Source organism: Streptomyces atratus, from assembly GCF_014648655.1.
In the GTDB taxonomy this organism is placed as follows: Bacteria; Actinomycetota; Actinomycetes; order Streptomycetales; family Streptomycetaceae; genus Streptomyces; species Streptomyces atratus.
Genome location: NZ_BMRN01000003.1, coordinates 204,335 through 261,283, shown reverse-complemented (window position 1 = coordinate 261,283; position 56,949 = coordinate 204,335). Strand labels below are relative to the sequence as shown.

At 68.6% G+C, this 56,949-nt stretch carries 55 protein-coding genes, 3 tRNA genes and 1 pseudogene (1 of these 59 running past the window's edge); 14 read left to right on the top strand and 45 right to left on the bottom strand.

The features are described from left to right. The 5 genes in view from rplB to rpsJ are tightly spaced (at most 39 nt apart) and all read right to left on the bottom strand, a layout consistent with a single transcriptional unit that may run on beyond the window. A protein-coding gene (rplB, locus tag IEZ15_RS06800; RefSeq protein ID WP_093773282.1) for a 50S ribosomal protein L2 crosses the window boundary here: on the bottom strand, positions 1-229 show its 5' portion. It extends 608 nt beyond the left edge of the window; the window shows 229 of its 837 coding nt (coding positions 1-229); its start codon is at positions 227-229; its stop codon lies off the left edge, out of view. A gap of 39 nt (positions 230-268) precedes the next feature. After that, on the bottom strand, positions 269-592 hold the full coding sequence (rplW, locus tag IEZ15_RS06795; protein WP_014154589.1) for a 50S ribosomal protein L23: 324 nt from the start codon (positions 590-592) through the stop codon (positions 269-271). After that, positions 592-1,242: a 50S ribosomal protein L4 gene (gene rplD / locus IEZ15_RS06790; protein WP_093897249.1), complete on the bottom strand. Its 651-nt coding sequence runs from the start codon at positions 1,240-1,242 to the stop codon at positions 592-594. The genes rplW and rplD overlap by 1 nt, the downstream gene beginning before the upstream one ends. A 4-nt stretch (positions 1,243-1,246) precedes the next feature. Continuing rightward, a complete protein-coding gene (gene rplC / locus IEZ15_RS06785; protein WP_093897290.1) occupies positions 1,247-1,891 on the bottom strand; it encodes a 50S ribosomal protein L3 in 645 nt (214 codons plus the stop codon). A gap of 13 nt (positions 1,892-1,904) precedes the next feature. After that, positions 1,905-2,213 carry a 30S ribosomal protein S10 gene (rpsJ, locus tag IEZ15_RS06780; RefSeq protein WP_003948644.1) on the bottom strand — a complete coding sequence of 103 codons (309 nt, stop codon included), beginning with the start codon at positions 2,211-2,213 and terminating at the stop codon, positions 1,905-1,907. A gap of 509 nt (positions 2,214-2,722) precedes the next feature. Between rpsJ and IEZ15_RS06775 the strand changes: the two genes are divergently transcribed. The 4 genes from IEZ15_RS06775 to IEZ15_RS06760 all read left to right on the top strand — a co-directional run bounded on the left by IEZ15_RS06775 (position 2,723) and on the right by IEZ15_RS06760 (position 9,383). Continuing rightward, entirely contained in the window at positions 2,723-4,393 is a 1,671-nt protein-coding gene (locus tag IEZ15_RS06775) for an RNA ligase family protein (protein WP_189275020.1), read from the top strand. Next, entirely contained in the window at positions 4,394-6,607 is a 2,214-nt protein-coding gene (locus tag IEZ15_RS06770) for a poly(A) polymerase (RefSeq protein WP_189275018.1), read from the top strand. Positions 6,608-6,707: 100 nt separating this feature from the next. Further along, on the top strand, positions 6,708-7,103 hold the full coding sequence (locus tag IEZ15_RS06765; protein WP_373302519.1) for a GNAT family N-acetyltransferase: 396 nt from the start codon (positions 6,708-6,710) through the stop codon (positions 7,101-7,103). 213 nt (positions 7,104-7,316) lie between these two features. Then, positions 7,317-9,383 carry a PIG-L family deacetylase gene (locus IEZ15_RS06760; protein WP_189275371.1) on the top strand — a complete coding sequence of 689 codons (2,067 nt, stop codon included), beginning with the start codon at positions 7,317-7,319 and terminating at the stop codon, positions 9,381-9,383. Positions 9,384-9,487: 104 nt separating this feature from the next. Here IEZ15_RS06760 and tuf read toward each other — a convergent pair whose 3' ends face one another. The 16 genes from tuf to IEZ15_RS06680 all read right to left on the bottom strand — a co-directional run bounded on the left by tuf (position 9,488) and on the right by IEZ15_RS06680 (position 28,883). Continuing rightward, on the bottom strand, positions 9,488-10,681 hold the full coding sequence (gene tuf, locus IEZ15_RS06755) for an elongation factor Tu (RefSeq protein ID WP_189275014.1): 1,194 nt from the start codon (positions 10,679-10,681) through the stop codon (positions 9,488-9,490). A gap of 160 nt (positions 10,682-10,841) precedes the next feature. After that, entirely contained in the window at positions 10,842-12,968 is a 2,127-nt protein-coding gene (gene fusA, locus IEZ15_RS06750; RefSeq protein WP_114246098.1) for an elongation factor G, read from the bottom strand. Positions 12,969-13,006: 38 nt separating this feature from the next. After that, positions 13,007-13,477, bottom strand: a complete 471-nt coding sequence (gene rpsG, locus IEZ15_RS06745; protein WP_072485550.1) for a 30S ribosomal protein S7 — start codon at positions 13,475-13,477, stop codon at positions 13,007-13,009. Positions 13,478-13,479: 2 nt separating this feature from the next. Further along, positions 13,480-13,851, bottom strand: a complete 372-nt coding sequence (gene rpsL / locus IEZ15_RS06740) for a 30S ribosomal protein S12 (protein WP_003948652.1) — start codon at positions 13,849-13,851, stop codon at positions 13,480-13,482. Positions 13,852-14,177: 326 nt separating this feature from the next. Further along, a complete protein-coding gene (locus IEZ15_RS06735; protein WP_189275012.1) occupies positions 14,178-14,618 on the bottom strand; it encodes a hypothetical protein in 441 nt (146 codons plus the stop codon). Between the two features lie 11 nt (positions 14,619-14,629). Continuing rightward, positions 14,630-15,289, bottom strand: a complete 660-nt coding sequence (locus IEZ15_RS06730; protein ID WP_189275011.1) for a hypothetical protein — start codon at positions 15,287-15,289, stop codon at positions 14,630-14,632. 260 nt (positions 15,290-15,549) lie between these two features. Then, entirely contained in the window at positions 15,550-19,449 is a 3,900-nt protein-coding gene (locus IEZ15_RS06725) for a DNA-directed RNA polymerase subunit beta' (protein ID WP_114246091.1), read from the bottom strand. A gap of 129 nt (positions 19,450-19,578) precedes the next feature. Continuing rightward, entirely contained in the window at positions 19,579-23,064 is a 3,486-nt protein-coding gene (rpoB, locus tag IEZ15_RS06720; RefSeq protein ID WP_114246090.1) for a DNA-directed RNA polymerase subunit beta, read from the bottom strand. A 598-nt stretch (positions 23,065-23,662) separates the two neighbouring features. Further along, positions 23,663-24,046 (bottom strand): 50S ribosomal protein L7/L12, encoded by a 384-nt coding sequence (gene rplL, locus IEZ15_RS06715; RefSeq protein ID WP_114246089.1) that lies wholly within the window; start codon positions 24,044-24,046, stop codon positions 23,663-23,665. A 111-nt stretch (positions 24,047-24,157) separates the two neighbouring features. Then, positions 24,158-24,688: a 50S ribosomal protein L10 gene (rplJ, locus tag IEZ15_RS06710; RefSeq protein WP_114246088.1), complete on the bottom strand. Its 531-nt coding sequence runs from the start codon at positions 24,686-24,688 to the stop codon at positions 24,158-24,160. Positions 24,689-24,963: 275 nt separating this feature from the next. After that, entirely contained in the window at positions 24,964-25,866 is a 903-nt protein-coding gene (locus IEZ15_RS06705) for an SCO4651 family lipoprotein (RefSeq protein WP_114246087.1), read from the bottom strand. 162 nt (positions 25,867-26,028) lie between these two features. Beyond that, a complete protein-coding gene (gene rplA, locus IEZ15_RS06700) occupies positions 26,029-26,751 on the bottom strand; it encodes a 50S ribosomal protein L1 (RefSeq protein ID WP_114246086.1) in 723 nt (240 codons plus the stop codon). Between the two features lie 81 nt (positions 26,752-26,832). After that, positions 26,833-27,267, bottom strand: coding sequence for a 50S ribosomal protein L11 (gene rplK / locus IEZ15_RS06695; protein ID WP_006126872.1), 435 nt, complete (start codon positions 27,265-27,267; stop codon positions 26,833-26,835). Positions 27,268-27,443: 176 nt separating this feature from the next. Further along, positions 27,444-28,343 (bottom strand): transcription termination/antitermination protein NusG, encoded by a 900-nt coding sequence (nusG, locus tag IEZ15_RS06690; RefSeq protein ID WP_189275009.1) that lies wholly within the window; start codon positions 28,341-28,343, stop codon positions 27,444-27,446. A gap of 73 nt (positions 28,344-28,416) precedes the next feature. Next, on the bottom strand, positions 28,417-28,704 hold the full coding sequence (gene secE, locus IEZ15_RS06685) for a preprotein translocase subunit SecE (protein ID WP_073732696.1): 288 nt from the start codon (positions 28,702-28,704) through the stop codon (positions 28,417-28,419). Between the two features lie 106 nt (positions 28,705-28,810). Next, positions 28,811-28,883, bottom strand: a tRNA-Trp gene (locus tag IEZ15_RS06680). A gap of 225 nt (positions 28,884-29,108) precedes the next feature. On the opposite strand from IEZ15_RS06680, the gene IEZ15_RS06675 reads away from it, so the two are divergent. Both IEZ15_RS06675 and IEZ15_RS06670 read left to right on the top strand, forming a co-directional pair. Next, positions 29,109-30,335 (top strand): pyridoxal phosphate-dependent aminotransferase, encoded by a 1,227-nt coding sequence (locus IEZ15_RS06675; protein WP_189275007.1) that lies wholly within the window; start codon positions 29,109-29,111, stop codon positions 30,333-30,335. A gap of 246 nt (positions 30,336-30,581) precedes the next feature. Next, positions 30,582-31,589 (top strand): annotated as a pseudogene (locus IEZ15_RS06670) (adenosine deaminase); the annotation flags it as partial. 62 nt (positions 31,590-31,651) lie between these two features. Here the strand turns inward: IEZ15_RS06670 and IEZ15_RS06665 are convergent. Next, the gene (locus IEZ15_RS06665; protein WP_189275005.1) at positions 31,652-32,257 is read right to left on the bottom strand and encodes a TetR/AcrR family transcriptional regulator; all 606 of its coding nucleotides are present in this window, start codon (positions 32,255-32,257) and stop codon (positions 31,652-31,654) included. Between the two features lie 86 nt (positions 32,258-32,343). Between IEZ15_RS06665 and IEZ15_RS06660 the strand changes: the two genes are divergently transcribed. After that, the gene (locus tag IEZ15_RS06660) at positions 32,344-32,979 is read left to right on the top strand and encodes an NAD(P)-dependent oxidoreductase (protein WP_114246083.1); all 636 of its coding nucleotides are present in this window, start codon (positions 32,344-32,346) and stop codon (positions 32,977-32,979) included. Positions 32,980-32,991: 12 nt separating this feature from the next. On the opposite strand, the gene IEZ15_RS06655 is transcribed toward IEZ15_RS06660, so the two are convergent. The 8 genes from IEZ15_RS06655 to IEZ15_RS06620 form a co-directional block, all read right to left on the bottom strand. Continuing rightward, entirely contained in the window at positions 32,992-34,047 is a 1,056-nt protein-coding gene (locus tag IEZ15_RS06655; protein ID WP_189275003.1) for a UDP-N-acetylmuramate dehydrogenase, read from the bottom strand. Positions 34,048-34,117: 70 nt separating this feature from the next. Continuing rightward, positions 34,118-35,548 (bottom strand): MFS transporter, encoded by a 1,431-nt coding sequence (locus tag IEZ15_RS06650; RefSeq protein WP_189275001.1) that lies wholly within the window; start codon positions 35,546-35,548, stop codon positions 34,118-34,120. Between the two features lie 75 nt (positions 35,549-35,623). After that, complete coding sequence (locus IEZ15_RS06645) at positions 35,624-36,172, bottom strand: TetR/AcrR family transcriptional regulator (RefSeq protein ID WP_189275369.1); 549 nt, start codon at positions 36,170-36,172, stop codon at positions 35,624-35,626. A 167-nt stretch (positions 36,173-36,339) separates the two neighbouring features. Next, complete coding sequence (locus IEZ15_RS06640; RefSeq protein ID WP_189274999.1) at positions 36,340-36,768, bottom strand: MaoC family dehydratase; 429 nt, start codon at positions 36,766-36,768, stop codon at positions 36,340-36,342. Continuing rightward, positions 36,768-37,220, bottom strand: a complete 453-nt coding sequence (locus IEZ15_RS06635) for a MaoC family dehydratase N-terminal domain-containing protein (RefSeq protein ID WP_189274997.1) — start codon at positions 37,218-37,220, stop codon at positions 36,768-36,770. Before IEZ15_RS06635 ends, IEZ15_RS06640 begins: the two co-directional genes overlap by 1 nt. Before the next feature lie 103 nt (positions 37,221-37,323). Next, positions 37,324-37,488, bottom strand: coding sequence for a 50S ribosomal protein L33 (gene rpmG / locus IEZ15_RS06630; protein ID WP_003956487.1), 165 nt, complete (start codon positions 37,486-37,488; stop codon positions 37,324-37,326). An 89-nt stretch (positions 37,489-37,577) separates the two neighbouring features. Then, positions 37,578-37,650 (bottom strand) — tRNA-Met (locus tag IEZ15_RS06625). A gap of 45 nt (positions 37,651-37,695) precedes the next feature. Further along, a tRNA-Thr gene (locus IEZ15_RS06620) sits at positions 37,696-37,768 on the bottom strand. A 302-nt stretch (positions 37,769-38,070) separates the two neighbouring features. Here IEZ15_RS06620 and IEZ15_RS06615 point away from each other — a divergent pair. Both IEZ15_RS06615 and IEZ15_RS06610 read left to right on the top strand, forming a co-directional pair. Then, complete coding sequence (locus IEZ15_RS06615; RefSeq protein ID WP_189274994.1) at positions 38,071-39,366, top strand: amidohydrolase family protein; 1,296 nt, start codon at positions 38,071-38,073, stop codon at positions 39,364-39,366. Between the two features lie 34 nt (positions 39,367-39,400). Next, positions 39,401-40,057, top strand: coding sequence for an SDR family oxidoreductase (locus IEZ15_RS06610; RefSeq protein WP_189274992.1), 657 nt, complete (start codon positions 39,401-39,403; stop codon positions 40,055-40,057). Positions 40,058-40,132: 75 nt separating this feature from the next. Here the strand turns inward: IEZ15_RS06610 and IEZ15_RS06605 are convergent, their stop codons facing one another. Beyond that, positions 40,133-40,582 (bottom strand): 2-thiouracil desulfurase family protein, encoded by a 450-nt coding sequence (locus IEZ15_RS06605; RefSeq protein WP_189274990.1) that lies wholly within the window; start codon positions 40,580-40,582, stop codon positions 40,133-40,135. A 332-nt stretch (positions 40,583-40,914) separates the two neighbouring features. Between IEZ15_RS06605 and IEZ15_RS06600 the strand changes: the two genes are divergently transcribed. From IEZ15_RS06600 to IEZ15_RS06590, 3 genes are all read left to right on the top strand, one after another. After that, complete coding sequence (locus tag IEZ15_RS06600) at positions 40,915-41,403, top strand: YajQ family cyclic di-GMP-binding protein (protein ID WP_030926258.1); 489 nt, start codon at positions 40,915-40,917, stop codon at positions 41,401-41,403. Between the two features lie 186 nt (positions 41,404-41,589). Then, positions 41,590-42,099: a methylated-DNA--[protein]-cysteine S-methyltransferase gene (locus tag IEZ15_RS06595; RefSeq protein WP_114246076.1), complete on the top strand. Its 510-nt coding sequence runs from the start codon at positions 41,590-41,592 to the stop codon at positions 42,097-42,099. Position 42,100: 1 nt separating this feature from the next. Next, positions 42,101-42,814: an alpha-ketoglutarate-dependent dioxygenase AlkB family protein gene (locus IEZ15_RS06590; protein ID WP_189274988.1), complete on the top strand. Its 714-nt coding sequence runs from the start codon at positions 42,101-42,103 to the stop codon at positions 42,812-42,814. Here the strand turns inward: IEZ15_RS06590 and IEZ15_RS06585 are convergent. Next, a complete protein-coding gene (locus IEZ15_RS06585; RefSeq protein ID WP_114246074.1) occupies positions 42,775-43,047 on the bottom strand; it encodes a GlsB/YeaQ/YmgE family stress response membrane protein in 273 nt (90 codons plus the stop codon). The two genes, IEZ15_RS06590 and IEZ15_RS06585, sit on opposite strands and share 40 nt — an antisense overlap. Before the next feature lie 106 nt (positions 43,048-43,153). After that, a complete protein-coding gene (locus IEZ15_RS06580) occupies positions 43,154-43,711 on the bottom strand; it encodes an SMI1/KNR4 family protein (protein WP_114246073.1) in 558 nt (185 codons plus the stop codon). Positions 43,712-43,821: 110 nt separating this feature from the next. Here IEZ15_RS06580 and IEZ15_RS06575 point away from each other — a divergent pair, with 110 nt between their 5' ends. Next, positions 43,822-44,223 carry a YccF domain-containing protein gene (locus tag IEZ15_RS06575; protein WP_114249244.1) on the top strand — a complete coding sequence of 134 codons (402 nt, stop codon included), beginning with the start codon at positions 43,822-43,824 and terminating at the stop codon, positions 44,221-44,223. Between the two features lie 208 nt (positions 44,224-44,431). Here IEZ15_RS06575 and htpX read toward each other — a convergent pair whose 3' ends face one another. The 12 genes from htpX to IEZ15_RS06515 all read right to left on the bottom strand — a co-directional run bounded on the left by htpX (position 44,432) and on the right by IEZ15_RS06515 (position 56,120). After that, positions 44,432-45,295, bottom strand: coding sequence for a zinc metalloprotease HtpX (gene htpX / locus IEZ15_RS06570; RefSeq protein WP_114246072.1), 864 nt, complete (start codon positions 45,293-45,295; stop codon positions 44,432-44,434). Positions 45,296-45,510: 215 nt separating this feature from the next. Beyond that, positions 45,511-45,969 carry a large conductance mechanosensitive channel protein MscL gene (locus tag IEZ15_RS06565; RefSeq protein ID WP_189274986.1) on the bottom strand — a complete coding sequence of 153 codons (459 nt, stop codon included), beginning with the start codon at positions 45,967-45,969 and terminating at the stop codon, positions 45,511-45,513. A gap of 97 nt (positions 45,970-46,066) precedes the next feature. Then, positions 46,067-47,641, bottom strand: a complete 1,575-nt coding sequence (locus IEZ15_RS06560) for an NADH-quinone oxidoreductase subunit N (RefSeq protein WP_189274984.1) — start codon at positions 47,639-47,641, stop codon at positions 46,067-46,069. Next, positions 47,638-49,188 carry a complex I subunit 4 family protein gene (locus tag IEZ15_RS06555; protein ID WP_189275367.1) on the bottom strand — a complete coding sequence of 517 codons (1,551 nt, stop codon included), beginning with the start codon at positions 49,186-49,188 and terminating at the stop codon, positions 47,638-47,640. Before IEZ15_RS06555 ends, IEZ15_RS06560 begins: the two co-directional genes overlap by 4 nt. A 27-nt stretch (positions 49,189-49,215) precedes the next feature. Next, positions 49,216-51,216, bottom strand: a complete 2,001-nt coding sequence (locus IEZ15_RS06550) for an NADH-quinone oxidoreductase subunit 5 family protein (RefSeq protein WP_189274982.1) — start codon at positions 51,214-51,216, stop codon at positions 49,216-49,218. Beyond that, entirely contained in the window at positions 51,213-51,626 is a 414-nt protein-coding gene (nuoK, locus tag IEZ15_RS06545) for an NADH-quinone oxidoreductase subunit NuoK (RefSeq protein WP_114246068.1), read from the bottom strand. Before nuoK ends, IEZ15_RS06550 begins: the two co-directional genes overlap by 4 nt. Beyond that, positions 51,626-52,189, bottom strand: a complete 564-nt coding sequence (locus IEZ15_RS06540; protein ID WP_189274980.1) for an NADH-quinone oxidoreductase subunit J family protein — start codon at positions 52,187-52,189, stop codon at positions 51,626-51,628. The genes nuoK and IEZ15_RS06540 overlap by 1 nt, the downstream gene beginning before the upstream one ends. Further along, entirely contained in the window at positions 52,186-52,917 is a 732-nt protein-coding gene (locus IEZ15_RS06535; protein ID WP_189274978.1) for a NuoI/complex I 23 kDa subunit family protein, read from the bottom strand. Before IEZ15_RS06535 ends, IEZ15_RS06540 begins: the two co-directional genes overlap by 4 nt. Next, a complete protein-coding gene (locus IEZ15_RS06530) occupies positions 52,917-53,885 on the bottom strand; it encodes a complex I subunit 1/NuoH family protein (RefSeq protein ID WP_189274975.1) in 969 nt (322 codons plus the stop codon). The genes IEZ15_RS06535 and IEZ15_RS06530 overlap by 1 nt, the downstream gene beginning before the upstream one ends. Continuing rightward, entirely contained in the window at positions 53,882-55,027 is a 1,146-nt protein-coding gene (locus tag IEZ15_RS06525; RefSeq protein WP_189274973.1) for an NADH-quinone oxidoreductase subunit C, read from the bottom strand. Before IEZ15_RS06525 ends, IEZ15_RS06530 begins: the two co-directional genes overlap by 4 nt. Further along, positions 55,024-55,665 carry an NADH-quinone oxidoreductase subunit B gene (locus IEZ15_RS06520; RefSeq protein WP_189274970.1) on the bottom strand — a complete coding sequence of 214 codons (642 nt, stop codon included), beginning with the start codon at positions 55,663-55,665 and terminating at the stop codon, positions 55,024-55,026. The genes IEZ15_RS06525 and IEZ15_RS06520 overlap by 4 nt, the downstream gene beginning before the upstream one ends. A gap of 53 nt (positions 55,666-55,718) precedes the next feature. Further along, a complete protein-coding gene (locus IEZ15_RS06515) occupies positions 55,719-56,120 on the bottom strand; it encodes an NADH-quinone oxidoreductase subunit A (RefSeq protein WP_037689408.1) in 402 nt (133 codons plus the stop codon). A 169-nt stretch (positions 56,121-56,289) separates the two neighbouring features. Here IEZ15_RS06515 and IEZ15_RS06510 point away from each other — a divergent pair. Then, positions 56,290-56,949: sensor histidine kinase (locus tag IEZ15_RS06510; RefSeq protein ID WP_189274967.1), on the top strand; the 660-nt coding region annotated here is incomplete at its 3' end.

The following is a 56,949-nucleotide window of genomic DNA, read 5'->3' as shown; positions in this document are numbered from 1 at the left end:
CCGGCACGCCGTCCTTGTCGTGACGACGGAAGTCGATCACTCGGTAGGCGCGCTTGTGGCCACCGCCCTGGTGGCGAACGGTCACACGACCGGCGTTGTTACGGCCGCCCTTGCTGTGCAGGGGGCGGACCAGCGACTTCTCCGGCGTGGACCGCGTGATCTCGACAAAGTCGGCGACGCTGGAGCCACGACGGCCCGGGGTCGTCGGCTTGTACTTGCGGATACCCATTTCTCAGTCCTCGTCCGATTCCGGACGACTCGACCTCCGTCAGGAGGTCGGGCCGCCGAAGATGTCGATACGGTCGCCCTCGGCGAGGGTCACGATGGCGCGCTTGGTGTCAGCGCGCTTGCCGAAACCGGTCTTGGTGCGCTTGCGCTTACCCTGCCGGTTGATCGTGTTGACCCCGGTGACCTTGACCGAGAAGACCGCTTCCACGGCCTGCTTGATCTGGGTCTTGTTGGAGCCGGGCGCGACGATGAACGTGTACTTGTTCTCGTCGAGCAGCGCGTAGCTCTTCTCGGAAACGACCGGCTTGACGAGAACGTCGCGCGGGTCCGAGTAGGTCTTGCTGGTAACGGTCGCCTCGCTCATCAGGCGTCGCTCCCTTCGGTCTCAGCGGTCTGGGGGCCAGACACGAAGGACTCGAAGGCGGCCTGAGTGAAGACCACGTCGTCAGAGACGATCACGTCGTACGTGTTCAGCTGGCCCGGCTCCAGGATGTGCACCTGGGGCAGGTTGCGGGCGGACAGCCACGCGGCCTCGTCGGCACGGTCGACGACCAGGAGCAGGTTCTTGCGCTCCGAGATCTTGCCGAACAGCGTCTTCGCGGCCTTCGTGGAGACTGCACCGTCGACCACGCCGGTGACGACGTGGATACGGGAGTGGCGTGCCCGGTCGGAGAGGGCACCGCGCAGGGCGGCGGCCTTCATCTTCTTCGGGGTCCGCTGCGAGTAGTCACGCGGCTGCGGGCCGTGGACGACGCCACCGCCGGCGAACTGCGGCGCACGGGTCGAACCCTGGCGCGCGCGGCCGGTGCCCTTCTGGCGGTACGGCTTGCGGCCACCACCACGGACTTCGCCGCGGGTCTTGGTCTTGTGCGTGCCCTGACGGGCAGCTGCCAGCTGTGCGACAACGACCTGGTGGATCAGCGGAACGCTGGTCTTCGCGTCGAAGATCTCCGAGGGGAGCTCGACGGTACCGGCCTTGTCGCCTGCCGGCGAAAGGATGTCAATGGTGCTCATTACCTCAAGCCCCCTTGGCCGCGGTACGGACCAGGACGAGGCCGCCGTTCGGACCGGGAACTGCGCCCTTGATGAGGAGCAGACCCTTCTCCGCGTCAACCGCGTGGATGGTCAGGTTCTGGGTGGTGACACGCTCGTTGCCCATGCGACCCGCCATGCGCATGCCCTTGAAGACACGGCCGGGGGTGGCACAGCCGCCGATGGAGCCGGGCATGCGGTGCACACGGTGGGCACCGTGGGACGCCTTGCCGCCCTTGAAGTTGTGACGCTTCATCACACCGGCGAAGCCCTTGCCCTTGCTCTTGCCCGTGACGTCAACCTTGACGCCGGACTCGAACACCTCGGCAGTGACCTCCTGGCCCAGCGTGTACTCGCTGGCGTCAGGGGTGCGGAGCTCCACCAGGTGGCGGCGCGGGGTCACGTCGGCCTTGGCGAAGTGGCCCTTGAGGGGCTTGTTCACCTTGCGCGGGTCGATCTCGCCGAAGGCGATCTGGACCGCCTCGTAGCCGTCGCTGTCGTTGGTGCGGACCTGGGTGACGACGCAGGGCCCGGCCTTGACGACGGTCACCGGGACGACCCGGTTGTTCTCGTCCCAGACCTGGGTCATGCCGAGCTTCTCGCCCAGGACGCCCTTAATGTTCTTAGCCATCTCGCGCGTCACCTCAGAGCTTGATCTCGATGTCGACGCCCGCCGGCAGGTCGAGACGCATCAGCGAGTCAACCGTCTTCGGCGTGGGGTCGAGGATGTCGATGAGGCGCTTGTGCGTGCGCATCTCGAAGTGCTCGCGCGAGTCCTTGTACTTGTGCGGCGACTTGATGACGCAGTACACGTTCTTCTCAGTGGGCAGCGGCACCGGGCCCGCGACCGACGCACCAGTGCGGGTCACCGTCTCGACGATCTTCTTCGCCGAGGAGTCGATGACCTCGTGGTCGTAGGCCTTGAGCCGGATGCGGATCTTCTGTCCCGCCATGGCTACTAGTAGTCCTGTCTCTCATAACGCCCTGGAACCCGGGGGTTCTAAGGACTCCGTCTCCGACCCACGCGGTCGGGCGTGTCGCATCCCCTCTACGCAGATCTCCCGAAGGATTTCCCAACCAAGGGGGTGCGGGCCCGAGGACCGCGAGACCGGGGGCGGAACACCCACCGGGTGCCTGGCCGGTGCCCCACTGACGCTTCCCGGAAGATTCCCGTACGTCCGACCCGCAGGGGGTCGACGAGTACTGTGGGACTCGCTTCCGGTCCTCCCGGCGGGAGGCGCGCAGCATTGACACTCAACCGAGCAACCTGGTCAGTGTGCCATACGGGGTGTGAGCCTGGCCAATCGGGCGGAGGATCTTACCCCGCGTGGTCGCCCGGTCAAACGCGGGCGCGCAGCGGGAGCAGTGCCGGGCACCGCTCATCGTAATTCGGTCGAGCGTCGTACGAACCCGCCCCTACAGTGACCGGCCGGGCACGCCGTCGTCATCAGGGGCATCGATCATGCGTACGCACTATCCGCGCACCGCGCATCTGCCCTGGTCCCCGGGGGCCACCTCGGACGACGTACGGATCGCGGACCTCTCCGGGCTGACCGGTCGCGAGGTCGTCGTCACCGAGAAGCTGGACGGCGAGAACACCACGCTCTACGCCGACGGACTCCACGCACGCTCTCTCGATTCCGCCCATCACCCCTCACGGGGGTGGGTGAAGGCGCTGCAGGGCCGGATCGGGGCCCGCATACCCGAGGGGTGGCGGGTGTGCGGCGAGAACATGTTCGCGCGCCATTCGATCCCGTACGACGGCCTGGAGAGCTTCTTCTACGGCTTCTCCGTCTGGGACGGGGAGCACTGCCTGGGCTGGGACCGGACCGTCGCCTTCCTGCGCGAGCTGGGGATTCCCGTGCCGCCGGTGCTGTGGCGGGGAGTGTTCGACACGCGGGCCGAGAAGGCGCTGCGGGCGCTCGGGCCGGACACCGGGCGGCAGGAGGGGTACGTCGTACGGCCCGCGGACGGCTTCGACGCACCGGACTTCGGGCGCCGGGTGGCGAAGTGGGTGCGGCCCGGCCACGTGCAGACCGATACGCACTGGATGCACGCCTCCGTCGTGGAGAACGGGCTCGGCCCGGCCGCCGCCCTGTGGGCCGTACGGTCGGGGGCACCGGTCGACGCGGCGGCACTGGCCGACGCGGCAGGCACGGCACCGGGGGACGCCGGGGCTGCCGTCGCGATGGGCGATTCCCTCGACGCGCTGGGCCGGACGGGCGACGACCGGCTGACCGGCGTACTGGCCGCGCTGCTGCACCGCGGACGGCGTACGGAACTGGCGCCCGCGCTGGCGGGTGCGCTGGGGATGCCATCGGCCCGGCGTATCGCGGATCTCGTCGGACTGCACCCCGCACTGCACCGCCCGTACCCGGACGAGGAGCGCAGGACCGGCCTGGTCCGGATGTCGTTCGCCGCCGATCTGCCACTGCTGCACGCGCTGGCCGCCGCCGTGGCGGACACCGTCGGAACGCGTGAACAGGTGGAGTGGTCGGCGCTGCACGCGGAGGATGTACGGGAACCGGCCGGGCTGCGCGAGGCATTCGCGGATCTGGAGCCGGCGGCCGCCGACCGCTGCCGGGCGCAGGCACGTGAGGCATACGCCCTGGGCCGGATCACCACCGCCGAGGAGGCCGTCGCCGCGACTTGGCGGTGGCGGACCGGGGACTTCCCGCGCCTGGTCCATCTGGTCGGCCCCTCAGGCAGCGGCAAGAGCACCTTCGCGCGCGCTCTGCCCGGTGTCGACACGTATCTCTCGCTCGACGACCTGCGGCTGGCCCGGGGATCGCGCGCCGATCAGAAGGCCAACGGGGAGGTGCTGCGCGAGGGGCTCGACCGGCTGGACACCGCGCTCGCCGCGGGTGGCACGGTCGTCTGGGACGCCACCTCGCTCAACACGCACCAGCGCTCCCTGGTGCATACGGTCGCCCGGCGCAGGGACGCGCTGCTCACCCACGCCGTGGCCCTGGTCGACGAGGCGGAACTGATCCGGCGCAACGAACGCCGCACCCACCCGGTGCCCCCACAGGTGCTGGCCTCGCAGCTGCACCGGTTCGTGCCCCCGTACCCCGGCCAGGCGCACCGCACCTGGTACATCGGCGCGAGCGGAACCGTGGAGGACAGGGCGTAGATGCGTACCAGCGAGGAGATCTACCACCGGGTCCGCTGGGACGCCCGGTTCGACCCGGCGTGCTTCGTGATGGGCGTGGCACAGCGCGGGACCGTGCCCAAACGGGTGCCGCTGCCCCGGTTCACGCCCGGCGGGGACATTCCCTGGCACCGGGTGCTGTTCTTCGAGGCCGACGGTGAGGTGGTCTGGGACCGGTCCTCGGGCGTGGACCGGATCGACGCGACGGACGCCGGACGGGTACGCACCCCGCGCCGGCTGCCGTCCCCGTACTTCACCTCTCGTACGCCGCACGCGTACTGCGTACCGGAGGCCGCCTGGACACCCGTGCCCGAGGACGCACCGGCGCCCGCGCGGTCCGCTTCCCTGGCGCTGCTGACCTGGAACACCCTCTGGGACCGCTACGACAGCGACCGCATCGACACCGCCCGGCGCCGGCCACTGCTCCTCGACGCCCTGCACGCGGCGAACGCGGATGTCATCGCTCTCCAGGAGGCCGAACCCGCCCTGCTCGGCCTGCTGTTGGCCACGCCCTGGGTCCGCGAGAGCTACACCCTCTGGGCCGACCCGGCCGGGCGGGATGTCGCCGACTGCGGTCTCCTGCTGCTCAGCAGAGTCCCCGTGCGGGAGGCGGGCCTGCATGTCCTCGGCCCGCACAAGGCGGTCGCCGCCGTGGTCGTGGAGACCGCGGAAGGACCGGTCACGGTCTCCGTCACCCATCTCAGCAGCGACCACTCGGCGAACGGCGCCACCCGGCGCGATGCCGAACTGGCCGATCTGGCAGCGGGGTTGGCCGCGATCGAGGGTGATGTGATGCTGCTCGGCGACTTCAACGACGGCGGCGACACTCCGCAGGACCGGCTGGGGATGGCGGATGCCTGGAGCCGGGTGCGCGGCGCGGACGACCGGACGCCGACCTTCGATCCGTCCGTCAACCCGCTGGCCGCCGTCTCTTCCCTGACGGGGCGTGCGTCCCGGCTGGACCGGGTGCTGGTCCGCTCGGAGCGGCTGCGGCCCGTGTCGGCGGCGCTGCTGGGCGACGTACCGACGCCGGACGGGCTGTATGTGTCGGACCACTTCGGGGTACGGGTGGAGCTGACCGGGGCGCCGGAGGACGGATCGGAATCCGACGCGGCGGAGATCGTCCGCCGGGTGAGCGCCGCCCTGCCCGACGGCCGCGTCCATCCGGTCGGCTCGCGGCGGATGGGCTGTGCGCTGCCCGGCGCCGATGTGGACCTGGTCGCGGCGCTGCCCGGTGACGGGGATCTCCGGGGGACACGGGAGCGGCTGACCGCTGCTCTGCCGGAGGCCGTCGGTCTGCGCGAGGTGACCGGTGCGCGCGTACCCGGTCTGCGTTTCTGCCTCGACGGGCTCCGGGTGGACCTGGTGACCGTCGCGACCGGTGAGCTCTCCCCGGACGTGGCGGTCGCCCGCCGTACCGAACTGGGCGAGGTGGCGGCCACGGCGCTCAGCGCGGTGAGCGACGCGGACGCGGTGCTCGCGGCGGCGGACCCGCACCGGGCCGCGTTCACCCGCCTCGCGCGCGAGGTGAAGGCCTGGGCCCGGGCACGCGGCCTGGACTCCGCACCGTGCGGCGGGCTGCCCGGCCTCGCCTGGTCCGTACTGGCGGCCCGCACCGCCCACGAGGCCGGTGATCTGCCGCCGCTGCCCCTGCTCCGGCACTTCTTCGCGACCTGGGCCGTGTGGGACTGGAACCGGCCGGTCGGGTCCGGGGAGGCGGGTGAACTCCCCCTCACTGTGCTGACCCCGACCGCCCCCGTCCGCCCCTGCACCTCGCAGGTCTCCCCCGCAGGCCGCGACCTCATCGCCGAGGAGCTCTTCCGCGCCTGGGAGATCCTGGAGTCCGCCGCCGTCTGCGGCCCCGTGCCGCACGCCCTGCTCTGCGCCCCGCCGCCCCTGCACCTCCGTCACGCCGCCTGGGCGATCGTCTCGGTACGCCCAGGCCCCGACGAGGGCCGCTTCCGGGGCCGGCTCCTGGCCCTGCTCGCCGCTCTCGCCGAAGCGGGCTCCCCGGACGCCCACGCCTGGCCCCGCCCGTTCGGCGCGGACGCGTCCCACACCCAGTACGCCATCGGCCTGGGACGGACCCCGCCGGACGAGGCCCGGCTCGCGGAGATCGGCGCCCGGCTGCTGCGTGGCATCCCGGAAGCGGGCCTGCGCCGGGCGGGCCGGGGCGCGGCACCGGAGCTGCGGTGACGGAAACCGGCGGCAACCCACCTGCGAGAATCCATCCGTGAACAACAGCACCGTCGCGGCCTGGGCCCTGCGCCCCGCCGAGCCGGAGGACGTCGAGGTCATGGCCGAGCTGAGGGCCACCGTGATGCGCCCCGACCTGGAGCGGCTCGGGTGCTACGACGAGCACCGCGTACGGCAGCGGCTGCGGGACGTCTACGCACCGGAGCACACCTCGGTCGTCGTCGCGGACGGCGAGTTCGCGGGCTGCGTCACCCTGCGGCCGGTCGAGGACGGGCTGTGGCTGGAGAACTTCTATCTCTCCCCCACCCTCCAGGGCCGCGGCATCGGTACCGCCGTGCTGCGCTCGCTGCTCGCGCGGGCCGATGAGGAGGGCGCGACCGTCCGCCTGAACGTACTGCGGGGCAGCGCCGCCCGCCCGCTCTACGAACGGCACGGGTTCACCGAGGAACGACAGGACCCGGTCGACGTGTTCATGGTGCGTACGCCCGCACGCTAGGCCGTCCGGGCCCTTCGGCCCACACCTGTAAAACCCCAGGCAACCCACCCCCGGGAATCTCCGTCTATCCCCCCGCAGCAGCGGCCGGCCCCCCTGCCGCCGCCTGCACGGGATTCGGTACGCAGCGCAGGGCCGCACGCCTGCCCGCTGCGGGGGAATTGGACGGAGCACGGTGTGACGGACGAACCTGCGCTGCGCGCATCTCCCACAAGAATGTCGCGGCGCACTCTTATGACGGCGGCCGGTGCGATGAGCCTGGCGGTCCTCGGTGCCTGCACCGTGCCCGCCTCGCCCCGCCGCCGCAACCCCACCGCGAATCCGATGCCCGGCCTGCCGATCAGCCCCTCGCACCCGGCCCTGATGATGCAGATCCTCGCCCATCCGGACGACGACCTGTACTTCATGAACCCGGACACCCAGCAGGCCCTCGACGCCGGGACACCGCTGGTCTGCGTCTATCTGACCGCGGGCGAGGCCACCGGCGTCAACCGCGTCCCCGGCCGGCCGTTGCCCGCCCCCGACAAGGCGGCGTACTCCTCCTCTCGTCACCAGGGGCTCCGCCAGGCGTACGCGACACTGCTCGGCCTCGGCAGGTTCACGGAGTGGCAGAAGTCCGTCATCGATCTCCATGGCAACCATCGCGCCGAGATCAACCGCCTCGGAAACGGCGCCCACAGGGTCGAGCTGATCTTCATCAACACCGCCATGCACACCTCGTACGGGCGCCTCGGGCTGCCCAGCCTCTGGCAGGACCGGCGGCTCGTCCTGCCCACCGTCGTAGCCGACAATTCTCCGCTCCAGAAAGCGGGTTCGTACACCTACGACGGGCTCATCGACGTCCTGGACGGGCTGTTCGACCGTTATCGGCCGAGCATCGTGCACACCATGGACCCGGACCCCGACATCCAGCACAGCAGCGAGCTCGTCCGGCGACGGGACAGCGAGCAGAAGGGTTACTCCGACCACCCCGACCACACCGCGACGGCGTTGTTCACCTGGACGGCGCTGATCCGGTGGGTGGCCCGGACCACCGCCGTGGGCGGGGGTGTACCCAGCTTCGCCACCACGGCGTTCCGCGGCTACTACAACCGGCACTGGCCCAAGAACCTGCCCCCCGCCGTGCTGGCCGAGAAGGCGTCGCACCTGGTGCCGTACGGGGGCTCGGCCGAATGGCGGTGCGGCAACCCGGCGGGCTGCGGGGACTACAACGTGGGCGGCAACCGGCCGCTCACCAACCGGAAGGGCTGGGTACGGTCCACCCACTACCGCTACCCGGGCCCACGGCCCGTCGTCGCCACCGCCCCGGACGGCCGGCTCGTGGCGTACGGGGTGCTGGGACTGCGGGCGGTGCGCTGGCGCGAGAGCGCGCCGGGCAGCGGGGTGTGGAAGACACCGGACGACCTCGGCGGCGGCCCGCTCGCACCGATCCTGGGCGGCGCACTCCTGCCGGACGGGCGGCAGCTGCTCTTCGGGCTGCGGTTCGCCGCGCTCGGCGGACACGGCGGGGACAACGAACGCGAGATCGTCGTGCTGGAACAGCGCTCCCCCGGCGGCGACTTCCGTGCCTGGCGGGGGCTGGGCAACCCCGAGCCGAATGGGGAGACCGGACGCCGGATCGGCGTCCCGGTCGCGGTCGCCGCCCCTGACGGGCGCGTCCATCTCTTCGTACGGAACGCGGAGAAGGGCCTCAGTACGCGGGTACGGGACACGGACGGCCGGTGGAGCGGGTGGCGGGACACGGGCGGGGGTGAGGTCCAGGACGGGCTGGCCGCCGTGGTGGACGACGCGGGGTGCGTCCATGTCTTCGCGGCGGGCCGTTACGCGGTGCATCACTGGACGCAGGACGCGCCCGGGGATGAGGTCACCGCACGCACCCAGATCAGCGGGGTACCGGTGCCGGCGGACGGCCCGGCCGCACTGCCCGGTGCGGACGGGACCGTCGAGCTGTTCTACCGCGCGGCCGCGAAGGCCCGCCTGACGACCGTGATGACCGGGGAGACGGCTGACGAGACCGGCATCGACGGATACGGGCGGCTGATCAAGGACCGGGTGGGCTTCGACGGGTACGGGCCGGTGTCCGCCGCGGGGTCGCCTCGCGGCCCGGTGCTGCTCGGCCGCACCGAGAAGGGCCTGATCCAGCTCCGTACATCCCGAGGGATCTCCGTACGCAAGCACGGGCCGGTGGCGCTGGACGGGCCCGCGCTGCATGTCGGCAGGGACGGGCGGCCGGCGGTGGTGGCCCTGGGGCCCGACGCCCTGCCGTGGCTCTGGCGCCCCTGAGAAGTCTCGGAACATACCGAAGGGCCCCGGTCCACCGCTTGCGCGGCGGGCCGGGGCCCTCCTTGGTGCTCTGTGCGGAGCAACCAGGTCAGACAGTCAGGTAATTACTTGACGATCTTGGTGACCTGGCCGGCGCCCACGGTCCGGCCACCCTCACGGATGGCGAACTTCAGGCCCTCTTCCATGGCGACGGGCTGGATCAGCGCGACGTTCATGACGGTGTTGTCGCCCGGCATGACCATCTCGGTGCCCTCGGGAAGGGTCACAACGCCCGTCACGTCCGTGGTACGGAAGTAGAACTGCGGGCGGTAGTTGTTGAAGAAGGGGGTGTGACGGCCACCCTCGTCCTTCGACAGGATGTAGGCCTGGGCCTCGAACTCGGTGTGCGGCGTGACCGAACCGGGCTTGATGATGACCTGGCCGCGCTCGACGTCCTCGCGCTTGATGCCACGGAGGAGCAGACCGACGTTCTCACCGGCCTGGCCCTCGTCGAGCAGCTTGCGGAACATCTCGATGCCGGTGACCGTGGTGGTGGTCTTCTCGGTCTTGATACCGACGATGTCGACGGTCTCGTTGACCTTCAGGACACCACGCTCGATACGACCGGTGACGACGGTGCCACGACCGGTGATCGTGAAGACGTCCTCGATCGGCATCAGGAACGGCTTGTCGACGTCGCGCTCGGGCTGCGGGATCGACTCGTCGACGGCCTTCATCAGGTCGAGGACGGTCTGGCCCCACTCCTTGTCGCCCTCAAGAGCCTTGAGCGCCGAGACCTTGACGACCGGAAGGTCGTCGCCCGGGAACTCGTACTCGGAGAGGAGCTCACGGACCTCGAGCTCGACGAGCTCCAGGATCTCCTCGTCGTCCACCATGTCGGCCTTGTTCAGGGCGACAACGATGTACGGAACGCCGACCTGGCGGGCCAGGAGCACGTGCTCCTTGGTCTGCGGCATCGGGCCGTCGGTGGCGGCGACCACGAGGATGGCGCCGTCCATCTGCGCCGCACCCGTGATCATGTTCTTGATGTAGTCGGCGTGACCCGGGCAGTCGACGTGCGCGTAGTGACGCGACTCCGTCTGGTACTCGACGTGCGCGATCGAGATCGTGATACCGCGCTGGCGCTCCTCGGGAGCCTTGTCGATCTGGTCGAAGGCCGAGGCCTCGTTCAGGTCCGGGTACGCGTCGTGCAGCACCTTGGTAATGGCGGCCGTGAGGGTCGTCTTACCGTGGTCAATGTGACCGATGGTGCCGATGTTGACGTGCGGCTTAGTCCGCTCGAACTTCGCCTTCGCCACTGGGTCCTCCTGTGGAGTGGTTCTGTACGCCTTGCTTCATCGGCGCCAGGTGATCTTTGCTGGGATGCCGGGGCCGGGGGCATTCACCGCATTGCTTGCGCTCTGCGACGAATGCCCCACCAGGCTCCGGTGACAAGCCTAAAGCGTGAGCTCGGGAGAGTTACTCGCCCTTGGCCTTCGCGATGATCTCCTCGGCGACGTTCCGCGGAACCTCGGCGTAGGAGTCGAACTGCATCGAGTAGCTTGCGCGACCCGAGGTCTTGCTGCGGAGGTCTCCGACGTAGCCGAACATCTCCGAAAGGGGCACGAGGCCCTTCACGACGCGAGCGCCGCTGCGCTCCTCCATGGCCTGGATCTGGCCACGGCGGGAGTTGATGTCACCGATGACATCGCCCATGTAGTCCTCGGGCGTGGTCACCTCGATGGCCATCATCGGCTCGAGGAGCACGGGGGACGCCTTGCGGGCACCCTCCTTGAACGCCTGCGAACCGGCGATCTTGAACGCCAGCTCGGAGGAGTCGACCTCGTGGTAGCCACCGTCGAGAAGGATGACGCGGACGCCGACCATCTCGTAGCCGGCCAGGATGCCGAACTGCATGGCTTCCTGAGCACCCGCGTCCACCGAGGGGATGTACTCACGGGGGATGCGGCCACCGGTGACCTTGTTGACGAACTCGTACGAGGCCTCGCCGCCCTCGATGGGCTCGATCGCGATCTGCACCTTGGCGAACTGACCGGTACCACCGGTCTGCTTCTTGTGGGTGTAGTCGATGCGCTCGACGGCCTTGCGGATCGTCTCGCGGTACGCGACCTGGGGCTTGCCGACGTTCGCCTCGACGCGGAATTCGCGCTTCATGCGGTCGACGAGCACCTCGAGGTGAAGCTCGCCCATACCACCGATGATGGTCTGGCCGGTCTCCTCGTCGGAGTGCACCTGGAAGGACGGGTCCTCCTCGGAGAGGCGCTGGATGGCGACACCCAGCTTCTCCTGGTCACCCTTGGACTTGGGCTCGATGGCGACCTGAATGACCGGCGCCGGGAAGTCCATGGACTCCAGGATGACCGGGTTCTTGTCGTCACACAGCGTCTCACCGGTGGTGGTCTGCTTCAGGCCCATGACGGCGATGATGTCGCCGGCGCCCACCGACTCGATCTCCTCACGCTTGTTCGCGTGCATGCGGTAGATCTTGCCGATGCGCTCCTTCTTGCCCTTGACGGAGTTCAGCACCGAGGTGCCGGACTCCAGGCGGCCCGAGTAGACCCGGACGAAGGTGAGCTTGCCGAGGTGCGGGTCGCTCATGATCTTGAACGCGAGGGCCGCGAGCGGCTCGTCGTCGGACGGCTTGCGCTTGACGACCTCCTCCGGGTCCTTGACGCCGTGGCCCTCGATGGCCTCGACGTCCAGGGGGGAGGGGAGGTAGCGCACGACGGCGTCGAGCAGGGGCTGGACGCCCTTGTTCTTGAACGCGGTGCCGCAGAACACGGGGGTGACGGTCGTCTCGCCGCCCTTGCCCGAGTTGATGGTGATGCGACGGATGCCCTCGTAGAGCTGCTCCACGGAAGGCTCTTCGCCCTCCAGGTAGAGCTCCATGAGCGCCTCGTCGTTCTCCGCGGAGGCCTCGAGGAGCTTGCCGCGGTACTCCTCGGCCTTCTCCACGAGGTTCGCGGGGATGTCGACGATGTCGTACGCCTCGCCCTTGGTCGCCTCGACGGGGTAGACGAACGCCTTCATCGTCACGAGGTCGACGACACCCGTGAAGTCGGCCTCGGCACCGATCGGGAGCTGCATGACGATCGGGGTCGCGCCGAGGCGGTCCGTGATCATCTGGACGCAGCGGAAGAAGTCGGCGCCGGTGCGGTCGAGCTTGTTGACGAAGCAGATACGCGGCACGCCGTAGCGGTCCGCCTGACGCCAGACGGTCTCGGACTGCGGCTCGACGCCGGCGACACCGTCGAACACGGTGACGGCACCGTCGAGGACGCGGAGCGAACGCTCCACCTCGACGGTGAAGTCGACGTGACCCGGGGTGTCGATGATGTTGATGGTGTGGTCAACATCATTGAGCGGCCAGTGGCAGGTCGTCGCGGCGGACGTGATCGTGATGCCGCGCTCCTGCTCCTGCTCCATCCAGTCCATCGTGGCAGCGCCGTCGTGGACTTCACCGATCTTGTACGAGACGCCGGTGTAGAAGAGGATCCGCTCAGTGGTGGTCGTCTTGCCCGCGTCGATGTGGGCCATGATCCCGATGTTGCGGACCTTGGCCAGGTCAAGCGAAGTGGTGGCCATAAGGCTCAATCTTCTCTCGGTCTCGATGTGGGTAGCGACTACCAGCGGTAGTGCGCGAAGGCCTTGTTGGACTCGGCCATCTTGTGGGTGTCCTCGCGCTTCTTGACGGCAGCGCCAAGACCGTTGGAGGCGTCGAGCAGCTCGTTCATGAGGCGCTCGGTCATGGTCTTCTCGCGGCGGGCGCGGGAGTAACCCACGAGCCAGCGCAGCGCGAGGGTGGAGGCGCGACCGGGCTTGACCTCGATCGGCACCTGGTAGGTGGCGCCACCGACACGGCGGGACTTGACCTCGAGCGAGGGCTTGACGTTCTCAAGCGCGCGCTTCAGCGTGATGACCGGGTCGTTGCCGGTCTTCTCGCGGAGGCCCTCCATGGCGCCGTACACGATCCGCTCGGCGGTGGAACGCTTGCCGTCCAGCAGGATCTTGTTGATCAGCGAGGTGACAAGAGGAGAGTTGTAGACCGGGTCGATGATGACCGGGCGCTTCGGGGCGGGGCCCTTACGAGGCATTCTTACTTCTCCTTCTTGGCGCCGTAGCGGCTGCGGGCCTGCTTGCGGTTCTTGACACCCTGGGTGTCGAGCGAGCCGCGGATGATCTTGTAACGAACACCCGGCAGGTCCTTCACACGGCCACCACGCACGAGCACGATGGAGTGCTCCTGCAGGTTGTGTCCCTCACCCGGGATGTAGGCCGTGACCTCGATACCGGAGGTCAGACGCACACGCGCGACCTTACGGAGTGCCGAGTTCGGCTTCTTCGGGGTGGTCGTGAACACACGCGTGCAGACGCCGCGGCGCTGGGGCGAACCCTCGAGCGCGGGCGTCTTGTTCTTCTCGACCTTGTCCTGCCGGCCCTTCCGGACCAGCTGCTGGATCGTAGGCACTACTTCTCCGGTTTCTGTGTGCCGTTCGTGAAACTAACCTGGAACGTCACCGACCCACGCGGTCGGGTGTGTCGAATGCTGCAGGCTCCTGCCGCAAGGCAGAAGGGAGCGCAGATTGCGGTGGCCACTGACGGACTCGCCATGCGGTTGAGGACACGCACACGAGCCCAGGCACACCCCAGGCACAAGGTCTGAGCGTACCTACCTCGTCGACTCCGGTCAAAACAAATGCTGTCCACCGGGACACGCCGGGACCTTGCTCCGGCTCTGCACGGCTACCTCGGCCGGGCTTTCGGACCGAGCTAGCCGAGGTATTCACCCGAAGCTCAATCCCCTTGTCTGCCCTTCCGCCCGTTGCCATTTAAAAATTTCTGAATCAAGACAAGATCCTCTCGGTCCTTCCGGCGATTGGATCTGCCCTTCCAGGCAGCCACTTCACGGAGCGGACAGAATGGTATGCCCTGGATGAATTCGGCCGCTTCGATCAGTTCGTCGGGCTCCGCGGAGCCCGGCAGCCAGCGGTCGAACACCTCCAGGCAACCACCGAAGAGCAGCACCATACGGCCGTGCCCGGACGGTGCCGGAACAGGTTCGGCCAGACTGACGGCCGTCTTCCACGCCGCTCCCCTCGCCACGACGTCCAGGTCACCCACAGCCTCCCTGAGACCATGAGCCAGCATGGGTCCGCTACCCGCGACCACATAATCACCTGGCGCCAGGTCGAGGGACAGGAGCTTCCGAACGAATGGATGCTCAGTCAGGTCCAAAGGCCCTCCTCCTAGAGGACAGGCAGCCCGACCGCGGATCGAGCAGCCATCCCCATCGCCAGAGACGCAATTACACTGGCCAGCGTACCGATGAGGAAGTATTCCGAGGCGTGCTTGCCGTGATCGTTCGTCGGTACGCGCGCCAGCGACTTGGCCGCCAGGACCAGGGCGGCCGCTTCGGGCTGACCGGCGGCGATGAAGACGAAGAGAAGTCCGCGCTCCAGCAATCCGATGTTCTTGCTGCCGCTCATGAAATCCAGAGCCCTGGTCTTTTCTGGCCCGTCCGGCATCGACTCGACTTCGGCACAGACCGGGGCCGTGGCTGCCTTGGCCAGAGATCCGCCACCGAACACCGCGAGGAGAAGAGCCGACAGAAAGATCGCCGCTCGGTCACTGCGCAACAGATCACTGCCCAAGGTGATCGTCGTCCCGCCGGCCGTCCACAACGACAGCAGCACGGCGGCGAACAGCAGGGTCGCCCCCGCGCGTTTCGTTGCTGGCGAGGAACCCGTGGTCAGGGGAAGTGTGATCGAGAAGCCGGGCGACGGCGTCGGAGCCGAGCGATACAGCAGTACCGATCCATAGGCGAGCAGAACAGCGGTGCCGAACGCCGACCAGGGTTTCGGCTCGTGCGCGTAGGGAGCGATGGTGTACGCGCCGTACAGGGCCACGAAGGACACGGTCAGCCACGGACGAGTCCGCTGCCAGCCTGTTCCCCACGGCAGCGATAACGCCGCCGCTATACCGAAGAACACACGTGCTGTCTCCAAGCCCACCCCCCGTGGTCCACCGTCAAGCCCCTTGACCAAGGGCGAATTTTACCTGGACGGCCTCACGCGCGCCGCGGCTTCACCGAACCGGTGCGTATGCCGAAGGGCGGCCACCCCGTACGAAACGGGGTGACCGCCCTCCGGTCGATCAAGCGACTCGCTTACTGGTTGTACGGACCGTAGTCGTAGTCCTCCAGCGGAACGGCCTGGCCGGAGCCCGTGCCGAACGGCGAGTAGTCGATGTCGTCGTAGCCGACGGCCGAGTACATCGCGGCCTTGGCCTCCTCGGTCGGCTCGACCCGGATGTTGCGGTAGCGGGCCAGACCCGTACCGGCCGGGATGAGCTTACCGATGATGACGTTCTCCTTGAGGCCGATCAGGGAGTCCGACTTGGCGTTGATCGCCGCGTCGGTCAGAACCCTGGTCGTCTCCTGGAAGGACGCCGCCGAGAGCCACGACTCGGTGGCGAGCGAGGCCTTGGTGATACCCATCAGCTGCGGACGGCCGGAGGCGGGGTGACCGCCCTCGGTGACCACACGACGGTTCTCGGTCTCGAACTTCGACCGCTCGACCAGCTCGCCCGGCAGCAGCTCCGCGTCGCCGGACTCGATGATCGTCACGCGGCGCAGCATCTGCCGGATGATGATCTCGATGTGCTTGTCGTGGATCGACACGCCCTGCGAGTTGTACACCTTCTGGACTTCGCCGACCAGGTGGACCTGGACCGCGCGCTGACCGAGGATGCGCAGCACGTCGTGCGGGTTGGTGGCACCCACGGTGAGCTTCTGGCCCACCTCGACGTGGTCGCCCTCGCCCACGAGCAGACGGGCACGCTTCGAGATCGGGAACGGCGTCTCGTCGCTGCCGTCGTCCGGGGTGACGACGATCTTCTTGGTCTTCTCGGTCTCCTCGATACGAATGCGGCCGGCCGCCTCCGAGATCGGGGCGACACCCTTGGGCGTACGGGCTTCGAAGAGCTCGACGACACGGGGCAGACCCTGGGTGATGTCGTCACCGGCCACACCACCGGTGTGGAAGGTACGCATCGTCAGCTGGGTACCGGGCTCACCGATGGACTGGGCGGCGATGATGCCGACCGCCTCACCGATGTCGACCAGCTTGCCGGTGGCGAGCGAGCGTCCGTAGCAGAAGGCACAGGTGCCGACCGCGGACTCACAGGTCAGGACCGAACGGGTCTTGACCTCCTCGACGCCGGCGCCCACCAGGGCGTCGATCAGGACGTCACCGAGGTCGACGTTGGCAGGCGCGATGACCTTGCCGTCGACGACGACGTCCTCGGCGAGCATGCGGGCGTAGACCGAGGTCTCGACGTCCTCCGTCTTGCGGAGCACACCGTCCGCACCCTTGACGGCGATCTTCAGCTTGAGGCCGCGGTCGGTGCCGCAGTCCTCCTCGCGAATGATCACGTCCTGCGAGACGTCCACCAGACGACGGGTCAGGTAACCCGAGTCGGCGGTACGCAGGGCGGTGTCCGCCAGACCCTTACGGGCACCGTGCGTGGAGATGAAGTACTCCAGAACGGTGAGGCCCTCACGGAAGGACGCCTTGATGGGACGCGGAATCGTCTCGTTCTTGGCGTTGGACACCAGACCACGCATACCGGCGATCTGACGCATCTGCATCATGTTTCCTCGGGCACCCGAGTCAACCATCATGAAGATGGGGTTCGTCTTGGGGAAGTTCGCGTTCATCGCCTCGGCAACCTCGTTGGTCGCCTTGGTCCAGATCGCGATGAGTTCCTGCGTGCGCTCGTCCTTGGTGATCAGACCGCGCTCGTACTGCTTCTGGACCTTCTCGTCCTGCGCCTCGTAGCCGGCGACGATCGCCTTCTTGGCCTCGGGGACCACGACGTCGGAGATGGCCACGGTGACACCGGAACGGGTCGCCCAGTAGAAGCCCGCCGCCTTCAGGTTGTCGAGCGTCGCCGCCACGATGACCTTGGGGTAGCGCTCGGCGAGGTCGTTGACGATCTCGGAGAGCTGCTTCTTGCCGACGGAGTAGTCGACGAACGGGTAGTCCTCGGGCAGCAGCTCGTTGAAGAGCGCGCGGCCCAGGGACGTACGCAGCCGGAACGTGTCGCCCTGCTGGTACTCCTGCTCGCCCTCCTCGGCGACCGGCGGCACCCAGCCACGCGGCGGGATGGTGCCCACCGGGAAGCGGATGTCGACCTTCGCCTGGAGCGACAGCTCGCGGGCGTCGAAGGCCATGATCGCCTCGGCCGTGGAACCGAAGGAACGGCCCTGGCCGACGACCTTGCGCTCCTCCTCGTCCGTGGTGAGGAAGAACAGGCCCAGCACCATGTCCTGGGTCGGCATGGTGACGGGACGACCGTCGGCCGGCTTCAGGATGTTGTTCGAGGACAGCATCAGGATGCGGGCCTCGGCCTGCGCCTCCGCGGAGAGCGGCAGGTGCACGGCCATCTGGTCACCGTCGAAGTCCGCGTTGAACGCGGTGCAGACGAGCGGGTGGATCTGGATGGCCTTGCCCTCGACGAGCTGCGGCTCGAAGGCCTGGATGCCGAGGCGGTGCAGGGTCGGTGCACGGTTCAGCAGCACCGGGTGCTCGGCGATGACCTCTTCGAGGACGTCATACACCACGGTGCGGCCACGCTCGACCATGCGCTTGGCCGACTTGATGTTCTGCGCGTGATTCAGGTCGACCAGGCGCTTCATCACGAACGGCTTGAAGAGCTCCAGCGCCATGGCCTTGGGCAGACCGCACTGGTGCAGCTTCAGCTGCGGACCGACGACGATCACGGAACGCGCGGAGTAGTCCACACGCTTACCGAGAAGGTTCTGACGGAAACGACCCTGCTTACCCTTCAGCATGTCGCTGAGGGACTTGAGCGGCCGGTTACCGGGACCGGTGACCGGGCGACCGCGGCGGCCGTTGTCGAACAGCGCGTCGACGGCCTCCTGCAGCATCCGCTTCTCGTTGTTCACGATGATCTCGGGGGCACCGAGGTCAAGGAGACGCTTGAGGCGGTTGTTGCGGTTGATCACACGGCGGTACAGGTCGTTCAGGTCGGAGGTCGCGAAGCGGCCACCGTCCAGCTGAACCATCGGACGCAGGTCCGGCGGGATGACCGGCACGCAGTCGAGCACCATGCCCTTGGGCTTGTTACTGGTCTGCAGGAACGCGGAGACGACCTTGAGGCGCTTGAGCGCACGGGTCTTCTTCTGGCCCTTGCCGGTACGGATGATCTCGCGGAGACGCTCGGCCTCCTCGTCGAGGTCGAACGACTCCAGGCGCTTCTGCAGAGCAGCGGCACCCATGCAGCCGTCGAAGTACGTGCCGAAGCGGTCACGCAGCTCGCGGTAGAGCAGCTCGTCGCCCTCCAGGTCCTGGACCTTGAGGTTCTTGAAGCGGCTCCACACCTCGTCGAGGCGGTCGATCTCGCGCTGCGCACGGTCGCGCAGCTGCTTCATCTCACGCTCGGCACCTTCGCGCACCTTGCGGCGCACGTCGGCCTTGGCACCCTCGGCCTCGAGCTCGGCCAGGTCGGTCTCGAGCTTCTTGGCGCGGGCCTCAAGGTCGGCGTCGCGACGGTTCTCGACCTGCTGACGCTCGACGGAGACGTGTGCCTCCAGCGAGGGCAGGTCACGCGTACGGCGCTCCTCGTCCACGAACGTGATCATGTACGCGGCGAAGTAGATGACCTTCTCGAGGTCCTTCGGCGCGAGATCCAGCAGGTAGCCGAGGCGCGACGGGACGCCCTTGAAGTACCAGATGTGGGTGACGGGAGCGGCAAGCTCGATGTGGCCCATGCGCTCACGACGCACCTTGGCGCGCGTGACCTCGACGCCACAACGCTCACAGATGATGCCCTTGAAGCGGACACGCTTGTACTTGCCGCAGTAGCACTCCCAGTCCCGGGTCGGACCGAAGATCTTCTCGCAGAAGAGACCGTCCTTTTCGGGCTTGAGCGTGCGGTAGTTGATGGTCTCCGGCTTCTTCACTTCGCCGTGGGACCAGGTCCGGATGTCGTCCGCGGTGGCAAGGCCGATCCGCAGCTCGTCGAAGAAGTTGACGTCGAGCACTTGTCGTCAATCCCTCTTTCGGGGGTTCGAGCCCCCTCGCGTCACGCGAGAAATCGGGGCACTTCAGCAATGGTCTGAACGGGTCCGGGGAGAGCCGGCCGGATCACGGGGATCCGGCCGGCCAACCCGTCAGACCTCTTCGACGCTGCTCGGCTCGCGCCGGGACAGGTCGATACCGAGCTCCTCCGCCGCGCGGAAGACGTCCTCGTCCGTGTCGCGCATCTCGATGGACATGCCGTCCGAGGACAGCACCTCCACGTTGAGGCAGAGCGACTGCATTTCCTTGATGAGCACCTTGAAGGACTCGGGAATGCCGGGCTCGGGGATGTTCTCGCCCTTGACGATCGCCTCGTAGACCTTCACGCGGCCGGTCACGTCGTCGGACTTGATCGTCAGCAGTTCCTGGAGGGCGTATGCGGCGCCGTAAGCCTCAAGGGCCCACACCTCCATCTCACCGAAGCGCTGTCCACCGAACTGGGCCTTACCACCCAGCGGCTGCTGGGTGATCATGGAGTACGGGCCCGTCGAACGAGCGTGCAGCTTGTCGTCGACGAGGTGGTGCAGCTTGAGGATGTACATGTACCCGACCGAAACCGGGTCCGGGAACGGCTCACCGGAGCGGCCGTCGAACAGCTTGGCCTTGCCGGAGGGCTGGACCAGGCGGTCGCCGTCGCGGTTCGGGATCGTGGCCTCGAAGAGACCGGAGATCTCGTCCTCGCGCGCACCGTCGAAGACGGGGGTGGCGACGTTGGTGCCGGGGGCGACCTGGTCGGCGCCGATGGCCTGCAGGCGCTTGGCCCACTCGTCACCGAGGCCGGAGACGTCCCAGCCGCGGCTGGCGAGCCAGCCGAGGTGGATCTCCAGGACCTGTCCCGGGTTCATTCGGGACGGAACACCCAGCGGGTTGAGGATGATGTCGACCGGGGTGCCGTCCTCCAGGAACGGCATGTCCTCGATCGGGAGGATCTTCGAGATGACGCCCTTGTTGCCGTGACGGCCGGCGAGCTTGTCACCGTCGGTGATCTTGCGCTTCTGCGCGACGTAGACGCGGACCAGCTGGTTCACGCCCGGCGGCAGCTCGTCGCCCTCTTCGCGGTCGAAGACGCGGACGCCGATGACCTTGCCGATCTCACCGTGCGGCACCTTCAGCGAGGTGTCGCGCACCTCGCGCGCCTTCTCACCGAAGATCGCGCGGAGCAGGCGCTCCTCGGGGGTCAGCTCGGTCTCACCCTTGGGCGTGACCTTGCCGACGAGGATGTCACCGGCGACGACCTCGGCACCGATACGGATGATGCCGCGCTCGTCGAGGTCGGCGAGGACCTCTTCGGAGACGTTCGGGATGTCCCGGGTGATCTCCTCCGGGCCGAGCTTGGTGTCACGGGCGTCGACCTCGTGCTCCTCGATGTGGATCGAGGAGAGGACGTCGTCCTGCACGAGGCGCTGCGACAGGATGATCGCGTCCTCGTAGTTGTGACCCTCCCACGGCATGAACGCCACGAGCAGGTTCTTGCCGAGCGCCATCTCACCGTTCTCGGTGGCCGGCCCGTCGGCGAGGACCTGGCCCTCGATGACCCGGTCGCCCTCGGAGACGACGACCTTCTGGTTGACCGAGGTGCCCTGGTTGGAGCGCGAGAACTTGGCGATGCGGTACGTGGTGTACGTGCCGTCGTCGTTGGTGACGGTGATGTAGTCCGCGGAGACCTCCTGGACCACACCGTCCTTCTCGGCCTTCAGCACGTCACCGGCGTCGGTGGCGCAGCGGTACTCCATGCCGGTGCCGACGAGCGGGGCCTCCGACTTAATCAGCGGCACCGCCTGACGCATCATGTTCGCGCCCATGAGGGCACGGTTGGCGTCGTCGTGCTCCAGGAAGGGGATCATCGCGGTGGCGACGGACACCATCTGGCGCGGCGAGACGTCCATGTAGTCGACGTCCGTGCCGGGCACGTAGTCGACCTCTCCGCCACGGCGGCGGACCAGGACGCGGGGCTCGACGAAACGCAGTTCCTCGGAGAGGGTCGCGTTCGCCTGAGCGATGACGTAGCGGTCTTCCTCGTCGGCCGTGATGTAGTCGACCTCGTCGGTGACCTGGCCGTCGACGACCTTGCGGTACGGCGTCTCGATGAAGCCGAACGCGTTGACGCGGCCGTACGAGGCGAGCGAACCGATCAGACCGATGTTCGGGCCTTCAGGGGTCTCGATCGGGCACATGCGTCCGTAGTGGGACGGGTGCACGTCACGGACCTCGAAGCCGGCCCGCTCACGGGACAGACCACCGGGACCCAGAGCCGAGAGACGACGCTTGTGCGTCAGACCCGACAGCGGGTTGTTCTGGTCCATGAACTGGGACAGCTGGCTGGTGCCGAAGAACTCCTTGATGGAGGCGACGACCGGCCGGATGTTGATCAGGGTCTGCGGCGTGATCGCCTCGACGTCCTGGGTCGTCATGCGCTCACGCACGACGCGCTCCATACGGGCCAGACCCGTACGGACCTGGTTCTGGATGAGCTCGCCGACGTTGCGCAGACGACGGTTGCCGAAGTGGTCGATGTCGTCGGTCTCGACGACGATCGAACGACCGGACTCGCCGACCGTCTCGGTCTCACCGGCGTGCAGCTTGACCAGGTACTTGATGGTCGCGATGACGTCGTCGGTGGTGAGAACGCCGGCGTCCAGCGGCTCGTCGGCGCCGAGCTTCTTGTTCACCTTGTAGCGGCCGACCTTCGCGAGGTCGTAGCGCTTCGGGTTGAAGTAGAGGTTCTCGAGCAGCGTCTGAGCAGCCTCGCGCGTCGGCGGCTCGCCCGGGCGGAGCTTGCGGTAGATGTCGAGCAGCGCGTCGTCCTGGCCCTGGGTGTGGTCCTTCTCCAGGGTGGCGCGCATGGACTCGTACTCGCCGAACTCCTCGAGGATCTGCTCGGTGGTCCAACCGAGAGCCTTCAGGAGAACGGTCACGGACTGCTTGCGCTTGCGGTCGATGCGGACACCGACCATGTCGCGCTTGTCGATCTCCATCTCCAGCCAGGCACCCCGGGACGGGATGATCTTGGCGGAGAAGATGTCCTTGTCGGACGTCTTGTCGATGGAGGAGTCGAAGTAGACACCCGGCGAGCGGACCAGCTGCGACACGACGACACGCTCGGTGCCGTTGATGACGAAGGTGCCCTTGTTGGTCATGAGCGGGAAGTCGCCCATGAAGACCGTCTGGGACTTGATCTCGCCGGTCTCGTTGTTGGTGAACTCGGCCGTGACGAAGAGCGGGGCGGCGAACGTGAAGTCGCGCTCCTTGCACTCGTCGATCGAGTTCTTCGAGGGCTCGAAACGGTGGTCGCGGAACGTAAGCGACATCGACCCGGAGAAGTCCTCGATCGGTGAAATCTCCTCGAAGATTTCCTCCAGGCCGGACTTGGTGGGGACGTCTTGTCCACTGTCCAGAGCAGCCTCGACGCGAGCCTTCCAGGCGGCATTGCCGAGGAGCCAGTCAAAGCTCTCGGTCTGCAGCGCGAGGAGGTTCGGAACCTCGAGGGGCTCCTTGATCTTTGCAAAGGAGATGCGCAGCGGGGCGGTGCTGGCACCGTTGTTCGTATTCGCGGTCGAGGCGTTGCGCGAGGCGGCCAAGAGGGGGTCCTTCCGAGGGCTCGGACTCACTACGCGCGTACCGGTCCCAAGTTGGACACGGAGACAGAAATCCCAGGTCAGGGAGGATCGGCCATCGGTGCTCAAGCGTGGGCATGCCCCTGGTGACGGGCAGGAGGCAGCTAACAGGCAGCGCAAAGGGTCAGTGTAGCCAAACGGCGCACTGATGTCCAGTCGGGGTTCTCAGAGACCCACGTTGCTCTCAACAGCTGTTCTCAACACCTATGACTAGCCCTTGCGCGTGGTGCGCTCTTCTTTACTGCCCTCTTCGCCCACGATCCATGCCTCGGATTCGGATCGATGTGACGACGCGTCCTGAGAATTGCGCGCCGCGTGCGGTTCGTCAAGGCCCCCCTGCCAGGACAGCGCCGCGCGGTCCTCACCCGACCGCTTCCCGGCACCGGCGGACCGCCCCCGAGAGGCAACGGCGAAGATCACCATACTCGTCGCCGCCGGAAGAGCAAGGCACCCGCCGCGGGTGCGCCGAAGGGCGACCACCCGGATGGGTGATCGCCCTTCGCGTTTTGACGTCCGTGCCGTGCGGCACAGGCAGTCAGAAGGAGTCAGCAGACTCCCTGAGTCACTTGACCTCGACGGAAGCGCCGGCGGCCTTGAGGGACTCGGCAGCCTTCTCGGCGGCCTCCTTGGCGACCTTCTCGAGGACCGGCTTCGGGGTGCCGTCGACGAGGTCCTTGGCCTCCTTCAGACCCAGCGAGGTCAGCTCACGCACGACCTTGATGACCTGGATCTTCTTCTCGCCGGCGCCGGTGAGGATGACGTCGAACTCGTCCTTCTCCTCGACGGCCTCGGCAACGGCACCCGGGCCGGCCGGACCGGCGACGGCGACGGCCGCGGCGGCGGTGACGTCGAACTTCTCCTCGAAGGCCTTCACGAACTCGGAGAGCTCGATGAGGGTCATCTCTTCGAACTGCGCGAGCAGGTCGTCCTGGGACAGCTTCGCCATGATGGCGTCCTTCCACTAATTCGGCAGGTGCCGGATGTACATGTAGGCGGGCGTACGTTCGGCCCGCTGCGACCGTCTCCCTAGTGGGCGACGATCAATGCGCGAGCCGAGTTACTCGGCACCGCCCTGCTCTTCGAGCTTGACGCGAAGCGCCTCCGCGGTGCGGACGAACTTCGACGGCAGCGCCTGGAAGAGCGAAGCAGTCTGGGACTGCTTGCCCTTGAAGGCACCGGCCAGCTTGCTGAGCAGAACCTCGCGGGACTCGAGGTCCGCAAGCTTCTTGATCTCATCGGCGGACAGCGCCTTGCCATCAAGGACACCGCCCTTGATGATCAGGTTCGGGTTCTCCTTGGCGAAGTCACGAAGACCCTTCGCCGACTCCACCGGGTCACCGGTGATGAAGGCAACCGCCGTCGGACCAGTGAACTGGTCGTCCAGCGAAGTGATCCCGGCCTCGTTGGCCGCAATCTTGGTCAGCGTGTTCTTCACCACGGCGTACTGGGCGTTCTCACCGAGCGAACGACGCAGCGTCTTGAGCTGCGCCACGGTGAGACCCCGGTACTCGGTCAGCACGGCGGCATTCGAGCTGCGGAACTGGTCCGCGAGCTCGGCTACCGCGGCAGCCTTGTCGGGCCTTGCCATGAGCGTCGGCCTCCTTCCGGGTGATGAGGACCGCTCAGAAGGGGCCGGGAAAGACGAAACGCCCCGGCGCAGGCGCCAGGGCGTAGCTCGACCGAACGAAGTCCGGGAGCTTTCCACAGTCACCTGCGCAGGTCGCCCGTACTCAACGGATCCTTCGGTCACTGTTCCCTCTTGCGAGAGCACAGCAACGACCAGCGGTCTTTGGCTTCTGTAGGAGAGTACGCGACCGTGGTCGCGCCGGGCAAATCCGTCCCGCTCAGGGCGGCCCGGGAGGGTCAGGACGCGCCCGAACCCGCTCCCTGCTGCTGCTTCAGGAGTTCGGCGAAGTCGACCGTGTCGGAGGCCGGGGGCTGCTCGACGGAGACCTTCGTGCCGTAGTCGCTGTAGTACACCGTGGAATTGAGCTCACCGGTCTTCATCTGGCCGCGCTCGGACTTCTTGACCAGCAGATCGTTGTCGTCGACCCAGATGTCGACCGTCTCCGTGGTGATGCCGGCGTCGCTCAGCTGCTTCTTCAGCTGCTCCAGCTGGTCGGCGTCGAGCTCGGAGTTCTTCGCGGTCAGGGCGGCGACGTCGACGGTGCCGGAGTAGTGCGTGGTGGAGACGCCGCGGACGTCCTCCTTGCCGACCTTCTTCACGTCGCCCGAGGCCAGCAGCGACTTCACGCCCTGGTCGGGGGTGGTGTTCTGCATCTGCTGCTTCATCGCCTCGCCGGAGGCGCCCGCCATCTTGGCGAGGTCGGCGTAGCCGTAGCTGATCCAGTGCTTGCCGCCGGTCTGCTTCGCGAAGCCGTCGCCCATGTTGACGACGTAGCCGTCCTTGAAGTAGCGGGCCTGCATGGTGCCGGTGCCACCGCTCTGCTTCATGGCGTCCGCCATGCTGCCGCCGGTGTACGTGATTTCCATGGCGCCGGTGAGACCGTCGGTCCAGTCGATGGTGCCGGTCTGCTTCATGGACATGGTGGTGCCCATCTGGGTGGTGCCCTCGACCTTCGCCGAGCTCTCCCCACCAGTCTTCTTCTGCACGTCGAGCAGCGCGGCAATCGGGTCGGCCTTCACGACGCCGCTGCCCTTGTTGTCGCTCTTGCCGCTGTCCGATCCGCTGCAGGCCGCGACCGACGTCAGCGCCGCTGCCACCGCCACCGACAGACACACGCGTCGCACGGTACTGGTCCTCATGTCAGCTTCCACCCCTCGTTCGGCTCCGTCGGGTCCTCACGCTAACGCACGGCTCCGACACAGCCTTCGGCAATACGGATACAAGGACGGGCCCCGCACCTCGAAAGGTTGCGGGGCCCGTCAATGTCACACGTGACGCGGCGTACTGCCGAGCGCGAGGGCTCAGACGGCGGCCGGGTCCTCCTCGACGAGGAGGTTACGGGTGCGGCCGGCGTCCAGCGGGATGCCGGGGCCCATCGTGGTGGCCAGGGTGGCCTTCTTGATGTAGCGGCCCTTGGCGGCGGACGGCTTCAGACGGAGGATCTCCTCCAGCGCCGCTGCGTAGTTCTCCACCAGCTTGGTGTCGTCGAACGAGACCTTGCCGATGATGAAGTGCAGGTTCGAGTGCTTGTCGACGCGGAACTCGATCTTGCCGCCCTTGATGTCGTTGACAGCCTTCGCGACATCGGGGGTGACAGTGCCGGTCTTCGGGTTCGGCATCAGACCACGCGGACCGAGCACCCGGCCGAGACGGCCGACCTTGCCCATGAGGTCCGGGGTGGCGACGACGGCGTCGAAGTCCAGACGGCCCTTCGCCACCTCGTCGATGAGCTCGTCGGCGCCGACGATGTCGGCGCCCGCGGCTTCCGCGGCCGCAGCACGGTCACCGGTCGCGAAGACCAGGACCCGGGCGGTCTTGCCGGTGCCGTGCGGGAGGTTCACGGTGCCACGGACCATCTGGTCGGCCTTGCGAGGGTCAACACCCAGGCAGAACGCGACCTCGACGGTGCCGTCGAACTTGGTGGAGGCGGTCTCCTTGGCGAGACGGACGGCCTCGAGCGGGGCGTAGTTGCGCGCCCGGTCGATCTTGGCGTCCGCAGCGCGGAGGTTCTTGCTGCGCTTCACTTCTACTCCTGTGGTTTCAGGGTGTGGAGTCGTGGTGCGGGCCAGCGCTTGGCCCTACCACTGAGGACGTGAGGGGCTGAATCAGCCTTCGACCGTGATGCCCATGGAACGGGCGGTGCCAGCGATGATCTTCGACGCGGCGTCGAGGTCGTTGGCGTTCAGGTCGGGGAGCTTCGTCGTGGCGATCTCACGGACCTGGGCAGCCGTCAGCTTGGCGACCTTGGTCTTGTGCGGCTCGCCGGAGCCCTTCTCCACGCCCGCGGCCTTGAGGATCAGCTTCGCGGCCGGCGGAGTCTTGGTGACGAAGGTGAAGGAACGGTCCTCGTAGACCGTGATCTCCACCGGCACGACCATGCCACGCTGCGACTCGGTCGCGGCGTTGTAGGCCTTGCAGAATTCCATGATGTTGACGCCGTGCTGGCCGAGCGCGGGGCCGACCGGCGGGGCCGGGTTGGCCGCACCGGCGTTGATCTGGAGCTTGATAAGCCCCGTGACCTTCTTCTTCTTGGGAGGCATTGCTCTCTCCGGGTCCTAGTGAGAGTGTTTCGCCGCCGTCCGGTCATCCGGATGGAGGCATACCGCACAACGATAACGGGTATGGCTGCGCGACCAAAAACCGAGCAGGTCAGACAGGCTGTGAAGCCGGTCTGACCTGCTGGGTAGGCATGTGTCCAGAAACTGGCGGGAAGCCGCTAGTTCTTCTGGATCTGGTCGAAGCTGAGCTCGACCGGCGTCTCGCGGCCGAAGATCTCGACGAGACCCTTGACCTTCTTCGAGTCGGCGTTGATCTCGTTGATCGTCGCCTGCAGCGTCGCGAACGGGCCGTCGGTGACGGTGACCGAGTCGCCCACCTCGAAGTCGAGCACCTGCACCTCGACCTTGCGGGACGGAACCGGCTTGCCCTCGGCCTCGGCGGCCTCGCGGGCGGCCTTCTCCTCGGCCTCCGGGGCGAGCATCTTGACGATCTCGTCCAGGGTCAGCGGGTACGGGTCGTAGGCGTTGCCCACGAAGCCCGTGACGCCGGGGGTGTTGCGGACGACGCCCCAGGACTCGTTCGTCAGATCCATGCGCACCAGGACATAGCCCGGGAGCTTGTTCTGGCGAACGTTCTTGCGCTCGCCGTTCTTGATCTGGACGATCTCTTCCTCGGGCACTTCGGCCTGGTAGATGAACTCCTCGACGTTGAGCGAGACGGCGCGCTGCTCCAGGTTGGCCTTCACGCGCTTCTCGTAACCGGCGTACGTGTGGATGACGTACCACTCGCCGGGAAGGCCGCGCAGCTCCTCGCGCAGGGCGGTGACGGCGTCGACGGGGGCGGCCGGCTCGGCTTCCTCCCCGACTTCCTCGTCAGCCTCGGCAGGCTCGTCGGCCTCGTCGTCGCTCTCGGAACCGGAGTCGGCCTCCGCGGCCTCGTCGTCGTCCTCGGTGTGCAGGGCGGCCTGCTCGGCGGGCTCACCTGCGGCGGCGTCGGCAGCGTCGGCCTGGTCCGGCTCCTCGGCGTCCGCCGCCTCGACGATGTCGAGCTCGTCCTCGGCGGACTCGAAGGCGCCCGCCGTCGGCTCGACGGCGTCGTTCAGGTTCGGGTCAGACACGGTGGCTGCTTCTTCCTGGATACAAATGGGTGGAACATGCGAAAGAGGCGCCCATGAGGCGCCCTCCGCGGGATCAGCCGAAGACGTACTTGATGACCCGCTGGAATCCGAAGTCAATCACGGTCACCAGACCAATCATGACGACGACGAAGACAATCACCACTGAGGTGTATGTCGTCAGCTGATTACGAGTCGGCCAGACGACCTTGCGCAACTCGGCGACGATCTGGCGGTAGAACAGCGCGAGGCGGCCCAGAGGACCCTTCTTACCGCGCTTGCCGCCCTTCCGGGTCTTCTTCTTCGACTCGGGTACTTCATCCTCGGCATCAGGCATGTCGATGGAGCCCACGGCGTCCGTCACGCTTCTCACCTGATTCCGGGTCATGGCCGTGCCGCGCCCGGTGGAGCCGCACGGCGGTGCATTGAAGTACGTACATGCGCACACATCCTGGCGAAGGAGTGTGTAGCAGGGCCGGAGGGACTTGAACCCCCAACCGCTGGTTTTGGAGACCAGTGCTCTACCAATTGAGCTACGACCCTTTGTGGTTTCCACCAACCTACCGCATCTTCCCCGATGCTCCGGGTGCAGGAACGGTGCGGCTGGTGAAGGCCAACGACAGGTGAGTGTACGTGTTCAGCGGCCCGGCGTCGAACAGATAGCTCCCGACAACTCCTGGTCGCATGTTGTCCGCATGCTGTCCGAGTCCTGTCCGGTCCCTGAAACCCCTGTGCCGACAGGGATCGCGGTCTGGGACCATGGGCGTCATGAGCGCTGCAACTTCTCCCTCCGAGCGCCGGGTCTCCGCCCGCATCGGTGCAATCTCCGAGTCCGCCACCCTCGCCGTCGACGCCAAGGCCAAGGCCCTCAAGGCCGCCGGCCGCCCGGTGATCGGCTTCGGTGCCGGTGAGCCCGACTTCCCGACCCCCGGATACATCGTCGAGGCCGCGGTGGAGGCCTGCCGCAACCCGAAGTACCACCGTTACACCCCTGCGGGAGGGCTCCCGGAGCTCAAGGCCGCCATTGCGGAGAAGACGCTGCGCGACTCCGGCTACGAGGTCGACGCCTCCCAGATCCTGGTGACCAACGGCGGCAAGCAGGCCATCTACGAGGCGTTCGCCGCGATCCTCGACCCGGGCGACGAGGTCATCGTCCCGGCTCCGTACTGGACCACCTACCCCGAGTCGATCCGGCTGGCCGGCGGTGTCCCGGTGGAGGTCGTGGCCGACGAGACCACCGGTTACCGGGTCTCCGTCGAGCAGCTGGAGGCGGCGCGCACCGAGCGTACGAAGGTCGTCCTGTTCGTCTCCCCGTCGAACCCGACCGGTGCGGTGTACAGCGAGGCCGACGCCAAGGCGATCGGCGAGTGGGCCGTCGAGCACGGCCTGTGGGTGCTGACCGACGAGATCTACGAGCACCTGGTCTACGGCACCGCGAAGTTCACCTCACTGCCCGCGATCGTGCCCGAGCTGCGTGACAAGTGCATCGTGGTCAACGGTGTCGCCAAGACGTACGCGATGACCGGCTGGCGCGTGGGCTGGCTCATCGGCCCGAAGGACGTCGTCAAGGCCGCGACCAACCTGCAGTCGCACGCCACGTCCAACGTCTCCAACGTCGCCCAGGTCGCAGCGCTGGCCGCCGTCTCCGGGAACCTGGACGCGGTCGCCGAGATGCGTACCGCCTTCGACCGGCGCCGGCAGACCATCGTCCGGATGCTCAACGAGATCGACGGCGTGCTGTGCCCGGAACCCGAGGGGGCGTTCTACGCGTACCCCTCGGTGAAGGATCTGCTCGGCAAGGAGATCCGCGGCAAGCGTCCGGCCACCGCGGTCGAGCTGGCGGCGCTCATCCTGGACGAGGCCGAGGTCGCGGTCGTTCCGGGCGAGGCCTTCGGTACGCCGGGCTACCTGCGGCTCTCGTACGCCCTGGGTGACGACGACCTCGTCGAGGGCATCTCGCGGCTCCAGAAGCTGCTGGGCGAGGCCAAGGCCTGACGCCTCCGTAGTGCATATGAGCGGGTCCCCGGCCGAGCCGGGGGCCCGCTCATGCGTTCAGGCAAGCGCTCGTTCGATGAATCCGGCTGCCTGGACCGAGATCCTTGCGGCAGGATCTTGGAGTGACTCCTCCCCCTACAAGAGGGGGCTTCTCATGTGGTCGACTATTGGCCGCATGACGGACAAGCCCTGCCCGACGCCTTTCGGCACAGTGCGGAGCGTAACAGCTACAGAAGGTGATCGGACATGGATCGTGACGTCCGGCTGTTGCCCAAGGCCCACCTGCACTTGCATTTCACCGGGTCGATGCGGCCCACGACCCTGCTCGAACTCGCCGACAAGTACGGCGTGCATCTGCCGGATGCCCTGACCGGCGGCGAACCGCCGAAACTGCGGGCCACGGACGAGCGCGGGTGGTTCCGCTTCCAGCGGCTCTACGACATCGCCCGGTCCTGCCTCAGGGCCCCCGAGGACATTCAGCGGCTGGTGCGCGAGGCGGCCCAGGAGGACGTCGCGGACGGCTCCGGCTGGCTGGAGATCCAGGTCGACCCCACCTCGTACGCCCCGCTGCTCGGCGGGCTGATCCCGGCGATCGAGATCATCCTGGACGCGGTGGACAGCGCGTCGCGCGAGACGGGTCTGCCGATCCGGGTGGTGATCGCGGCCAACCGGATGAAACATCCGCTGGACGCCCGCACCCTCGCCCGGCTCGCGGTGCGGTACGTGGACCGGGGTGTCGTCGGATTCGGGCTCTCCAACGACGAGCGCCGCGGAATGGCGCGGGACTTCGACCGGGCCTTCGCCATCGCCCGCGACGGCGGCCTGCTGGCGGCCCCGCACGGCGGCGAGCTGGCCGGCCCTGCGAGCGTGCGGGACTGCCTGGACGATCTGGACGCGGCCCGGATCGGGCACGGCGTACGGGCTGCCGAGGACCCGCGGCTGCTGCGCAGGCTGGCGGAGCGTGGGGTGACCTGCGAGGTGTGCCCATCGTCGAACGTGGCGCTGGGCGTCTACGAGAAGCCCGCCGACGTACCCCTGCGCAAACTGTTCGAAGCCGGGGTACCGATGGCGCTGGGTGCGGACGACCCGCTGCTCTTCGGCTCCCGGCTGGCCGCGCAGTACGACCTCGTACGGCGCCACCACGCGTTCACGGACGAGGAGCTGGCGGAACTGGCCAGGCAGTCGGTGCGCGGCTCCGCAGCGCCGGCCACGGTACGGACGGAGCTCCTGGCGCGCATCGATGACTGGCTGTCGAAGCCGGCAGGCCAGGAACCCGGTCCGGGATTGGTTCCCCCCGACCGGCGGTCGGGTCCGGTCTACGCCCCGACGCCCCGCATCAGCGTCCTGGCCACGGACGCGGCGAACGCATCGAGGGACTGCGGCGGCCCCCCGCCCTCCGTGGCCTCGTAGGCGAACGCCCGCTGCGCGCAGGCCCCCAGGAGCAGCGAGGCGGCCGCGTAGGTGTCCGCGTCGGCCCGTACCCGCCCGGCGGCCTGCTCGGAGCGCAGATACGCGTCCAGGCCGCGGATGGGCATGTGCGGGCCGGTGCCCAGCTCCCTCATCGCCGCGTTGTGGCGTTCCTTGAGCCTGGGCTCGGCGTACAGCGAGGCGGCGATCGGGAAGCTCTGTTCGTAGAAGAGGGCGGCCTGGCGGGCGATCTCGGTGAGGTTCTGCTCGACGGTGCGCTCCCCCGCCCCAGGGGTCTCGATGAGCCGCTTCAGCAGCGGGTTGAGCCTGGGCAGCCGCTCTTTGAGCACGGCCACGAACAGCTCTTCCTTGCTGGGGAAGTGCTTGTAGAGCGCGGCCTCCGAGCAGCCTGCGGCTCTGGCGATCTCCTTGGTGGTGGCGCGGGCCAGGCCGATGGTGAGCATCAGCTGATGGGCGGCGTCGATGATGCGGACGCGGGCCGGCTTCTGCTCCATGTGCACTCCAATGAAGCTTGACGAGGTGGTGAGTATCCGCTCACTCTAGGGGTGAGTGAATACTTACCCACCCCGGAGGGTGCGCAATGAGGATCACGGTGTTCGGTGCGACGGGCGGCATCGGTCGGGAAATCGTCCGCCAAGCGGTGGCGGCGGGCCATGAAGTGACTGCGGTGGTCCGCGATCCGGCGCGACTGCCCGTACCGCTCTCCGCCGTACGGGTCCACACTGCGGCGCGCGTCGACGACGCGGAGGCGCTGCGCGAGGCGGTCGCGGGCCGGGACGCGGTGCTTTCCGGCCTCGGCTCGCGCGGTCGGAAGGCCGACGGGATCGCCGAGCGGCTCACCCGGTCGGTGCTGCGGGCGATGGAGGCCGAGGGGACGCGGCGGCTGCTGGTGGTCAGCGCGGCCCCGGTCGCACCAGAGCCCGCGGACGACCCGTTGCTGGACCGGATGATGCTGAAGGCGATCGGGGCGATCCTCAAGGAGGTCTACGCGGACCTGACGCTGATGGAGGCCGCGCTGGCCCGCAGCGCGACGGACTGGACGTCCGTACGACCGCCGAAGCTCACCGACGGGCCGCTGACGGGGACGTACCGCACGGTCTACGGCAGCAACCCGCGCAGCGGCCGGTCCATCTCGCGGGCCGATGTGGCGCACGCGATGCTGGCGCTGATCGACGATCCGGCGGCGGTGAAGCAGGGCGTGGGCGTGGCGTACTGAGCGCTGCGCCCGCTACAGGGTCACGCCGACCGTAACGGGTTCGTTGACGAGCGTGATGCCGAACGCCTCGTGGACCCCGGCGACGACCTCACGGGCGAGCGCGAGGAGGTCCTCGGTGGTCGCGCCGCCGCGATTGGTGAGCGCGAGGGTGTGCTTGGTGGAGATACGGGCCGGTCCCGTGCCGTATCCCTTGGTAAAACCGGCCTTGTCGATGAGCCAGGCCGCGGAGGTCTTGGTGCGTCCCCCGCCCGCGGGGAAGGCGGGGGGCGTCACCTCGGGGCCGAGCCGGTCCTTGGCACGGGCGAGGAACGCCTCGTACTCGGCCTCCTCCAGGATCGGGTTGGTGAAGAAGGAACCGGCCGACCAGGAGTCGTGGTCCTCCGGGTCCAGCACCATGCCCTTGCCGGCGCGGAGCTTGAGCACCGTTTCGCGGGCCGCCGCGGCGGGCACGCGCTCGCCCTGTTCGACGCCCATGACGCGGGCCGTTTCGGGGTACTTCAGGGGCGCCGACAGACCGCCCGCCTCTTCCAGCTCGAAGCGGACACGCAGCACCACGAAGCGGTCGGATTCGGCCTTGAAGCGACTGTGCCGGTACGAGAATGCGCACTCGGCGTTCGGGATGGTGACCGTTTCACGGGTGTACCGGTCGTAGGCGACGACCTCCGTGATGGTGGAGGACACTTCCTGGCCGTAGGCGCCCACGTTCTGGATCGGTGTCGCCCCTGCGGAGCCCGGAATTCCGGCCAGGCACTCGATGCCTGCGAGACCGGCTTCGACGGTGCGGGCGACAGCGTCCGTCCAGACCTCCCCGGCGGCCAGTTCCAGCGTCGTACCGTCCAGGGCGAAGCCCTCGGTCGCGATGCGCAGGGCGGTGCCGTCGAACCCCTTGTCGCCGATGACCAGGTTGCTGCCGCCGCCGATGACCAGGAGCGGGGTGCCGCTCTCGTCGGCCTCGCGCACGGCTTCGATCACCTCGGCGTCGGTCGTCGCCGTGAGAAGGCGGGCGGCGGGGCCGCCGAGCCGGAAGGTGGTCAGGGGGGCGAGGGGGGCGTCGTGGAGTTCCTGCACGGGGACAAGAGTACGGTCCGTGCCCCCGCCGCTCGGGCGGGGCCACGGACCGTACGCGCGCAGCCGTGGGTCAGGCGGCGACGGGAATGCGTCCCTCGACCGCCTCGGGCTCCGGGGCCGGGACGTTGCGGCGGCCCGGGATGAGCAGGGCGACGAGGGCGGCCAGCGCCACCACACCGGCGCCTATCCACACCGCCGGAACGATCCCGTCCGTGAAGGACTGCGCGGAGTCGTAACCGCCCTGCGAGGAGAAGACCGTGGCGAGCACGGCGACCCCGAGGGCTCCGCCGACCTCGCGCAGGGCGTTGTTGGCACCGGAGGCGATGCCCTGTTCGGCAGGGCGGACGCTGGACATCACGAGGCCGGCGGCGGGCGCGAAGTACAGGGCCATGCCGACGCCGCCGACGATCAGGCCGGGCAGCTGCGAGGAGTACGAGGCGTCGGGCCCGATGACCACTGCGAAGAGTGCGAGGCCGACCGCCTGGAGAGCGAGCCCGGCTACGACCACGGGGCGGCCGCCGAGCCGGTCGGAGAGCATGCCCGCGATGGGTGCGACCAGCATCGGCATTCCGGTCCAGGGCAGCATCCGCAGGCCGGCCTCGGTGGGCGAGTACCCCAGCACGCCCTGGAAGTACTGGCTGAGCAGGAAGATCGACCCGAACATCCCGAGGAACATCAGCAGGCCGGCCATGTTGATCCCGAAGAACGCACGGCTGCGGAAGAGTCGCATGGGCAGCATCGGGTTCTTCGCGTGGAAGCCGTGGTGGATGAATCCGCCGATGAGCGCGGCGCCGACGAACAGGGCCGTGAGGACGGTGGGGCTGGTCCAGCCGTCGGAATCGGCGTTGACCAGGCCGTAGACGATGCCGAAGAGTCCGGCGCTGACCAGGAGTGTGCCGGGTATGTCGAGCCGTGAGTCCGGCGCGTGCGACTCCGTCAGGCGCAGCCGCGCCAGCGGCAGCAGGACCAGACCGATCGGGACGTTCAGCCAGAAGATCCACTGCCAGGACAGGTGCTCGGTGAGACTGCCGCCGATCAGCGGTCCGCCGGCCACGGCCAGTCCGGTGATGGCGCTGAAGATGCCGAGCGCGGCACCGCGGCGTGCGGGCGGCACGGCGGCCGTGAGCAGCGTGAGCGTCAGCGGCATCATGATCGCCGCGCCCACGCCCTGGACGGCCCGGAAGGCGATCAGCTCGTTGATCCCGGGCGAGAGTGCTGCCGCGGCGGAGGCGCCGGTGAAGACGGTGAGCCCGGCGAGGAAGAGCCGGCGCCGGCCGAACCGGTCGCCGAGGGCAGCCCCGAGCATCAGCAGGACGGCGAAGGTGAGGGTGTACGCGTTCACGGTCCATTCGAGCTCCGTCAGTTCGCCGCCGAGGCTCTCGCGGATGGAGGGCAGGGCGGTGGTGACGACGAGGTTGTCGAGGGCCGCCATGAATCCGGCGACGCTGGTGATGACAAGGGCCCAGACCGCTCCCGAGCGGCCTGCTGTGTGCTGGTTCACTGCTCCCCCTGGGGGTTAGTTATCAATGACTAACTTCTCTGGGCAGAAAACCGGGCAGAACCCGGGTCGCACCGCTCAGGCGATCGGCCTGGCCGAGTCGTAGAACCCCGACCAGATCCGGTGACCGGCCGGGAAACCGAGCGAGGCCAGGGTGTTGACGAGCATGCCGTACGCGAGAAACGTCGTCGTCTCACCGAGATCGGCGCCGAGTGCGAGATGGATCTCGTCCCACATCTGCAGCCAGCCGGCCCGAGTCGACTCGCCGAACTCGTGATCCCCCGAGGCCTCGGCCGCCGCGACGGCCGCGTACGTCTGCATCTGCATCTGCAGCTTGTCCGGATCGCCGACGATCAGGCGCTGATACGCCGCGGCCATGGCATGCAGCGCCTCGTCACCCTCAAGACCTTCGGCCGCATCGGAGAAGACCTTCCGGGTGTCCGCGAGGCAGCGCTCGGCGGCGGCGAGGAACATGGCCTGCTTGTTGGGGAAGAGACGGAAGAGGTACGGCTGCGAGACACCGACGCGCTTGGCAATCGCCTCGGTGGAGGTGGCGGCGTAACCGCCTCGGGCGAACTCGGTGATCGCCGCACGGATGACGCTCTCGCGCCGCTCTTCTGCACTCATCCTTGCCATGCAGGAAAGTTAGTGCTCAATCACTAACTAAGTCAAGCGGTCTACCGGGGCCCGTCGAACGACGCGTCGGGCGGCGGCAGGAGTGAGGGCCCCGCCCGAGCCCGCATGCGTGAGGGGCACCGCCCAAGGACAGTGCCCCTCACCCGCACGGGGCGGCCTCAGCCGAGCCGCACCACCGCACGGGACATGCCCAGCACCTTCTTGCCCTCGCTCATGGCCGTCAGGTCCACCCGCACCTGCTTGTCGTCCAGGAGGGCGGCCACCTTGGCGCTGACCTCGATCAGAGCGCCCTTGTCGTCGTTCGGCACGACTACCGGCTTGGTGAACCGCACCCCGTACTCGACGACCGCACCCGGGTCGCCGACCCAGTCCGTGACCACCCGGATCGCCTCGGCCATGGTGAACATGCCGTGCGCGATCACATCCGGCAGTCCGACCTCGCGGGCGAACTTCTCGTTCCAGTGGATCGGGTTGAAGTCACCGGAAGCGCCCGCGTACTGCACCAGCGTCGCCCGGCTCACCGGGAAGGACTGCGCCGGCAGCTCCGTACCGACCTCGACCGACTCGTAAGCAACCTTCGCCGTCATCACGCCTCCTCGGTAGCACGCGCCACCAGCTTCGTCCACGCGGTCACGACGTGCTCACCGGATTCGTCGTGGACCTCGCCACGGATGTCCAGGACGTCGTTGCCCGCCAGGGACTTGATGCCCTCGATCGTCGAGGTGACCGTCAGCCGGTCCCCCGCCCGCACGGGGCGCACATAGGCGAACTTCTGGTCACCGTGCACCACGCGGCTGTAGTCCAGGCCCAGCTGCGGGTCCTGCACCACCTGCCCCGCGGCCTTGAAGGTGATCGAGAAGACGAACGTCGGCGGCGCGATCACATCGCTGTGGCCGAGCGCCTTGGCGGCCTCGGGGTCGACGTACACCGGATTCGTGTCGCCCACCGCCTCGGCGAACTCGCGGATCTTCTCCCGGCCGACCTCGTACGGCGGGGTGGGCGGATAGATCCGCCCCACGAAGGACTGGTCGAGCGCCATGAGCTCGCTACCTCCTGATGAAAGATGAAAAGGCCGAAGGACAGCCCCCATACAACGACACGAGGCCGCCCCCAGTGGGGACGGCCTCGTGTACGAGCCTGTTTCAGCGCGTTTCGCGGTGCGCAGTGTGCGAGTTGCAGCGCGGGCAGTGCTTCTTCATCTCAAGACGGTCCGGGTTGTTACGCCGGTTCTTCTTGGTGATGTAGTTCCGCTCCTTGCACTCCACGCAGGCCAGCGTGATCTTCGGGCGGACGTCGGTGGCAGCCACGTGAGTGCTCCTTGGACGGACGGATGGACGGATGAACGCAAAAAAGAGTAGCCGATCGAAGGACCGACCCCACAATCGGCTACCGTAAGTAGCGGTGACCGGACTTGAACCGGTGACACAGCGATTATGAGCCGCTTGCTCTACCGACTGAGCTACACCGCTTTGATGACGAGTCCCCCCGCCGAAGCGGGGTTTCCCGATCACCAGAGCCCCAATGCGGAATCGAACCGCAGACCTTCTCCTTACCATGGAGACGCTCTACCGACTGAGCTATTGGGGCGAGCGATGAAGACATTACACGGTTGGTTGCCGATCGCCCAAATCCGTTTCGACGCCCCGGCCTGCGCCCTCGATCGAGACCCCGTCGATCCCTCGACCGGCGGCCTTTCGGCCCGCCCACCAGCCACTTGAACAGTGCGTCGGCCACCGCATGAGCCACCGCGGCCCCAGCCGTACACCCGTGCCCCGGATACTCCTCAGGGCCACACCGGTACGACTATTTCGCTCCTCCTCGAACCGGACCGAACACGCCCCTAGGCTCGACTCACTCTGCGTGATCTTGTACCCCTTCCCAGGAGCGCGATGCCCGACAGCCAGCCGCGGCGGCCGGACGACGACGCCGCCGACGCGGCCGATGCGACCAGCCGCCCCGCCACCGCCGAGACCGGCACCCTGGTGCTGTGCGGCGCCCGTCTCACCGACGGCCGCATCGTGGACGTACGGCTCGGCGGCAGCCGCATCGAGGCCGTCGGCACCGCGGGCAGCCTGACCGCACCGGGTCCGCGGGTGGACCTGCGCGGCTATCTTCTGCTCCCCGCCCCCGCCGAGCCCCACGCCCACAGCGACACCGCGCTCACCGCCCACGGTGCGGGCCCCGACAGTCCGGGACCCGTGTCGCACCGCCGGGAGGACATCCAGCGCCGCGCCACCGAGGCTTCCCTGCTGCAGCTCGGCCACGGCGCCACCGCGCTGCGCGCACACGTGCGGATCGGGGACGTCCAGGGCCTCACCTCCCTCGGAGCCGTACTGCAGGCGCGCCGCTCGCTGCGCGGACTCGCCGAGCTGACCCCTGTCGCCGTACCCCGACTGCTCACCGGCGTCGCGGGCGCCGACAACCTGGCCATGCTGCGTGACGCCGTGAAGATGGGGGCCGGCGCGGTCGGCGGCTGCCCCGACCTCGACCCGGATCCGGCGGGATACGCGGAAGCCGTCCTGGAGATCGCCGCCGAACAGGGCTGCCCCGTCGATCTGCACACGCACGGTGACGATCCCGCCCGACTCGGCCGACTGGCCGCCATGGCGGGCGGGCTGCGGCCCGGTGTTTCCATCGGCCCGTGCGCCGGCCTGTCCCGGCTTCCCCCTCAGGCCGCGGCCCGCGCCGCCGACCAGCTCGCCGCGGCCGGGGTGACGGTGATCTGCCTCCCCCAGGGCGGCTGCTGCGGGGTGGAAGGCCGGGGCACCGCCCCCGTACGGCTGCTGCGTGCGGCCGGAGTGCGGGTCGCGGCGGGCAGCGGAGCGCTGCGGGACGTCGCAAACCCTGTGGGCCGCGGGGATCCGCTGGAGGCCGCCTACCTGCTGGCCTCGCAGAGCGGGATGCGGGCCGACGAGGCGTACGAGGCGGTCTCCTCGGTCGCGAGGAAGGCGATGGGGCTGCCCGAGGTCAGGGTCGAGGCCGGCTTCCCGGCCGAGCTGCTCGCCGTACGCGGGGAGCAGCTCTCCGGCGTGCTGTCGCTCGCCTACAGCCGGGTCGTGGTGCATCGCGGCCGGGTCGTGACGCGGACGAGCGCGGTGCGCGAGTACTGCGACTCGGAGACCGTCGTCGCCCTCGGTCTGCCCCGCCAGGCCCGGCCGGATTCCGGGCCCTGCGGCGGGCCCTGAGCGCGTGGGCCCGCCGCGGCGTACGGTCGTGAGCATGCGCATTGTCATCGCAGGTGGACATGGTCAGATCGCGCTGCGGCTGGAGCGGCTGCTCGCCGCGCGCGGGGACGAGGCCGTAGGCGTCATCCGGAATCCGGAACAGAGCGAGGACCTCCGGGCGGCAGGCGCCGAGCCGGTCGTCCTGGATCTCGAATCGGCCTCCGTGCAAGAGATGGCGGAGGTGCTGCGCGGCGCCGACGCGGCGGTCTTCGCGGCCGGCGCGGGCCCGAACAGCGGATCGGAACGCAAGGAGACAGTGGATCGCGGCGCGGCGGTGCTGTTCGCGGACGCGGCGGAACGGGCAGGCGTACGGCGCTGCGTAGTGATCTCGTCGATGGGCGCCGACCCCGACCACCCGGGCGACGAGGTCTTCGACGCCTACCTGCGGGCGAAGGGCGCCGCGGACGCGTACGTGCGCTCCAGGACCGCACTCGACTGGACGATCCTGCGCCCCGGAATGCTGACGAACGACGCGGGCACCGGGATGGTCCTCCTGACCGCCTCGACCGGCCGCGGACCGGTACCGCGCGACGACGTGGCGGCGGCGCTGCTGGAGCTGCTGGATACCCCTGCGACTGCGGGGCTGACCCTGGAACTCATCTCGGGGAACATGCCGGTGTCGGTCGCCGTGAAGGACGTGGCGGGGAACTGAGCCGTTGCACACTGAGCCGTTGGTTCGGCTTTCTGACGACTGCACTGCCGGTCCGGGGCGGCCCGCCGCCCCGGTTCAGCCGCCCGGCGCCGGGCGGACCGTGATGCCGTGGCGCTCCAGCAGCGCGGCGGTGACGCCGTCGCCCTCGCGGAGCTCGCCCGTGAACGTACCGTCGTAGACCGCGCCGCGCCCGCAGGAAGGGCTGCGCGCCATCAGCAGCGCCTCGGTGCACCCGGCCCTGCGCGCGGCCTCCAGCGCCCGCCGGGCGCCGTCCACGAACTCCTCCGTCACGTCGTGCCCGGTGTCGTCGACGACGCGGGCGCGACCGTCCAGCACGTCGTGGCCGTCGCCGCCGACGATCTCGGCGGGGCGGCGCGGGGTGGGCAGTCCCGCCGCGACCTCGGGACAGAAGGCGACGGGGCGGCGGTCTCCGATGGCCTCGGTCACTGCGGCGGAGGCCTTGCCGCGGCCGTCGAATCGGCAGGGCACGCCATGCAGACAGGCGCTGACCAACACAGGATCCACGTTCACGAACCTCTTCACGACCCCTCGAGCAGAAACAAAGAAGGCCCCTGTCCTGGGACAGGGGCCTTGCTATGTGGCGGCGCCAGGGTTCGAACCTGGGTAGGCTGAGCCACACCGCCGGGGATTGCTGCCGTGAGAACCGCTTTTCGGCGGTGCTCCGTGGCAACGACGTAAACGATACCCGATGCCCGAGGGTGCTTCGCCACTGGATTGATCAGCGGCCCGATCGGGCGTGGGTGGCTAGGCTTTGATCGGCAGCGTGGGGCCGGCAGGCCCGCAGCCGCCCGTATGCACCCCGTTTCCCAGCACCCCGATACAAGGAGCCACACGTCATGGCCGACTCCAGTTTCGACATCGTCTCGAAGGTCGAGCGGCAGGAGGTCGACAACGCCCTCAACCAGGCCGCCAAGGAGATCTCGCAGCGTTACGACTTCAAGGGCACCGGCGCCTCGATCTCCTGGTCCGGCGAGAAGATCCTGATGGAGGCGAACGGCGAGGAGCGGGTCAAGGCGATCCTCGACATCTTCCAGTCCAAGCTGATCAAGCGCGGCATCTCGCTGAAGTCTCTGGACGCGGGCGAGCCGCAGCTGTCCGGCAAGGAGTACAAGATCTTCGCCACGATCGAGGAAGGCATCTCCCAGGAGAACGCCAAGAAGGTGGCGAAGATCATTCGCGATGAGGGCCCGAAGGGCGTCAAGGCGCAGGTCCAGGGCGATGAGCTGCGGGTCAGCTCGAAGAGCCGGGACGATCTGCAGGCCGTGCAGGCGCTGCTGAAGGGCCAGGACTTCGACTTCGCCGTGCAGTTCGTGAACTACCGGTAGGCCTCCGGCAGGCCGTGCGCCTTCCGGGCACGGGGGGGCGCGGAGCCGGATGCGCCGCTCCGCCCCGCACCCGGGGTGCGATGTCCGAATACCGCCGGTCGCGGCGGAGCGGGGGACGCAGACTTGTCCGTGCCGGACGACGATCCGGTCGATTTCCGGCACGGACAAGGAGGAGAGGGACGAGTCATGACCATGTACGCAACGGTCGACAGCCCGCTGGGTGAGCTGCTGCTGGTCGGCGAGAAGGCCACCGGCACGGACGGCCCAGTCGCGCTCGCCTCACTCTCACTGCCCGGCCAGAAGGGCGCCGCTGTCGTCCAGGACGGGTGGGTCCATGCGCCGGAAGCCTTCGCGGGGATCGCCGCACAGCTGCGGGAGTACTTCGAGGGGCGGCTGACCCGCTTCGACGTCGTGTACGCGGACGGCCTGGGCACCGACTTCCAGCGCCGGGTCTGGGCGGCGCTGGACACTGTCCCGTACGGGGAGACCGTGTCGTACGGGCAGATCGCCGAACGGATCGGTACGCCCGGGGCGGGCGTGCGGGCCGTGGGTACGGCGATCGGGCGCAATCCCCTGCTGGTCGTGCGGCCGTGTCATCGGGTGATCGGCGCGGACGGGGCCTTGCGGGGGTACGCGGGCGGCCTGGAGCGCAAGGAACAGCTTCTGGGGCTGGAAGGCGCCCTGGCGGTGCGCTGACATGTCCGGGCTCTTTCCGAGGCCGCGGGCCGTCGTCGCGCCGGGGGCCGTGCATGTGCCCGAGTGGCTGCCGCAGGAGCGCCAACGGGAGTTGGTGGCGGCCTGCCGGGAATGGGCGCGCGGGCCTGTGCCGTTGCGGCACACGGTGGTGCCGGGTGGCGGGGTGATGTCCGTGCAGACGGTCTGTCTGGGGTGGCACTGGCAGCCGTACCGGTATTCACGCACGGCCGACGATGTGAACGGTGCGCGGGTCGCCGAGTTTCCCGACTGGCTGGCGGAGTTGGGACGGGAGGCGCTGGCAGAGGCGTACGGGGACGAGAGCCCGGCCCGGGCGTACGCGCCGGACGCCGCCCTCATCAACTTCTACGACGGCGCGGCGCGGATGGGCATGCACCAGGACAAGGAGGAGCGGTCCGGTGCTCCGGTGGTGTCACTCAGCATCGGCGACACCTGTGTCTTCCGCTTCGGGAACACCGAGAACCGCGGAAAGCCCTACACGGATGTGGAGTTGACCTCCGGTGACCTGTTCGTCTTCGGCGGGCCTTCACGCTTCGCGTTCCACGGCGTACCGAAGGTCCGTCCGGGGACGGCCGATCCTGCGACGGGGATGAGCCGTGGCCGGCTCAATCTGACCCTGCGCGAGACCGGGTTGGGCACCCCAGGCTCTGACGGGCGTCAGCGGCGTTCGCGGGAGTTTCCGAAGAGCAGCCGGTAGACGATCAGCAGGACCAGCGAACCGCCGATGGCCGCGGCCCAAGTGGCCGTGTCGTAGAAGTCGTTGGAGATCGGTCGGTCGAGGAAGCGCGACGATATCCAGCCGCCGAGGAAGGCACCGATGATCCCTATGAGGGTGGTGCCGACCAGGCCGCCCGGGTCGCGACCCGGGAGCAGGACCTTGGCGATGGCGCCGGCAAGCAGTCCGAGAATGATCCAGCCAATGATGCTCATGCGTGCGAACCTACCCGTCACTCGGTCTTGGAATCCAAGACGTTCCTGCCGGTCGGGCGGTTGCAGTGCGCGATCCGCGAACGGGCCGCACCCGCCCGCCCATGGGTCATACGCGGGCGCTGAAATCCGGCCAGGGCGCCATGTCGGCCCCTTCGTCCTCGGACTCCTCGGAGTACCACGCGGTACCGTCCAGCCAACTGCGCAGCCACTGTGCGAGGTCGGGCTGGTCCACGTACCAGGCGTGCTCCGGCTCGTCGGCGTTCGGTTCGAAGAGCAGCACCGTCGTGTGTTCGCTGCGGCAGTCCACGCAGGAGTACATCCCGCAGCCCAGGCTGCATATCGGCAGCACGCCCTCCGGCCACGGCCACTCGCCCTCCTCGGCCGCGCTCCGGCGGTGGGCGAGATACTGCGCGACGGCGGACTCCTCCCCGTCCGGAGCCCGGTCGCCGATCAGCGGCATCAGACCGTACTCCGGCCCGAAGCCGCCGTTGGCGATCCGGGTGTACAGGGCAGTGAGCAGCGGTGGCAGGGCAAAGCCGAGGGCGGCTTCGGCACGCGCGACGCCCTCGGCGGGCAGGGGCGCCGGGAGGGGGTACTTCTCCGGGCGCGGGGTGGTGCGTGCGGTCTTCTCCGCGGCTGCCAGCAACTGCTCGGTGTCGTTCATGGGTTCATGGTGGACGACGGCACTGACAGTCAGGCGAGCCCTCTTCGGTTCCGGGACCGATACTGGCTTTGAACAGCCCTGACAGGCGAACTTGCGGAAGGCTAGTGATCATGAAGCTCGTACAGCTGATCCTGAACGTCTTGTGGGTGGTGTTCTGTGGGTTCTGGATGGCCCTCGGCTACCTGCTCGCTGCGATCATCTGCTTCGTCCTGATCGTGACGATCCCGTTCGGCATCGCCTCGCTGAGAATCGCCGGCTACGTGCTGTGGCCATTCGGGCGGACCACCGTGGAACGGCCCGACGCGGGTGCGCCCTCGTGCGTCGGTAACGTGATCTGGCTCGTCTTCGCCGGGTGGTGGCTCGCGCTGGGGCACCTGATCACGAGCATCCCGCTGTTCGTTTCGATCATCGGAATCCCCTTCGGCTGGGCAAATCTGAAGATGATCCCCATCTCGCTCATGCCGCTGGGCCGAGAGGTGGTCCCGACCGACGAAGCGTTCGGAGCCCGCTAGGAGCTGTCGGCGTCCCCTGACAGGGGATGCGGTCCAATGGCGGCGTGGGGGACGACGATGAGTACGCGAGAACCAGCAACCGACTGACGGGGTGCGGTTGCCCGGCCGGGGCGGCGATCGCCGTGCTCACCGTGCTCGGCATCCCTCTGTGGATTTCCTCGGTCTGCTCTTCTCCGACTTCCACCAGGGGCGTCCGCACCGATCGTCCTCACGGACGATGACCTGCCATCTGCTCCAGGCGTGCGATGCGCTCCGCCATCGGCGGGTGCGTCGAGAACATCTTGGAGATGCCCTGGCCGGGGCGGAAGGGATTCGCGATCATCATGTGGCTCGCGGTCTCGATCCTCGGCTCGGGAGGCAGAGGGAGCTGTTTCGTACCGGCTTCGAGCTTCCGCAGGGCGCCGGCGAGGGCCAATGGGTCGCCGGTCAGCTGGGCCCCCGAGGCATCCGCCTCGTACTCGCGGGAGCGGCTTACGGCCAGTTGGATGACGGAGGCGGCCAGCGGGCCGAGGATCATGATCAGCAGCATGCCGAGGATGCCGGGGCCCTCGTCGTCGTCGGACCGGCCCACCGGGATCAGCCAGGCGAAGTTGACCAGGAACATGACGACGGAGGCGAGCGCTCCGGCGACGGACGAGATCAGGATGTCGCGGTTGTAGACATGGCTCAGCTCGTGGCCGAGGACTCCGCGCAGCTCTCGCTCGTCCAGAATCTGCAGGATGCCCTCGGTGCAACAGACCGCCGCGTTGCGCGGATTGCGGCCGGTGGCGAAGGCGTTGGGGGCCTGTGTCGGGGAGATGTAGAGCCGGGGCATGGGCTGGCGGGCTGCTGTTGAGAGCTCGCGGACCATCCGGTAGAGCTGTGGCGCCTCGAATTCGCTGACGGGGCGGGCGCGCATGGCCCTGAGCGCCAGCTTGTCGCTGTTCCAGTACGCGTAGGCGTTGGTGCCGACGGCTACGAGGAGCGCGACGATCAGGCCCGTACGTCCGAAGAAGCTTCCGATGACGATGATGAGTGCGGACAGGCCCCCGAGGAGTACGGCGGTTCTCAGCCCGTTGTGCCGGCGGTGCACGGTACGCCCTCCAAGTGGTGCGGCAGGGGAACCCTTTGCTTGGTGGTCTCCACTCCTTCAGTGGAGCCTCCCGTACTGGTCAACGCCAGGCGAGGAGAGCTAGTTCCCTTGTGCGCGTGGCCGTGGGCACAGGGCCTGTCCGGCATTTGCGGCCGGATCGGGCCCTGGGCCGTACGGGTGGAGGGATCGGCGTGTGCCGGTCGGCGCCGGGCTGCTCAGCGCTGGGCGGGAAGGCCGGCGAGTGCGAGGGCCTCGCGGTCCGGCTCGATCTCGCTGGTGCAGTGGGCGCAGCGGGAGGCGATGGCCGGGATCTCGGTGTAGCAGCGGGGGCAGTCGCGCACGGCGGCCTTGATGTCGACCTTCTCGTCCACCTTGGAGAAGCGGTTCTGGACCTTGGTCATGGGGACGACGACGCCGAAGTAGAGCACCGCCGCGGTGATCAGGAAGGCGATGGCGGCGGCCAGGAACTTCCCGTACGGGAAGATGGCGCCCTCGACCGAGAACTGCGCAGAACTGAAGTCGCCGACGGAACCGGTTGCGAGGCCGATCAGCGGGGTGATGAAAGCGGTGCTGAATCCGGTGACGACTGCGGTGAACGCGGCTCCGACGGCCAGCCCGATGGCCATGGAGATGACGTTCCCACGCAGGATGAAGTCCTTGAACCCGTTCAGCACTGCTCTGGCTCCTCTGGGAAATGCGTACGCATGTGGGGATGTGCGGGCATGACCTTGCCCTGTACGGGCCGTCCCGGGCAAACCGATCTTGCGTACATCAGAAGAGATTGACGGCGGCGAACCTGAGGACCGTCTGCGGAGCACCGGACAGTACGACACCGACGACGGCGGTGAGGGCGATCGCGGCGGTGAGGGAGGCCGGGGCGCGGTGCCTGGTGGGGGCGGGTGCGGCTTCGTCCGCCGCAGTCTCCTCCGGAGCGCGGAAGAGGGCCGCGGTCCACTGCAGGTAGTAGTAGAGCGCGATCACTACATTGACGGCCATGACGACGGCGAGCCAGCCGAGTCCCGCGTCGACGGCCGCGGAGAAGACCGTGACCTTGGCGAAGAGGCCGATGATGCCGGGCGGCAGGCCGGCCAGGCAGAGCAGGAAGAAGGCCATCGCGAGGGCGGCCAGGGGGCGGGTGGCGTACAGGCCGCGGTAGTCGGAGATCCGGTTTCCGGGGTTCGTACGCGCGACGAGGGCCGCGACCGCGAATGCGCCGAGGTTCACGACGGCGTACATGAGGGCGTACGCGACGGTGGAGCCGATGTGCCCGTCGCTGGAGTACGCGGCGGCGGCGATCGGCACCAGGAGGTAGCCGGCCTGGGCGACGGACGACCAGGCGAGCAGGCGTACGGCGCTGCGGACGCGGGTGGAGCTCTGGCGCAGTGCGGCGACGTTGCCGGTCGTCATGGTGAGCGCGGCGAGGACGGCGAGGGCCGGTCCCCAGACGTCGGCGTACGCCGGGAACGCGATCACGGTGACGAGGATGAGGCCGGAGAAGCCGACCGCCTTGCCGACGACCGAAAGGTAGGCGGCGACCGGCAGAGGTGCGCCGACGTAGGTGTCGGGAACCCAGAAGTGGAAAGGCGCGGCGGCTGTCTTGAAGGCGAAGCCGACCAGGGTGAGGACGACACCCACCTTTGCGAGGGTGTCGAGCTGACCGGGTACGTCGTCGAGCCGGGCGGCGATCTCCGTGAGGTGCAGGGTGCCGGTGGTGGCGTACACGAAGCTGACGCCGAGCAGCATGACGGCGGTCGCGACGACGGAGGAGAGGAAGAACTTCAGCGCGGCTTCGGAGGAGCGCCGGTCGCCGCGCTTGATGCCGACGAGGGCGAAGGCGGGCAGCGAGGCGACTTCGAGGGCGACGACGAGGGTGGCGAGGTCGCGGGCGGCGGGCAGGAGTGCGGCGCCCGACGCGGAGGACAGCAGGAGGAACCAGAACTCGCCCGCGGGGAGCTTGCGTGTGTCGCCGAGGGAGAGCAGGGCGGTCAGCAGGGCACCGCCGAGTACGAGGGCCTGGATGACGAGGGCGAAGTGGTCGGCGGTGTAACTGCAGGCCCCGGGGCCACCGGTGCCGGTGGTTGCCGCGGTGAGGCAGAAGGTGGAGCGGTCGCCGTCGCGCAGCGGGACGAGCAGGGCGAGTGCGGCCACGAGTCCGGCGATGGTGACCCGGCCGAGGAGCGGCTTGTGCTCCTCGGGCAGGAAGAGGTCGGCGACCAGGACGATCAGGGCGACGGCCGCGACGACGACCGGGGGCGCGACAGCGAGCCAGTCGACGGACTGGATGAGGCTGGTGGTGGTCTCGGCCGCTGTGGTGACGACGCCCGGGGTGACGACGGCTGTGGTCACGACTTGCCTCCTGCGAGGAGCTTCTGCACGGCCGGGTCGGTGAGGCCGAGGAGGACTGCGGGCCACAGACCGGCGAGGACGGTGAGGGCGACGAGCGGGGTCCAGGCGGCGAATTCGTACGTCTGGACATCGGCCAGTTGCTGCGGCTCTTCCCGTTTCTCGCCCATGCAGACCCGGCGTACGACGATCAGCATGTACGCGGCGGTGAGCAGGGTGCCGAACGCGGCGATCGACATGAAGGTGAGGAAGGCGGGGCGGCTGAGGCCGTCGGCGGGGTCGAAGGAGCCGAACAGGGCGAGCATCTCTCCCCAGAACCCGGCGAGGCCGGGCAGGCCCAGGGAGGCGACGGCGGCGAAGGCGAGGAGGCCGCCGAGGCGGGGGGCGCGGCCGTAGAGCGCGGCCCCGGTGGCGCCGGAGAGGGTGTCGAGGTCGGCGGTGCCGTACCGGTCCTTGACCGCACCGACCAGGAAGAACAGCAGGCCGGTGATGAGACCGTGGGCGATGTTGGCGAAGAGCGCGCCGTTGACTCCGGTGGGGGTCATGCTCGCGATGCCGAGGAGTACGAAGCCCATGTGCCCGACGGAGGAGTACGCGATCAGGCGCTTGAGGTCGCCCTTGGAGCCCGGGCGGGCCAGCGCCAGGCAGGCGAGCGATCCGTAGACGATGCCGACGACCGCGAAGGCGGCGAGGTACGGCGCGAAGGTGTGCATCCCGTCGGGGGCAATGGGAAGCAGGATGCGGACGAATCCATACGTACCCATCTTCAGCAGGACACCCGCGAGCAGGACCGAGCCGACGGTCGGGGCGGCGGTGTGGGCGTCCGGGAGCCAGCTGTGCAGCGGCCACATCGGGGTTTTCACGGCGAGCCCGATACCGATCGCCAGAACGGCGATGACCTGTACGGACGAGGTGAGCCCACGGCCGTTGTCAGTGGCGAGTGCCACCATGTCGAAGGTGCCGCTCTTCAGTCCGATGAGGAGCAGGCCCAGCAACATGATCACCGAGCCGAGCAGCGTGTAGAGGATGAACTTCCAGGCGGCGGCCTGCTTCTGTGCACCGCCCCAGCGGGCGATGAGGAAGTACATCGGGATGAGCACCATCTCGAACGCCAGGAAGAACAGCAGCAGATCGAGGACGGCGAAGGTCGCGAGGGTGCCGGACTCCAGGACGAGGACGAGTGCGACGAAGGCCTTCGGGGAGGGGCCTTCAGGCATTTTGAAGTAGCTGTACAGCGCGCAGAGGAAGGTCAGCAGCGCGGTCAGTACGAGAAGGGGGAGCGAAATGCCGTCGATGCCGAGGTGGATGCGGACGTCGAGCGCCGGGATCCAGCTGATGTCGGTGGTGGCCTGCATCTTCGACGGGTGGTCGTGGTCGAAGCCGGCGGCGAGCACGATCGCGGCGATGAGGATCGCGCCGGTGACGGTCACGCCGTGGCGGAGCACGGCCTGGTCGGGGCTCTTTCCCTTCAGCCCGGGCGGGGCCGGCAGGAGGGCGGCGACAGCGCCGATGAGCGGGACGACGACGATGAACGCGAGAAGGAACTGCATCACGGTTTCGCTGATATCGATCACGGTTCACGACCCGGCGTTGACGTTGGCAAAAACGACGGCGGCGATCGCCAGGACCAGGGAACCGGCGAGCAGTGCGCTGAGATAGGTCTGCACATTGCCGGTCTGGGCGCGGCGGACGGCGGTGCCGAGCCAGCGCGCGCCGGTGCCGGAGCCCCGTACGTAGGTGTCGACGACCTCGCGGTCCAGGAAGCGGACGAGGCTCGCCGCGGCCTGGACGGGGCGGACGAACAGGGTCGTGTACAGGGCGTCCAGGTGGAAGCCGGTGGCGGCGTGGCGGTGGAGCGGGCCGAGCAGGAGGCGGCCCGGGTCGGCCGGGTCGGGGGTGCCCGGAGTGTCGCCGTAGCCGGCGGTGTGGTGGGTCATGGCCTCGGCCTCGACGAGGGCGGGTTCGGCCTCGGGGTGGGCGACGACGGTGCCGACGGGGGTGCGGGCGGCGAGTGCCGATGTGTGGCGCCAGGCGCCGTAGGTGAGGAGGCCGCCGACGAGGCCGACGCCCGTGGAGAGGACGGCGGTGGTCACGGACGGGGTGAGGCTGTGGCCGTCGAACCAGTCGGTGATCGCGCCGACGGTCAGTCCGAAGGCGATGGTGGGGACGGCGAGCACCCAGAGGACGGCGGTCATCGCGACGGGCTGCCTGCCGTGGTCGGGGACCTCGGTGCCGCGGCCCCGGAAGGCGAGGAGCCACAGGCGGGTGGCGTACGCGGCGGTGAGGACGGCGGCGAGCAGTCCCGCGACAAGGACGGTCCAGCCGGCGGCGACCGGGGCGACGTGCCGGTCCCCGAGTGCCGTGTGCTCGGCGGCGACGAGGACAGCTTCCTTGGAGAAGAAGCCGGCGAACGGCGGGATGGCGGCGAGCGCGAGGAGGGCGACGGTCATCGTCCAGTAGGCGTCCGGGATGCGCTTCGCCAGGCCGCCCATACGGGACATGGCGGCCAGCGAGTTGGTCCCGGCGGCGTGGATGACGACGCCCGCCGCGAGGAAGAGGACGGCCTTGAACGCACCGTGGGAGAGGAGGTGGAAGACGGCGGCACCGCGGTCGCCGACGGCCAGGGCGCCGGCCATGTAGCCGAGCTGGCCGATCGTCGAGTAGGCGAGGACGCGTTTGATGTCGTCCTGGGCGAGGGCGGCGAGTCCCGAGCCGATCATCGTGATCGCCGCCATCACGGCGAGGACGACGAGGGCCGCGCCGGACTGGGCGAAGACGGGGAGGAGCCGGGCCACGAAGTAGATACCGGCGGCGACCATCGTCGCGGCGTGGATCAGCGCGGAGACGGGGGTCGGGCCGGCCATCGCGTCGGGCAGCCAGGTGTGCAGGGGGAACTGCGCGGACTTGCCCGCGACGCCCGCAAGGAGCAGCAGGGCGACGACGGTGGGGTGGTCCAGGCCGCCGTTCGCGACGGCGCCCAGGATGCCGGTGATGCGGAACGTGCCGGTGTCGGCGGCGAGCGCGAACAGACCGATCAGGAAGGGGACGTCGCCGAGCTTGGTTACCAGGAATGCCTTGAGGGAGGCGGCGCGGGCTTCGGGCGTCTCCCAGTAGTGGCCGACGAGGAAGTACGAGCAGATGCCCATGATCTCCCAGCCGACCAGGAGCACCATCAGGTCGCCGGAGTAGACGACGAGCAGCATCGCGGCGGTGAAGAGGGAGACGAGAGCCGCGTACGAGGGGTATCGGGGGTCGTCGCGCAAGTAGGCGGTCGAGTAGATCTGCACACAGGTCGCGACGAGCCCGACCAGAACGGCGACGAGGACCGCGAAGCCGTCGAGGTGGAGGGCGAGGTCGATCGGGACCGAGCCGGTGGGGGTGAGCCGGGTCGCGGCGTCGATGGCCCGGCCGCCGCCCTGGTCCGAGGCGACGACGACGGCGAGCACGAAGGCGGCGAGGGTGGGCAGTACGGCGAGGGGGCGTACGTATCCGGGGGCGGTGCGTCCGAGAAGGAGACCGGCCGCGGCGCCCAGGAACGGAAGAAGGGGGACGAGGACGGCGAGGGTCGTGGTGGTCACGCGGTGGCCTCTGCCTTCTTTGCCTTCCCTGCCGGAGCAGTGGCCTGGTCTTCGGTGCCGTGGATCTCGTCGGCCTCATCGCCGGGGAGGGTTTCGGCGGCGTCGGTCTCGGCGGTGTCGCGGAGGCGGTCGACGTCCGAGCTGCCGCGGTTGCGGTGGACGGCGAGGACGATCGCCAGGCCGATGCCGATCTCCGCCGCCGCGATGGCGATGGTGAAGAGGGTGAGCGCCTGGCCGGAGTGCAGGGTGTCGCGGAGCCAGACATCGAAGGCGACCAGGTTGAGGTTGACGGCGTTGAGCATCAGCTCGACGGACATCAGGACCAGGATCGCGTTGCGACGGGCGAGCACTCCGTACAGCCCGGTGCAGAAGAGGAGGGCGGCGAGCACGGCGGGATAGGCGAGGTGCATCAGCTCTGCTCCTTACTGCGCTTGCGGGACAGGACGATCGCGCCGACGAGGGCGGCGAGCAGCAGGACGGAGAGTGCTTCGAACGGCAGCACCCAGTGCCGGAAGAGGAAGGTGCCGGTCACCTCGGTGGAGCCCTGGGCCGGTCCGTCCAGGTCGATCCAGGTGGTGCGGAAGGCGTCGACGACGACCCAGACGAGCGCGCCGGCGGCGGCGACCGCCACCCCGAGGGCCGCCCAGCGGTTGCCCGAGTCGGCGTCCGGGGAGCGGCCGATGGGGGCCTTGGTGAGCATCAGCCCGAAGAGAAGGAGGACGACCACGGAACCGACGTAGATCAGTACCTGCACCCAGGCGATGAACTCCGCGGTGAGCAGGAGGTACTCGACGGCGAGACCGCCGAGCGCCACGACCAGCCAGAGGGCGGCATGCACCAGTTGCTTGGTCGTGACCGTGACGAGGGCTGCGCCGAGGGTGGCGATTCCGACGAGGACGAAAGCGATCTCGATGCCGGTCGGGGAGAGGAAGCCGGAGTGGGCGGAGTGGGCCGCGGCGGCTGCGAGTGTCACTCCTCCCCCTCTTCTTCCCTCTGAACCTGCTGGGTCTCCCGGGCCTGCCGGGCTTCTTCGGCCTGCCGGGCTTCTTCGGCCTGCCGGGCTTCTTCGGCCTGCCGGGCTTCTTCGGCCTGCCGGGCTTCTTCGGCCTGCCGGGCTTCTTCGGCCTGCTGGGCTTCCTGCGCCTCCTTGGCGCGCTGGGCTTCGAGTTTCTCCGCCGTCTTGCGGGCGGCGGCGATCTCCTTCGGCTCCTCGGCGCCGGGGTCGAGCGCGGGCGGTTCCGGCACCGTCCACATCCATTCGCGGAGCTTGTCGCGCTCATGAGTGAGTTCGAGGATGTCCGTCTCCGCGTATTCGAACTCCGGCGACCAGAACAGTGCGTCGAAGGGGCACACCTCGATACAGATACCGCAGTACATACAGAGCGAGAAGTCGATCGCGAAGCGGTCGAGGACGTTGCGGCTGCGCTCGCGCCCGCCCGGGGTGGCGGCGGGCACCGTCTCCTTGTGGGAGTCGATGTAGATGCACCAGTCCGGGCACTCCCGGGCGCAGAGCATGCAGACCGTGCAGTTCTCCTCGAACAGCGCGATGACACCGCGGGAGCGGGGCGGCAGCTCGGGCTGGACGTCCGGGTACTGCGCGGTGACCGTCTTCTTCGTCATCGTCCGCAGGGTGACGGCCAGGCCCTTGGCCAGGCCCGATCCGGGGATGCGGGGCCGCGAGGGCGGGAGCGGTGCAGCCATCAGTTGATCGCCACCTTCACGATGCCGGTGAGCGCGATCTGCGCGAGAGCGAGCGGGATGAGGGCGGTCCAGGCGAGCTTCTGCAGCTGGTCCTCCCGGAGCCGGGGGTAGCTCACGCGCAGCCAGATGACGACGAAGGCGAGGACCGCGGTCTTGAGGAGCGTCCAGACCCAGCCGAGTCCGTCGGCGCCGAACGGGCCGTGCCAGCCACCGAGGAAGAGGACGGTGGTCAGTCCGCACAGGACGACGATGCCCGCGTACTCGGCGAGCAGGAACAGGGCGAAACGGAGGCCGGTGTACTCGGTGTACGCGCCGAAGATGATCTCCGAGTCGGCGATCGGCATGTCGAACGGCGGGCGCTGCAGTTCGGCGAGTCCGGCCACGAAGAAGACCAGGGCACCGACGATCTGCCAGGGCAGCCACCACCACTCGAAGGCGTTGAGGATGCCCGGGAGGGAGACGGTGCCTGCCGCCATCGCGACGGACGCGGCGGCGAGCAGCATCGGCAGTTCGTACGCGAGCAGCTGGGCGGCGGTGCGCAGGCCCCCGAGGAGGGAGAACTTGTTGGCCGAGGCCCAGCCCGCCATCAGCGAGCCGAGCACTCCGACGCCCATCACGGCGAGCACGAAGAAGATGCCTGCGTCGACGATCTGTCCGACCGCGCCCTCGCTGGGGCCGATCGGGATGGCGACGAGCACGAGGAGGTACGGGAGCAGCGCGACGGCCGGCGCGAGCTGGAAGATACGGCGGTCGGCCTCGGCCGGGACGATGTCTTCCTTCTGCGCGAACTTCACGCCGTCCGCGACGAGCTGGGCCCAGCCGTGGAAGCCGCCCGCGTACATGGGTCCGAGGCGGCCCTGCATATGGGCCATCACCTTGTGCTCGGTCTGCCCCACGACGAGGGGGAGGACCATGAACACGGCGAAGACGATGACGAGCCGGAGGGCGACGTCCAGTGCGTCGTTCACGCGGTATCGCCTCCGGCTGGGCGGTCGGGGGCCGGCTCGGGTGTGGGGTCCTGGGCCGGGGGCTCGGGCTGGTCGGGGGTGTCCGTGGGGGCTGTGGTGTCGGGGGTGGGCGTGGCCTCGGGGACGGAGGTGTCGCTGCGCGGGGCCTCTCCCCTGCCCGCCCCTTCCCGGACCGGGGGCTCCGCCTCCGGACCACCGGTCGTGTCGAAGGCCGGGCGGGCGTGGTGCCAGGGAGCGTCGCTGCTTCCGGGTTTCGGCTCTGCCGTCCCGGTCCCTGTCCCCGACGCGTTCGGTCCTGCCTGTTCCCGGGCCTCGGCCCCGGCCCCGGCCGTCCCCGGCTTCGCCGCCTCGCGCTGCTGGCCGGCCGAGCCCTGGGACGCGCTGCGGGTACGGCGCGGGGTTGCGGCGGGTGTGGGCTCGGTGGCCGGTGCTGCCGTCTTCGGCTGCTGGCCGGCCGAGCCCTCGCTCACGCTGCGGGTACGGCGTACCGGGCGGTCGCCCGCCGCGCGCGGGGTGCGGGCCGGGCGGGACGGGGCGGGCGGGAGCTGGCCCTTGAGGGGGCCCCATTCGTTCGGGTCGGGGACGCCGGGCGGCAGCATCGTGCGCCGCTTCGGGCCGCCGTGCTCCGACTCGCCCGGCTCCTTCGCGCCCGGCCAGGCCTTCGCGACGCGTGCCGCCAGCACGAAGTCCTTGCGCAGCGGGTGGCCCTCGAAGCCCTCGGGCAGCAGCAGCGGCACCAGGTGCGGGTGGCCCTCGAAGCCGATGCCGAACATCTCGTGTGTCTCGCGCTCGTGCCAGGCGGCGCCCGCGTAGATGCCGATGGCGGTGGGAAGGACCGCCGCCTCGTGCGGAACGGTCGTACGGATCAAGAGCCGACGGACCTTGCCCTCGGCCAGGGAGGCGACATGGACGCAGACCCGGAAGCCGGTGCCCGGTTCGTCGACAGCGCTCAGCCAGTCGAAATAGGTGCACCCCAGCCGGTCGCGGGCCGTTTCGAGAGCGGCGGTCCAGGAGGAGGCCGGTACGTCGACGGTCAGCAGGTCGTAGGCGTACTCGGCCGTCGCGTCCTCGCCGAAGAGTTCGGCGGCGGCGTCCGGAAGCCGGTCGTAGCCTTCCCGGTCATGGTTTTCGGCGCCGGTCACTTCTGCCCCTCCCCCGGTGTCGGCGGAGCGGCGACCAGGCCGCTGCGCAGTGCGGCGGTGGAAGGACGGCCGGCGCCGCCCGTCGCGTACCGCTCACCCAGCGACTCGCGGGCGATCTTCTCCTGCAGCTTGAGGATGCCCTGGAGGAGCGCCTCGGGCCGGGGCGGGCAGCCGGGTACATAGACATCGACCGGAATGATCTGGTCGACGCCCTTCGTCACGGAGTACGAGTCCCAGTACGGGCCGCCGCAGTTGGAGCAGGCGCCGAAGGAGATGACGTACTTGGGCTCGGGCATCTGCTCGTACAGCCGCTTCACGGCCGGAGCCATCTTGTCCGTCACCGTGCCGGAAACGATCATGAGGTCGGCCTGGCGCGGGCCGGGGGCGAACGGGATCACGCCGAGCCGGATGAAGTCGTGCCGGGCCATGGAGGCGGCGATGAATTCGATCGCGCAGCAGGCGAGCCCGAAGTTGAAGACCCAGAGGCTGTAGCGGCGGCCCCAGTTCAGGACCACCTTCATCGGCTCGGGAGCCAGGCGCGACAGGACACCGAGCCGCTTGGGCTCCGGCAGGAACGTCGGAACGGGCTGCGGTTCGGGCCCCACCCCGGCCTGCGGTCCGGACCCCGCCTCGGGCATCGGCTCCGGTCCCGATTGCACTGCGGGCCGGTGCTCGGGGGGCGGCGGGCTCGTCACGTCCATTCGAGGACGCCCTTCTTCCATGCGTAGAGCAGTCCTACGGCCAGGAAACCGAGGAAGATGAACATTTCCACCAGAGTCGTCGCCCCATATCCGGGTGCGGCGAATACGGTCGCCCACGGAAACAGGAAGATCGAGTCGACGGCGAAGATCACGTACAGGAAGGCATACACGTAATAACGGACCTGGGTATGTGCCCATCCTTCACCCACCGGGTCCACGCCGCACTCGTACGTCAGGAGTTTCTCCGGCGTGGGAACCACGGGGCGCAGCAGTCGGCCGGCGCCGAAGGCGACGGCGACGAACAGCACGCCGATCACAGCGAGCAGTCCGACCACTGAATAGCTGTGGAAGTAGTCCGACGCAAGAACGGTCGATTCCGGCAGGTCCGCCACGTCCGTCCCTCGCTCCCTCAAACCTGTTCGACGATCTGTACGCACGGGAGTCTAGGCCCTGTTAAAGAGAGGGTAAGCAGTCGCATCGGACAACGGGTGGGGTTATCCCTACTTCACCCCACCCACGAGCCCCATGGCGTGCGCAGGCCCCGCCCGGCAGGCTGGGCGTATGACCATGAGCCCCCTGGTGCCCGACAACGACCGGCCGCCGCCCGCCCGCTTCGCCCTCGATCGGTGGACATGGAAGGAGATCGCCTGTCTCCTGGCCAATCTCCCCATGGCCATCGCCGGGTTTGTTTACACAGTGTTCATGATCGGCATCGGCGTGGGGCTCGCGGTCACGGTGATCGGTCTGCCTCTGCTCGCCGCCGGACTGCAAGGAGCGCGGCTGATCGGGAGGGCCGAGCGGGGCCGGGCGCGGGCGATGCTCGGGGTGCGGATCGACGAACCGAGCCCGACGGTTCTGTCCCGCCGGGAACAGGGGTTCTTCCCCTGGCTGTGGTCGAGCCTCACGGACCCGGTGGGCTGGCGGGCGGTGCTGTATTCCTTCATACGGCTGCCCTGGGGTGTACTCAGCTTCACCGTGACGCTCGTGAGCCTCTTCGTGCTGTGGCCGGTGCTTCCCTACATCGCGCGGCTCCTCGCCAATGCCGACCGGGCGATGGCACGCGGGCTGCTCTCGCCCTCCGACGAGCTGGAGCGCAGGATCGCCGAGCTGGAGTCGGACCGCGGGGTGGTCGTCGACACGGCCGCCGCCGACCTGCGCCGCATCGAACGCGACCTGCACGACGGGGCACAGGCCCGGCTCGTCGCCCTCGCCATGGGCCTC

Coding starts and splice junctions, on each gene's coding strand:
- rplW (WP_014154589.1), bottom strand. CDS start 592: ATGAGCGAGGCGACCGTTACCAGCAAGACCTACTCGGACCCGCGCGAC.
- rplD (WP_093897249.1), bottom strand. CDS start 1,242: ATGAGCACCATTGACATCCTTTCGCCGGCAGGCGACAAGGCCGGTACC.
- rplC (WP_093897290.1), bottom strand. CDS start 1,891: ATGGCTAAGAACATTAAGGGCGTCCTGGGCGAGAAGCTCGGCATGACC.
- rpsJ (WP_003948644.1), bottom strand. CDS start 2,213: ATGGCGGGACAGAAGATCCGCATCCGGCTCAAGGCCTACGACCACGAG.
- IEZ15_RS06775 (WP_189275020.1), top strand. CDS start 2,723: ATGCGTACGCACTATCCGCGCACCGCGCATCTGCCCTGGTCCCCGGGG.
- IEZ15_RS06770 (WP_189275018.1), top strand. CDS start 4,394: ATGCGTACCAGCGAGGAGATCTACCACCGGGTCCGCTGGGACGCCCGG.
- IEZ15_RS06765 (WP_373302519.1), top strand. CDS start 6,708: ATGGCCGAGCTGAGGGCCACCGTGATGCGCCCCGACCTGGAGCGGCTC.
- IEZ15_RS06760 (WP_189275371.1), top strand. CDS start 7,317: ATGTCGCGGCGCACTCTTATGACGGCGGCCGGTGCGATGAGCCTGGCG.
- fusA (WP_114246098.1), bottom strand. CDS start 12,968: ATGGCCACCACTTCGCTTGACCTGGCCAAGGTCCGCAACATCGGGATC.
- rpsG (WP_072485550.1), bottom strand. CDS start 13,477: ATGCCTCGTAAGGGCCCCGCCCCGAAGCGCCCGGTCATCATCGACCCG.
- rplL (WP_114246089.1), bottom strand. CDS start 24,046: ATGGCGAAGCTGTCCCAGGACGACCTGCTCGCGCAGTTCGAAGAGATG.
- rplJ (WP_114246088.1), bottom strand. CDS start 24,688: ATGGCAAGGCCCGACAAGGCTGCCGCGGTAGCCGAGCTCGCGGACCAG.
- IEZ15_RS06705 (WP_114246087.1), bottom strand. CDS start 25,866: ATGAGGACCAGTACCGTGCGACGCGTGTGTCTGTCGGTGGCGGTGGCA.
- rplK (WP_006126872.1), bottom strand. CDS start 27,267: ATGCCTCCCAAGAAGAAGAAGGTCACGGGGCTTATCAAGCTCCAGATC.
- IEZ15_RS06675 (WP_189275007.1), top strand. CDS start 29,109: ATGAGCGCTGCAACTTCTCCCTCCGAGCGCCGGGTCTCCGCCCGCATC.
- IEZ15_RS06665 (WP_189275005.1), bottom strand. CDS start 32,257: ATGGAGCAGAAGCCGGCCCGCGTCCGCATCATCGACGCCGCCCATCAG.
- IEZ15_RS06660 (WP_114246083.1), top strand. CDS start 32,344: ATGAGGATCACGGTGTTCGGTGCGACGGGCGGCATCGGTCGGGAAATC.
- IEZ15_RS06645 (WP_189275369.1), bottom strand. CDS start 36,172: ATGAGTGCAGAAGAGCGGCGCGAGAGCGTCATCCGTGCGGCGATCACC.
- IEZ15_RS06640 (WP_189274999.1), bottom strand. CDS start 36,768: ATGACGGCGAAGGTTGCTTACGAGTCGGTCGAGGTCGGTACGGAGCTG.
- IEZ15_RS06635 (WP_189274997.1), bottom strand. CDS start 37,220: ATGGCGCTCGACCAGTCCTTCGTGGGGCGGATCTATCCGCCCACCCCG.
- IEZ15_RS06615 (WP_189274994.1), top strand. CDS start 38,071: ATGCCCGACAGCCAGCCGCGGCGGCCGGACGACGACGCCGCCGACGCG.
- IEZ15_RS06610 (WP_189274992.1), top strand. CDS start 39,401: ATGCGCATTGTCATCGCAGGTGGACATGGTCAGATCGCGCTGCGGCTG.
- IEZ15_RS06600 (WP_030926258.1), top strand. CDS start 40,915: ATGGCCGACTCCAGTTTCGACATCGTCTCGAAGGTCGAGCGGCAGGAG.
- IEZ15_RS06595 (WP_114246076.1), top strand. CDS start 41,590: ATGACCATGTACGCAACGGTCGACAGCCCGCTGGGTGAGCTGCTGCTG.
- IEZ15_RS06590 (WP_189274988.1), top strand. CDS start 42,101: ATGTCCGGGCTCTTTCCGAGGCCGCGGGCCGTCGTCGCGCCGGGGGCC.
- IEZ15_RS06585 (WP_114246074.1), bottom strand. CDS start 43,047: ATGAGCATCATTGGCTGGATCATTCTCGGACTGCTTGCCGGCGCCATC.
- IEZ15_RS06580 (WP_114246073.1), bottom strand. CDS start 43,711: ATGAACGACACCGAGCAGTTGCTGGCAGCCGCGGAGAAGACCGCACGC.
- IEZ15_RS06575 (WP_114249244.1), top strand. CDS start 43,822: ATGAAGCTCGTACAGCTGATCCTGAACGTCTTGTGGGTGGTGTTCTGT.
- IEZ15_RS06555 (WP_189275367.1), bottom strand. CDS start 49,188: ATGCAGTTCCTTCTCGCGTTCATCGTCGTCGTCCCGCTCATCGGCGCT.
- nuoK (WP_114246068.1), bottom strand. CDS start 51,626: ATGCACCTCGCCTATCCCGCCGTGCTCGCCGCCCTCCTCTTCTGCACC.
- IEZ15_RS06535 (WP_189274978.1), bottom strand. CDS start 52,917: ATGGCTGCACCGCTCCCGCCCTCGCGGCCCCGCATCCCCGGATCGGGC.
- IEZ15_RS06520 (WP_189274970.1), bottom strand. CDS start 55,665: ATGCCCGAGGCGGGGTCCGGACCGCAGGCCGGGGTGGGGCCCGAACCG.